This is a genomic window from Nocardioides panzhihuensis, from assembly GCF_013408335.1.
Taxonomy (GTDB): Bacteria; Actinomycetota; Actinomycetes; order Propionibacteriales; family Nocardioidaceae; genus Nocardioides; species Nocardioides panzhihuensis.
The window spans coordinates 5,103,125-5,159,590 of sequence record NZ_JACBZR010000001.1 but is presented as its reverse complement, the minus strand read 5'-3'; the positions used below and the strand labels follow the sequence as shown (position 1 = coordinate 5,159,590).

Below are 56,466 nucleotides of genomic sequence, written 5' to 3'. Positions count from 1 at the left end.
AACGTCATGCTGACGCCGGCCGGCGACGTCAAGGTGATGGACTTCGGCATCGCTCGGGCGCTCAACGACGCCCAGTCGACGATGACCCAGACCGCGGCCGTCGTCGGCACCGCGCAATACCTCAGCCCCGAGCAGGCGCGTGGTGAGCAGGTCGACGCCCGCTCCGACGTCTACTCGGCCGGCTGTCTCCTCTACGAGCTGCTCACCGGCCGTCCCCCGTTCGTCGGGGACTCGCCGGTCTCGGTGGCCTACCAGCACGTGCGCGAGCACGCTCAGCCTCCTTCGGCCCACGACCCGTCGCTGCCGCGTGAGCTCGACGCGATCGTGATGAAGTCGCTGGCCAAGCGGGTCGAGGATCGCTACCAGTCCGCGCAGGCGATGCGCACCGACATCGAGCGCTTCCTCGCCGGGCGTCCGGTCCAAGCGACCGTGCCGCCGAGCTTCGACCAGACCCAGGTCGCTCAGAACCGCGCGGTTGCGGGCGACCCCTACGGCGGGGACACCAACGGCTTCTACCCGCCTCAGGACGACCGGTCCGACGGCCCCCGCCCGTGGGTGCTCATCCTGCTCGGGCTGGTGATCGTCGGCCTGATCGCAGTGGGTGCCTATTTCCTGCCCACAGCGTTGAAACCACCGACGACGCCCGTACCCGACGTCACCGGCCTGACCCAGGAGAAGGCCCTGGCCGACCTCAGCGCGGCCAAGCTGAAGGGCAAGGTCAAGCAGGAGACCAGCGACACCGTGGCGGTGGGAGTGGTGATCTCCCAGACGCCCGATTCGGGCCAGGAGATCGAGGAGGGCAAGACCGTCACCCTGGCGGTCTCCACCGGCCCGCCCAACCGGCAGATGCCCAACGTGGTCGGGTCGCCGCAGAAGACGGCCAAACAGCTGCTCGAGAACGACCCCTACAACTTCACGGTCAAGGTCGAGACGACCGACTCCGACCAGGACAAGGGCACCGTGATCAAGACCGACCCGGTGGCCGAGCAGAGCGTGACCACCGGCAAGTCCACCGTGGTCACCCTCACCGTCTCCAAGGGACCGAACAAGGTCCCCGACGTCGTCGGAAAGACGGCTGAGGAGGCGAAGGAGATCCTCCGAAGCGCGGGCTTCACGCCCGTGGTCAAGGACGAGCCGAACACCGACAAGCCCAAGGACACGGTCGTCGAGCAGTCGCCGGGCAAGGGCACCCCGCTCGCGCAGAACGGCGAGGTGATCATCTTCGTCTCGACGAAGGAAGAGGCCCTGCCGAGCTGTCAGACGCTGGTGCCGGGGACGGACCCGGCCAACCCCTCGGCTTCGGCGACCCAGACCGCCGAGCCTGGCGACCCGCCGACCTGTGACCCGGCGCTGCCGCCGAGCAGCCCAGCGGCGCCCTGACCCCCGCTGGTCGAGCCCGCGAGCGCCAGCGAGCGGTGTCGAGACCAACACAGTCCCATCGAGCACCGACGGAACCGTGTTGGTCTCGACGCGACCAGCGGGCCGTCCTCTCAGTTCTGCTGAGGCAGGGGCTTCGCGTACTTCACATCGAGCAGGCCGTCGTAGGCAGGTGCGGTGAGGTACGTCAGAGGCTTGAGGAACCAACCGATCTGGACGCCGGGGTCGCGGGCGTCGGCACGGTAGTTCTGCACGTGGTCGTCGCGGTCGATCGCGGCCTGCAGCCTGTCGGGGTCGCCGACCGCCTCGATGACGTACGGCTGGGGGTAGGGGACGCCGTCGAGCTGCACCGTGCTGCCGGAGCACTTGATGCCTGTGGTCGTGATGATCCGCTTCCCGGCGATGGTGACCGCCTCGGCGCCGCCGGCCCACAGCGCGTTGACGACGGCCTGGATGTCCTGCTGGTGCACGACGAGGGAGTTGGGATCGTCGCCGGTGTAGCTCTCCTGGACCTCCGAGGGCGCATCGCCCAGCACGATCTGCATGCCGGCACCGCTGTGGTCGGAGGTGCCGGCCGGATCGGCGAGCTTCGCCGACTGGTTCTGGAGCTTCTTGACGTCCTTGTCGGTGACGCCGCTGGTGAGCTGGTCCACCTCGCCCTGCAGGTCGGTCAGCTGGGCCTCGAGACGGTTGTAGCGACTCCGCTCACCATCGACGAGCGTGGCCAGGTCGTCGTAGCGTCCCGGGCGCAGATCGGTGCCGTCCGCGTTGACGAAGCTCACCGCCAGCAGGCCGCCACAGAGCAGCACCACGACGGGCGTGCCGACCCGCCACGAAGTCGCACGGGACCACCGCTTTCGCTTTGGGGTGGGGTTAGCCTGGGTTCCGGAGCTCACGAGCACTAGGGTATGCGCAGCAATCACATTTTGTCTGAGGAGCATCACCCGTGGCCAAGCTCAAGCTCTCGAAGAAGAGTGATCTCGACCTGCCCAAGGATCCGATCTTCACTCCCCGCTTCGGGGTCGCCCTGTTGCTGATCGCCCTCGGCATCGGCTGGATCGCCTACTACTACATCGGCGTGCGCCCGAACGAGGTCGGCGGCGACTTCACCGGGCCGAAGCCCCTGCAGAAGCTCGAGGGGTGGAACTACCTCATCGGCTTCCTCCTCCTCTTCGCGGGCCTGGCGTTCGCCGCCCACCCGAAGACCCCGCTCGGCCGTGGCCGTGGCGTCGTGGTCGGCATGCTCGGGTGCTTCCTGATCGGCCTGATCTGGATCTGCGTCTTCTACGTGTTCGCCAACGACCACCTGGACAAGATCCCGGTCTTCAACGATCTGGCCCAGAAGAACCTTCTGGTCGGCATCGGCTTCATGGCGGTGGGTTTCACCTTCGCCACGAAGTGGGAGTGATCTCGACCCCGGTCGTCGAGCTTGTCGAGACCCGCAAAAGCGGCGCAATCCTTTGGGTTGCGCCGCTTTGCGTTACACCGGTGTAGTTCTCCACAGGCTCCTCCACAGCTGTGGATTTGTCCACGCTGTGAAAACGCTCCGAAAACACCCGCCCTCAACGCGTCAGAACGACACCATCCGTGCGCCGACCAGGGCAAGCAGCACCAACGTGAAGCCAGCCAGAGCAGCCCACTGCAACGGCGCCTTTCGATCGGCGCGGAGCGAGGTGAAGACGCCCGCGACGACGAGACCGCCGATGAAGCCGCCGACGTGCCCCTGCCAGGAGATGCCGTTGCCGAAGAAGGTGATGCCCGCGTTGATCAGGAGCACCGGCAGCAGCGGGGCGAGCGACTGCCCAGCCCTCACGAAGAGCACCACGAGGACACCCAGCAGACCGAAGATCGCGCCGGAGGCGCCGACGGTCGAACCGGCCGGTGTCGATGCCCACACGATCAAGGCGGAGCCCGCCAGACCGGAGATCACGTAGAAGACCAGGAATCGCAGCCGGCCCACGATCGGCTCGAGGAACGAGCCGAGCAGGTAGAGAGAGAACATGTTCACGGCCAGGTGGATCAGCGAGACGTGGGTGAACATCGAGGTCAGCAGCTGCCAGACCGCGCCGTCATCGACTCCTGGCATCCATTGGTAGCCACTCGACCGGCAGACCTCACGGGGGACCGCGAACCCGCCTTCCGGCGTGAGGCAGTAACCCTGCAGCCGGATCGCGAGGAAGTCGGCGATCCTCGAAGCGGAACCACCGGTGAGGAAGATGCTCAGCCACACCAGGACGTTGACACCGATGAGCGAGAAGGTCACCGGGAGCGCCCGGAACCCGACCCGCGCGCCGGTGAGGCGCTTGGGCTGGCGTACGGACTTCTGACCCTCACGCACGCACTCGGGGCAATGGAAGCCCACCGAGGCGGGCGTCATGCAGTCAGGGCAGATGGGCCGGCTACAGCGCTGACAGCGGATATGCGTCTCACGGTCGGGGTGGCGGTAGCAGACCGGCACCCCGACCGGGGTCGAGTCGGACAACTAGACGATCTCGACCGTCTCGATGACGACCGGCTCGACCGGGCGGTCCATCGCGCCGGTCTTGGTGCCGGAGATCGAGTCGACGGCCTTCTTCGACGCCTCGTCGGCGACCTCACCGAAGATGGTGTGCTTGAAGTTCAGCCACGGCGCCTGGCCGGTGGTGATGAAGAACTGCGAGCCGTTGGTGCCGGGGCCGGCGTTCGCCATCGCGAGCAGGTAGGGCTTGTCGAAGGTGAGCTCGGGGTGCGGCTCGTCCTTGAACGTGTAGCCCGGGCCGCCCGTCCCGGTGCCAAGAGGGCAACCGCCCTGGATCATGAACCCGGGGATGACACGGTGGAAGCCGAGACCGTCGTAGTAGGGGACGCCCGAGCGGTCCGCGTCGTCCTTGTACTCCTTGGTCCCCGTGGCGAGGCCGACGAAGTTGGCGACCGTCTCCGGAGCGTGGTTGGGGAACAAGGTGATCGTGATGTCACCGTGGTTGGTGTGGAGGATGGCCTTCTGGTCAGCCATGACCTGCCCTTCCGACATTGGGATTGGTACGGGATGTAACGTCCCGATCCTCCCACACGGCGGGTGGAGATCAGGCGGCTGAGGCCTCGATGGCAACCCTCGTCAGTTTCGTGGCGCGGTGCTCAGCCCAGAAGCTCAGCAGCGGAATGGTTCCGCACACAGCCGTGACGATGGTGAACGGCATCGGCCAGGCTGCCTTGCGTGACAGCAGAAAAGCGGTCAGCAGGAAGATCATGTAGAGCCAGCCGTGAGCGACACCCAGGTACTCCGAGATGTCTGCGCCCAGCTGCCAGCCGGCGCCGCTGCCCTTGGCCAGCCAGGCTGCGTCGCTGACCCAGTACCCGTAGTGGAGCGGCAGGCCGATGAGGCACAGCACGACGAGCAGCACACCCACGATGGTGGCCATGATCCGATAGGCGGTCAGATTGCCGGAAAGACTCACGCCTTGGAGGGTACGTGGCTTTCCTGAGGCGCGTTCTCAGGGGTCGGCATCGCTTCCGCGTCGTCGTAGTCGGCGTCGTCGTCGTCGGGCCGGCGGCGCAGGGTGTCACGCACATAGCGCCACCACACGTAGATCGCGAAGACTCCGAAGAGCCACCACTCGATCGCGTAGAGGAGGTTGCGCAGACCGGTGGTGGCGTCCGGCTCGGGCAGCTGCGGTGCCGGCACGTCGGCGACGTCCGTGGCGCCCTCGTTGACCGGCATCGAGCTGGCCGGCCAGTTGCCCTCGACCGGCGAGCGCACCACATAGGCGCTGTAGAGGTCGTAGCTGGTGCGCGAGATCAGGTCGGAGATGTCGAGCTGCGGGAAGACGTTGTCGGACTTGCGGTCGTCGGCCACGTCGGTCCAGTCGCTGGGCTGCAGCCAGCCGGTGACGGTGACGTGTCCGCGTGGCGCGGGCGGGGCGGTGCCGACCTCCGGCGTCCAGCCGCGCACGACGTAGACGACCGACTCGGTCTCTTCGACCAGCACCGGCGTGACGGCCCAGAAGCCAACCTGAGAGCCTCGCTCCATCCCGTCGACGAAGATGGTCTCATCCGGCATCCAGATGCCGGAGACGGTCACCGGGCGGCCGATCTGCTCCCAAGGGAAGGCGTCGTTGGGCCCGATCACGTCGCCGAACACCTTCGGTTTCGCGTGCACCAGCTCCGCGACCTCGTCCTGCTTGTCCTGCTGGCTGGACTCGTACTGCCACACCCCGAGCAGCACCGCGCCGGTCACGAAGATCACCATCAGCGCGTGCGCACCCCAAAGCCTGGGGGAGAATACGCTTCGCGGGGGACTGGACTGGGCGGCCATAGCAGCTCCCAGAGTACGGGGCCTCAGTCGCAGACCGCGAATGGGACGGGTTTGCTCGTGACCAGGGTGGCGGCCGTCACCGGGTTCGTCACCCGGAACCCGATCCGCCCCGAAGACGGGTCGGCGACGCCGTTGGTGAAGACCTTGTTGTACGCCGCGCCCTGATCGCCGAGCTCGAGCCGGACGAACAGGTCGTCACGGTCCTCGCCGAGGCGCAAGGTGGCCAGTCCGCCGCCGAACTCGACCGAGTACGCCTCGACCGGCGCGAGCCGGGTCTTCTCCTTCGGCCCGCCTTCGGCGCAGCCCTTGACCACGTACGTCGACGTGGCCGGTCCTCCGGCGACGGCGACCATCGCCTCCTGAGCAGCCCAGTTCGCAGCATCCGGCGTCGCGGTGTTCTTGGTGATCAGGTGGGTCTTCGGGTCGAACTCGGCGCCCTTCAAGGGGCCGACACCGGCCTTGATCGCCTGCCCGGGCTCCACCCGGTCGGCGACCTTGATGACGAAGCCCTCCTTGCCGCCGCCGGCGAATGTCGCCTCCCAGGTCACATCGGCCGCGCCCCACTTGAACTTCTCACGCAGCCGCTGGTCGACCTCGCGCAGCAGACCGCCGCTGACCTGCGCGGCCTCTTTGTCGGCCCGCCTCCACAGCTCGTTCTGATCCGCGGGACTCGACCTGCTGGTGACGGCGTCGAACCCGAAGAGGGACTTCACCTCGTCGTAGTCGGTCACCGCCAGCGTCTTCGCGCCGTCCGGCACGAGTGTCATGGCGGCCTCGACGGGATCCATGGTCGCGGCGTACACGGGGTAGTCGGCCTCCGCCGGAGCCGCTTCCGGCTTCTTCGGCTCATCGTCCTCCCCGCAGCCGACCAGCGCCAGCGCCAGGCCAACAGCCAGCACGGAGATGCCCCATCGCCTCAAGTTCACCTCAGCGAGTATTCCCGATCCCTGTCACGCGCGACGGCACATCCGCCCGACGGATGGGTGTCCACGTCCGCCGAGGCGTCAGCCACGTCGTCCGAGGCGTCACGAAATAGATGGAGGCCGCAGGCAGAATGCCTGCGGCCTCCTTGTCCCGAGCGTCAGCGACCAGCGCCTGTGAGCTCAAGGGATTCAGGGAGAGGCTCGAGCACCGGGTCGATGATCCGCGACGAGGCCTCCGACCGAGCGACCCGGCTGCGGCGCAGGTCCTTGACGGTCGTGAGGCGGCGGAGCCAACGGTCGGTGCCGTCGTAGCGAGCCGTGAACGGTTTGCGGCCGTGCAGCGCACGGTGGTTGTCGACGATGAGGATCTCGCCCGGAGCCAGCGCGACGTCCTCGACGTTCGCGGAGAGCTCCATGATGAGCAACTGGAGCGCCCGGTCAGCCTCGACATCGCCCGGAATGGCCGACATGTAGGGCGGGTCGAGCCGGACGTCGGGCGCCTGCGGGGAGCCGGAGAGAACCGCGGTCGGTGCGGCGAGCAGCTCACCCGCGCTGACGCCGGCCTCGCGGAGGTTGCGCAGGTGTTCGTCGTCGGGACGGATCAGGTAGCGCGGCTCGAACAGCGGAGCGTACTCAGGGCCGGTCACGTCGATCGAGCTGATGCCGACCGCGGTGGTCGGGACCATGTCCTCGTTGCGGAGCGAGATCAGTCCGAGGTGGTCGCACCGAAGGCTGCTGAACGCGTCCTCGATGTGAAGGTCGAGCACCACATCGCTGCTGTGCCCGGTCTGCAGGCTCTCCTGCTTTTGGATCGGCAGGATGTTGTTGACCAGCTGGCCGCCCTGCAGCGAGGACCAGGAGACAGCGTCGCCGAGCTGCGCCATGATCAGCGCGAGCCAGAAGTCGGCCATGTGCGGCGCTTGGGCCTCGGGATGGTTCCAGTGCGGCGGGGTCGGGCCGGCGGTCACCGGGAGACCGCTGATCACGAGAGCGTCGGTCGCGTCGCCGTAGCGGAATGCGCGGAGCGCCTGGGCGACGCTGTCGGGAAGCTCACCGCCGAGGAACGGCGCGGTCTCGAGGAACTCCGAAGCGACCGGGTTCTGGAACCGGTCGAGCAAGGACTCCGACAGCTTCGCTGCGGTCTGGGACTCTAGGGGGGTCATCTCGACCCGGGTGACTACGGACTTTGCGCCCACGACATTGACCTTTCGGACTTTGCGGTGGAGGGTTTCGTCAGAGCGTTTTCTGGCGCCCGCCAAAGGACTTCGGTGCTTTCAAGGACCACTTTGTTCCGCCGTACGGAATTCAAACGAGTGATAGGTCCAAATATCGAGACGATAGGTATTAGGCCCCTTGCGCAAACGGCCTGAACCTGTTTAGGAAATGTATCCACATTGCCGTCTGCCGGTTACCGGCAAATTGCCCGAAGGACGCGGGTTTTCGGCGCCCGTACGCCTCCCGATCTCGCCCTGTTCTGAGCACAATGACAGCCACGAATCCTCCGGGAAGACCAACGATGTCGACGGCCGGATTCGGCGGCTCCACCGCCGACCAGGTGCTGACGAGCGCAAGCTCGCCACCCTCGTCGTGGTCGTCGGCGGCATCATCGCGATCGCCCTTTACGCTCTGGGGCTCTTTCTGCTGCTGGTCACCATCGACTTGAGGTCACCGGTACGGGTCGACGAGCTCGCGCAACGAGGTGAGCGCTTCCCGCAGGCTTGACGCCAAGCGGGGGCCGAGATGCTCGTTCCACTCCTGCTCGACGCCCATCACCAGCTCGCGGGCATGGTCGGCCGCGGCCTGCCCCTCGTCGGTGAACCTGATCAACCGCGCCCGGCCGTCGGTGGGATCCGGGACCCGCTCGACGAGGCCTTTCTGCTCCAGTGCGGCGACCAGCATGCTCGCGGTCTGCTTGGTGACCTGCGCCTGCTCAGCCAGATCAACCAGACGAGAGCCGCCTTCAGCGATCCGCTGGGCGAGCCTGGCCTGGGCGACGGTCACGTCATAGCCGGCCTCCCGCATCGCGGCGATGACCCGCTCGTCCATAGCCCGGTAGGCGATGAGCATGAGCGTTGCGACGTCCATCGAGCTCCTTGACAGCGGGCGGCACCCACATCAATATAGTCAGTAAGACTGACTATCATACCGCTCTCCGGTGTCCAGACAGCCGTCTGCTCACGGGGCCCTGCCGGACGCGTGTTGCATCCACGATCTCAACAGCCTCGCTCGCCGAGGCCCGTCCCGAGCAGGTCATCATGAACGCAGTCGCGCAACTCAGTGCCGGCATCTCCGCCCTGATCTTCATCGCCGTCTTCCCTTTTGAAGCCTTCTTCATCCACCGTCCCGAGGTCCAGCGGTTCCTCGGGATCGAACCGCACGGCATCCGCAACGTTCACCTGTGGTCGTTCTGCATCGGCGCCCGCAACGTTCTCGTCGGCGTCGGCACGCTCGTCGGCCTCTGGATGGTGAGCTTCGGCGACGAGTCCATCGGAGTCACCGTCGTTGCCACCACCTGCATCTACATGTTGCTCGCCTCGTTGATCATGGGGTTGGCCGACGCGCTCGGCTACTGGCTGCCACGCGGCGGCAGCGTCAAGGGCACCGTGGGCTCCGCAGTTCTGCCCGCGGTCGCGCTGATCGCGATCTCAGTCTGAGAGCGAATCCAGGAACTCATGCCTTGACAGGCATATTCCGCTTGGGGCATGTTTGAAGGGTGCCTACCCGCGACATCTTCAGCGCGATCGCCGACCCGACCCGCCGGCAGATCCTCGACCTTCTCTGTCAGCGCGAGATGGCGGTGGGTGAGCTCGTGGAGACCCTCGGGCTCGCCCAGCCGAACGTGTCCAAGCATCTACGGACACTGGGTGAGGCGGATCTGGTGCACGTACGCATCGACGGCCCGCGCCGCCACTACCGGCTGCGCGCCGAGCGGCTCCGGGAGCTGGAGGAGTGGCTGGCGCCGTACCGCCGCAGGTGGGCCGACCGCCTGGATGCGCTCGAGCGTCACCTGGACCAGCTCGACGACCCTGACCACGAGGAGAACTGAGAGATGACCGAGACGACCACCGGCCCCCTGGGCGACGTGCTCCGCGACGGAGAGCGGACCGGGCTTCGCTACGTACGGCTGCTTCGCCATTCCCCGGAGAAGGTGTGGCGGGCCCTGACCGAGTCGGACGGACTGCGCCACTGGTTCCCGACCGACATCGTCGGCGAGCGCGCTGCCGGAGCGCGGCTGAGCCTGCCGTTCTGGCCCGAGGGCCTGGAGCTGGCGGGCACCGCCGAGGCGATCGAGGAGTTGGGCGTCGACCCCGGCAGCTATGTCTCGGGAGGCGAGCTGCGGGTGTGGGACCCACCCCGGACCTTCGAGTTCACCTGGGGGATGGACGGTCGCGCCGAGCTGACCGACCTGCTCCGGTTCGAGCTCGAGCCCGCGGAGGACGGCACGCGCCTCACCTTCACGACCTGGCTCGGCGGTCCTATCCACAACACCGACACCGCGGTCGGCTGGCATGTCTGCCTGGACGAGCTCGCCGACCTCCTCGACGACGGCCCGACGCCCATGTCCGAGGAGGCGTCGGCCCTCCTTGTCCAGCGGGTCAAGGACCGGACCGACGAGCTGCGACCGAAGTACGCCACCCTGATCACGACCTGAGCGACGGCGCGCGACCGGTGGGCGAACGAATTTTCGTTCGCCCACCGTCAGGGGATGTCTGTGTCGACGAAACGACACAGCACGGCGGTCGCGTCATCGAGCCGCTTCCCCCTGAGCTCGACCGTGGCGCCCTCATCAGCAACCCGCGTACGCCGCACGAGCTCATCCGGCCCGAGGTCGAGGATGTCGAAGAGGTGCTCCCAGGTTCGGCCGTGCCTCTCGACGAGCGTCGCGGCGCCGTCGGTCAGCACCGCGACGGATCGGACAGGGTGTGAGCCGAGGTCGACGCTGCCGGAGACAGCGTGCATCTACAGCCGGTCCTTCAGCGCTTCGACGGCCGCGAGCAGGGCGGCACGCGTGTCGTCGTCGCTCACATCGTCGGCGGCCGCGGCGAACCGATCCATTGCCTGCCTGGCCTGAGCCGGCTGGCCGCGTCGATCGAACCGCTCGGCGGCGGACAGCTGTGCGTGCAACCTCTCGGCCTGAGAGGCCTCGAGCTGCCCGCCCGCGACGTAGTCATCCACCGCGGCGGCCAGGCTGGCGAACGTCACGACGAACTCCACTCGTACGTCCGCCTCGGAGAGGCTGGTGAAGGAGTAGCTGTCGCCGGTTTGGTCGATCGGAACGCCGTTGAGTTTCCACCCGTCCAGCAGGAAGCCGGGGTCGGGCGTTGCCGCGAGCTCCACCCGCTGCCCGGCGTCCACGTCAGTGCCGCTGTCGAACAGGACGCCGTCCGCGGTCGCCGCCAAGTCTCCGCCGCCGGTCGCCTCGTACGTCGTACGAGAGCCGTACGCCGGCATGATCGTGTCCAGCCTGGCCCGATCCGGGAGGCTCAGCACCCGGAGGAACTGATGCGGCTTGGAGACGAAGCCCGGTTTGTCGACACTGACGGTGATGTTGCCGCGGACGATCTCATCGTCGGTCAGGCCCGTCATCGTGATGACATTGCCGTCGGTCTCGACACCGAAGGCGTTCTGATCCTTGACGCCGATCGTCACGTCGCCGACGGGCTCGCCGGTCTTCGCATCCGTGACCGCCGCGACGACCCGGGCGCTCTCCCCCGCCATGACCACGGGGACATGGCTGTACGGCGTCAGCGCGGGCGCATATTCGAATCGCACATCCATTCCGCGCAGGGAACCGTCGACATCGAGGTCGAACGTCTCGACGTCGTGCACCACCAGGTCCGCACCCTTCCGGTTGTCGATCTCGTCGTCCACGACGTAGTGCGGGATGGTGTTGTTCTTGGCGACGACCGCGAGATCGTGCGGCCCGGCGCCGACATCGGTAAGCGTGGCCGTGAAGCGCACCTCGTCGCCGACCCTGGTGAGCTCGGCCGGCGCGAAGTTCTCGTCCACGTCGAAGGACGCCCGCACCGACCCCACGTTCTCGAAGTCGGGGATGTCGGTGACGACGCGTCCGGTCACCTCGAGGGTGCCGTTGTCGCCGTCGGAGGTGACCGACGTTGTCGAACCATCCTTCGCCGCGACCCCGTTCACAGCGACGTCCTCGATGCGGACCGACCGGTCGGTGTCGTACCTGCTGTCGTTGATGCGGACGTCGTCCATCTCCAGGTTCGTGACGTTGTTGATCGCCAGGTTCTGGGCGCCGTCGATGCGCGACGATGTGATGTCGATGTCCTTGAAATACAGCCCGTCGATCGGACGGAGGTCGGAGATCTCGGCCTCGATGAATCCCGAAAAGGTGCTGTCGACTTCGCCGGTCGCTCGGTTGGCGACCGAGAAGATGTTGGACATCGCCAGGTTTCGAATGTGCGGAACGTTCTTCTTGGTTCCGTAGCGTCCGATCTGACCGGTCTGACTCCACATGGCTTGGTCTGCGACACGTTCGATGTGGAAGAAGTTCTCGCGCATGCCGCCGACAGCGATGTTGCGGAAGTAGATGTTCTCGAAGGTGCCGTCGAGGCTGTTGGCTGTCTTGATTCGGAAGATGTTGCGGCCGAGTCGCGCCATCGGGTCGGACTCGTCGGTTTCGTGCAGGCTGTTGTAGAAGTTGTTCTCGACGTAGATGTCGTGGACGCCGCCTGCGGACTCGCTGCCCACGCTGATCCCCGAGCCCTGCCAGAAGATGTTGCCCCGGATGATCATGTTCTCAGCAGGACGTTGTCGCAGCGGCCCGTTGTTGGTCCTACCGGACTTCAGCGAGATGTTGTCGTCCTGATTGGCGAACAGGTTGTTCTCGACGATGACGTTGCGGCACGACTCCGGATTGAATCCGTCGCTGTTGCTGCTGATGCTGGTGGTCGTGATGTCGCGCACCAGCAGGTTCTCGCACTGATTCGGATTCAGCGACCAGAACGGCGAGTTCCCGAACGTCACGCCCTCGATGAGGATGTTCTTGGAGTGATTGAACTGGAGCAGACTGGCCGGGATCTTCTGGTTCAGGCTGAAAGCGTCCCGGCGCTCGATCGGGGTGTTCGCGTAGTTCCAGTTCCGGATCGTGTTGTTGACGTCACCCGACCACTGGCTGGTTTTGCTGAACTCGATCTTCCCGGCACCGGTGATGCTGATGTTCTTCTTGTCGTAGGCGTAGAGCGGGGAGGAGAAGCCGTAGTAGTCGATGCCCTCGAAGCTGACCAGCGAGCGTGGGTAGTACTCACCGGTGACGATGTCGAGGAAGTCGATGGTGGCGCCGTCCTCGACGTGGAGATCGACGTTGTTCTCGAACTGGATGGCACCGGTTCGGTACTTCTCGGCCCGTGCTGGAACTAATACCGTGCCTCCTCCTGCGGCCGTACTGTCGGCGATCGCCTGGCGGAAGACCCGGGTGTAGTCGTCGACGGCCTCGCCGCCCACCTCCACCTGACGCACCAGACCGGCATACGCCGGTGAAGTGATGTCGAAGGTCGCGTACGACGACGGATCGGGGACATTTGCCGCGACCGACTCCTGGATCCGGGCGTAGGTCTCGTCATTCCAGTACGGGGCGTCGCCGGGAACGGCGACCTCGTAGTCCGCAGTCGCGCCGGAGCCGTCGGTGACCACGAGCCGGTCGCTGGTCGTCATCATGTCCAGACGCTTGGTCGTCAGATCGTCCTGGACCGGCCGATCCCGCCACGCGATCTTCTCCTCGCCCCTCCAGTCGACGACCTCGAACGTGTATGAAGCCTCCTCGTCAGCAGACTCGACCTGATCGACGAGCTGCCCGACCGTGGTTCCGGACACGACCGTGATCGACCGACCGGCGTGGTCCAACTCCTCGACGTTCGGCGACGGCTGCGCCGCACGGATGCTGATCTCCGCAGTGCCCGGCTCGGCTGGCTCTGCTGCGACCGCTTGGTTGGCGCCGACGCCGACGAGGAGGAAGGAGAGCAGCCCGATCAAGAGCCTCGGGGGACGATTTGTGACGACAGACACAGTCGGACTCATGCGGTGATTGTTCGGCGCCGCAGCTCATCTGGTCCAATGCCGATCGGGACTGGTGCGATACCCACCGCCGTCCACCTCACGTCGGCGAGGTGCCGATCCTGGTCGCCGCCGACATCCTCAACGAGGGCGTCGACGTCCTAAATGTGAGCATTCTGTGCTTCGCGCGGGTCACACAGTCGATGGATCTTCGTTCAGCAGCCGGGGCGTGGCCTGCGACTACGGACCTCAAGAACACCGGCGAAGACTTTCGCGTTTTGCCTGGTCAGAGTGGGTGGAGCGTAGGGGACTCGAACCCCTAACCCCCTGCTTGCAAAGCAGGTGCGCTACCAATTGCGCCAACGCCCCGAACGGGTGTCCGCCGGTCAGTTCACCTTGTCGGTCGCGTCGGCCCAGTGACTCTTCTCGATGTTCGACTGGTCGAGCTTCTTCTTGGCGAGAACGATGCCAGCCGCGGCCAGCAGTACGAGGACGATCTTCTTCATGTCTTCTCCTGCAAGTCGTGGTGAGCATCGCTGCCCGTTAGACCAGGAAAGCGTACCGGCCAGCCATGAGGCGTACGAAATCAGCCGCCGTTGGAGTCGGGAGCCAGGCCGAGGGCGGCGATGGGAGTGCAGGTCATGTGGGTGCTCGCCCACATCCGGCCGACGAAGATCCCGAACCCGTACGCCGCGGGCCGGCTGTAGGGGGAGGCGCCGGACTCATAGGTCGTGACGAGCTCGCCGGAGACCTCGACGATCGCCTCGGCCATGTTGGGGAACTTGTAGGTGCGCTGCACCGCGCCGACCGTGCCGTCCGGCTTCCGCTCGCAGATGAAGATGGTGCTCGGCCGGTGACGGCCGAACGAGGAGGAGAAGACGTACTCGTCGCTGCGTACGACGACGCCCTGGACCTGCGGCGGGGTGGTCGTCGAGAGCACCGGCTCGGAGAAGTTCCACTCGCCGTCCTCGGCTCTGGCGTAGGCGAAGAGCGTCTGCTTGCCGAAGCCTCCGACATAGAGAAGGTCTTCGCGGATGCGGCAGTAGGAGCCGGCCGCGACCTTCGCCGGCAGCTCGATCGGCTCCACCTCGGCGCCCTTCGCCGATCCGCGGATCGCGGAGAGCGAGTAGCGGTAGAGCCGACCGGCACCGCCGGCGCCCTTGGAGACCCACACGTCGTCACCGTCGATCGCGACACCGCCGGCGTGCCCGGGCCCGGCCTTCCCGTCGTAGCCGACAAGCAGGACCTCGGCGGCGGTCTGGCCGCTCTTCAGGTCGACCAGCACCAGCGCCGAACCGTTGTCGTGGGAGTAGTAGCTCTGGGCCAGCAGATCGGTCTCGGGGTCGTGGCCCAGTCCTTGCGGGGTCCAGTCACCGACCCCCCCGGTGGCCAGCGTGTTGGGGATGAGTGGGCCGACGCGGCCACCCAGCCGCTGGACCCACCTGTCAGTGCGCTTCATCCCGCCCCGGACCCATCGGCGGGTACGTCCAGAGATGGAGTCGAGGTCGAACGGAAGGTCGATCTTCGTCATGTCGGTGATGTTCGCATGCGACTCCTACCGTGGGCGGATGGCGTACCGTCCGATGGTCGGTACGTTCCTGGTGTGACGAGCGATCCCACTGCTTCTCCGGCCACGCCGACGTCCCGAGAGCTGATCGGTGCTGTGAGCGGGTTCGGGCGCGGCATGCTGCGTCCTCGGCGACCGGACGAACGCCTTCTCGCCTCGATCACCGACGCCGGCCTGCCCCGAGGCGACTGCACGGTGACGGTGCGCACGATGCCTCAGGTGCCGCGCAGCCTCCCGGCCGGCGGCCTCATCGAAGGCGCGGGCCTGCTCCGGAGCGTACGCAACGCGATGACCTGCTTCATCGTCATCCACCCCGAGGCGACGTTCGTCGTCGACCCGTCCTACTGCCGCGACGCGCCCGGCCGGGTCCTGACCGAGCTCCCGGGCCTGCTTCGCCGGCTCGTGGCGCCTCCGATCGACACCGTTCCCACCGTCGACTCGCTCCGGTCGGCACAGATCCAGCCCGACTTCGCCCTCCCGACCCATGCACACTGGGACCACGTCTGCGGCCTCCTGGACCTGCCCGGCCTGCCGGTACGCCTGCGCACCATCGAGCGCGACTGGATCCTCGGCCCCGGCCGGCCTCCTGTCGGGGGAGTGCGCCCGGCGCTGACCGACGGCCGGGCGGTGGAGACGTACGACCTCGACGGCCCGCCCGTCGCGACCTTCACCGCATCCCACGACCTGTTCGGCGACAGCTCCGTCCTGCTCGTCGAGCTCGCCGGCCATACGCCGGGCAGCATCGGTGTCCTCGCCCGCACCCCGTCGGGCTGGGTCCTGATCGCCGGCGACGCCGCCTGGCACTACGACCAGGTCGACCTGATCAGACAGAAGCCCGCCTTCCCCGGAGACCTCGTCGACGAGGACCGAGACGCCGCCTTCGCCACCCTGCACCGCCTGCACCTGGCTCGTCACCTGATGCGGGTCGTCCCCACCCACGACCACGACGCGTCCGGCCAGATCTAGACCAGCGGCCGGTCATCGCTTGTCGTCATCGACGCCGCTCGTTCCACACGTTGATGTTGCTCTTCGCCGGCCGGATCTCGTTGAGGGGGAGCCAGGCGTGCCGGATCTCCGGCGCTGCGTACGTGGTGTCGACCCAGATCACCCAGGCGCGCCACCTGCCCTTGTGCAGCTCCCACTTGAGCACGAGGCCGGGCATGGGTGGCGGATGGTTCCGCCGCTGGCGATGCACCCAGACGTGCAGCCAGTGCCTGGGCTCCGGCCAGGCGTCGTTCTTGGGAGGGTTGGCCGACGCACCTCATCGTATCGAACAGGTGTTCTACTAAAACTATGAGGCCCCGCGAGCATAGAACCAGGCCCGAAAAGCAGAAACGCCCCGAACCGAAGTCCAGGGCGTGCTGTGCGCTTAGGAGGACTTGAACCTCCGACCCCCACATTATCAGTGTGGTGCTCTAACCGTCTGAGCTATAAGCGCAGGCGCCAACTGGAGGGTGGAAGCCCCTACCAGCGGGCGAGATGAAACATTACCTGGCAGCGCGGGCGACCACCAAAACGAAGCGCCCTGTGAAACGCCGGAGGGCAGGAACCTCATCGAGGCTCCTGCCCTCCGGTGTTCGTAGCGGTCGGGCTCAGTTCTCGGTGAGTTCGACCTCGACGCCGCCGAGCAGCGCGGCTGCCATGTTGTAGAGGAACGCGGACAGCGTGGCCACCGCCGTCATCAAGACGATGTTGACCACCGAGACGACCATGGTGAAGCCCATGATGCGGGAGAGGCCGAGATAGTCCTGCACGTTCCAGCCGGCGCTGGAGTCACCGACGACGTCCTTGACCGCCTGGTTGATCGCGTCCCACACGCCGGCGGCACCGAGCACCGACCAGATGACGAAGACTGCGACGATCACCACGACGCTGAGCGCGATCGAGAGCAGGAAGGCCATCTTCATGACCGACCAGGGGTCGATCCGGCTCAAGCTCAGCCGGGCCCGGCGCGACGACCCGCCGGCCGCGGCCCGCTCCGCACCGGCAGGGCCGGATGTGCGGGCGGTCGAGGCCACCGCGGAGGCGGCTGCCGAGGTCGTGCGCTTGAACTCACTGGCCGCGTTGGCGACCGTGCCCGTGAGCCGCTGGGTCACCGGCTGTGCGGTCTCGTTCCGCTCGGTCATCGCGACTCCCCCGGTCGTGTTGTCGGCGGTGCGGTCCGTCATCAGGATTCATCTTCCGTGGTCGATTCGGACGACGCTCCGTGCTCGCCGTCTCCACCGATTGTGACATCATCTGCAACCTCTGTCCCGGCGACAGCTTCATCGTCGACCTCAGTGGCCTCGATGGAGCGGGCTACGACAGCGACCGAGTCGCCCTTCTTGGGCGAGACGAACTTGACGCCCTGCGTGGAGCGACCGGTGGCCCGGAAGTCGGCGTTGATCGGGCTGCGTACGACCTGACCGGTCGCGGTGATCGAGAGGATCTCGTCGCCGTCGACCACGATGAACGCTCCGACCAGGCCGCCGCGGTCGGCGTTGGCCAGGGCCATCGTCTTGATGCCCAGACCGCCGCGGGACTGCAGCCGGTAGTCGGAGATCTTCGTACGCTTGGCGAAGCCGCCGTCGGTCATGGTGAAGACGAACTGCTCCTTGACCTCGTCCGGCGACTCGGCGCCCGAGACGGGAGCGGCGACGTCGGCGGTGTCCTCGTTGGCCTCGGAGAGCCCGGCCGCGATCTCGGCGGCGACGTGCTCGGCCCGGATGACCGACATCGACAGCAGCGAGTCGCCCTCACGGAACTTCATGCCGGTGACACCCGAGGTCGCCCGACCCATCGGCCGCAGCTGACCGTCGTCGGCGCGGAACCGGATCGCCTGGCCCTTGCGGGAGACCAGCAGGATGTCGTCCTCGGAATTGACCAGCTCGGCGCCGATCAGCTCGTCGTCGTCCTCGCGGAAGTTGATCGCGATGACACCCGCCTGACGAGGCGAGTTGTAGTCCGCGAGCCGGGTCTTCTTGATCAGACCGGAGCGGGTCGCCAGCACGAGATAGGGCGCCTGGTCGTAGTCGCGGATCGCGAGCACCTGAGCGATCGACTCGTCCGGCTGGAACGAGAGCAGTCCGGCGACGTGACCACCCTTGGCGTCACGCGCCGCCTCGGGCAGGTTGTAGGCCTTGATCCGGTAGACCCGGCCGGCAGTGGTGAAGAAGAGCAGCCAGTGGTGGTTGGTGGTCGCGATGAAGTGCTCGACCACGTCGTCGCCGCGCAGGGTGGCGCCGCGTACGCCCTTTCCACCGCGCTTCTGGGTGCGGTACTCACCCGCGAGGGTGCGCTTGGCGTAGCCGCCGCGGGTGATCGAGACCACCAGCTCCTCGTCGGGGATGAGGTCCTCCATGGAGAGGTCCCCGTCGGCCGCGATGATCTGCGTGCGGCGGTCGTCGCCGTACTTCGCGACGATCTCGTCGAGCTCCTCTCCGACGATCCGACGCTGGCGGGCGACGTTGGCGAGGATGTCCTCGAGGTCGGCGATGATGACCTCGAGGTCGGCGAGACGGTCGACGATCTTCTGCCGCTCCAGCGCCGCCAGGCGTCGCAGCTGCATGTCGAGGATCGCGTTGGCCTGGATCTCGTCGATCTCGAGCAGCCGGATCAGGCCCTGGCGGGCGTCGTCGACCTCGGGGGAGGAACGGATCAGCGCGATGACAGCGTCGAGCTGGTCGAGCGCCTTGACCAGACCGCGCCAGATGTGGGCGTCTTCCTCGGCCTTGCGCAGCCGGAATGCCGTACGCCTCCGGATGACGTCGATCTGGTGCTCGACCCAGTGGGAGATGAACTGGTCGAGGGTCAGGGTGCGCGGCACCCCGTCGACCAGCGCCAGCATGTTGGCGGAGAAGTTGGTCTGCAGCTCGGTGTGCTTGAACAGGTTGTTGAGTACGACGCGAGCGACCGCATCACGCTTGAGCACGACCACGAGCTGCTGCCCGGTGCGGGAGGAGGTGTTGTCCTTGACGTCCGCGATGCCCTGCACCTTGCCGGTGTCGGCGAGGTCGGCGATCTTCTGGGCGAGGTTGTCCGGGTTCACCATGTAGGGGAGCTCGGTGATCACCAGGTTGGTGCGGCCCTTGGCGTCCTCGTCGACCTCGATCACCGCGCGCTGGGTGATCGAGCCGCGGCCGGTGCGGTAGGCCTGCTCGATGCCCTCGCGGCCGGCGATCAGCGCGCCGTTGGGGAAGTCCGGGCCCTTGATGCGCTCGAGGAGCGCGTCCTGGAGCTCCTCACGCGTGGCGTCGGGGTGCTCGAGCGACCACTTGGCGCCGGAGGCGACCTCACGCAGGTTGTGCGGCGGGATGTTGGTCGCCATCCCGACCGCGATGCCGGCCGAGCCGTTGACCAGCAGGTTGGGGAACCGCGCCGGCAGGATGGCCGGCTCCTGGGAGCGGCCGTCGTAGTTGGGACCGAAGTCGACGGTGTCCTCGGTGATGTCGCGGACCATCTCCAGCGCCAGCGGCGCCATCCGGCACTCGGTGTAACGCATGGCCGCGGCCGGGTCGTTGCCGGGCGAGCCGAAGTTGCCCTGGCCGTGGATCAGCGGGTTGCGCAGCACCCACGGCTGCGCGAGCCGGACCAGGGTGTCGTAGATCGCCGAGTCGCCGTGGGGGTGGTAGTTACCCATCACCTCACCGACGACACGGGCGCACTTGGAGTGCCCGCGGTCGGGGCGGTAGCCCCCGTCGTACATCGCGTAGAGCACCCGGCGGTGGACGGGCTTCAGGCCGTCGCGTACGTCGGGCAGCGCCCGGCCGACGATGACGGCCATGGCGTAGTCGATGTAGCTGGCCTGCATCGAGGACTGCAGCTCAACGGTCTCGATCCGGCCGCCGGCACTGGTCTGCCCGGGGCCTTCCGGAGGAGTCTGGGTCACGATTTCTCTTTCTGCGTGGGTCTATCGGTATCTAAAGCCTCGGTAAGACTCAGATATCGAGGAATCGGACGTCCTTGGCGTTGCGCTGAATGAAGGAGCGTCGCTCGGCGACGTCCTCACCCATGAGGATGGAGAAGATCTCGTCGGCATGAGCGGCGTCCTCGAGGGTGACCTGGAGCAGCAGTCGCTGCGACGGGTCCATCGTGGTCTCCCACAGCTCGTCGGCGTTCATCTCACCCAGACCCTTGTAGCGCTGGACCGCGTTCTCCTTGGGCAGCTTCTTGCCCTGCTCGAGACCGTCGCGCATGAGCGCGTCGCGCTCGGAGTCGGAGTAGACGAACTCGTGCTCGGCCGGCTTGTTCCAGCGCAGCCGGTAGAGCGGCGGCTGGGCGAGGTAGACGTAGCCCTGCTCGATCAGCGGCTTCATGAACCGGAACAGCAGCGTCAGCAGCAGGGTGTTGATGTGGTGACCGTCGACGTCGGCGTCGGCCATCATCACGATCTTGTGGTAGCGCAGCCGGTTGATGTCGAAGTCGTCGTGGACGCCGGTGCCCAGCGCGGAGATGATCGACTGGACCTCCTGGTTGGCGAGCACCTTGTCGATCCGCGCCTTCTCGACGTTGAGGATCTTGCCTCGGATCGGGAGGATCGCCTGGATGCGCGGGTCGCGGCCGGACTTGGCCGAGCCGCCCGCGGAGTCACCCTCGACGACGAAGATCTCGCACTCTTCGGGGTTGGTCGACTGGCAGTCGGCGAGCTTGCCGGGCAGACCACCGCCGCCGCCGATGCCCTTGCGGTTGCGGGCGAGGTCGCGGGCCTTGCGGGCGGCGATCCGGGCCGAGGCGGCAGCCATCGACTTGCGGATGATCTCCTTGCCCTCGGCCGGGTTCTCCTCCAGCCAGGCACCGAGCTGGTCGTTGACCGCTCCCTGCACGAAGCCCTTGACCTCGGTGTTGCCGAGCTTGTCCTTGGTCTGGCCCTCGAACTGCGGCTCGCTGATCTTCACCGAGATGATCGCGGTGAGACCCTCACGGATGTCGTCACCGGTGAGCCGGTCTTCCTTCTTCTTGATCTGGCCCCACTCCTCGCCCCAGCGGTTGATCAGGGTGGTGAGCGCGGCGCGGAAGCCCTCTTCGTGGGTGCCGCCGCCGGGGGTGTTGACCGTGTTGGCGAAGGTGTGGACCGACTCGTTGTACGAGGACGCCTGCCACTGCATGGCGATCTCGACGCTCATCGGGTTGGACGCCTTCTCGTCGGTATCCGTCTCGAAGGCGATGATGCTGGAGACCGGGGTCTTGCGCTTGTTCAGGTGGTCGACGTAGTCGGCCAAGCCGCGCTCGTAGTAGAAGGACTGCTCCAGGACCCGCTCGCCGTTGCCGGAGCTGTGCAGCTCGTCGGCGCCGTCGGTGTCCTGCTCGACGGTGCCGTCCTCGACCGCCTCGGCGATCGCGGACGCCTGCGGCCGCTCGTCGCGCAGCTCGATCCGCAGCCCCTTGTTCAGGAACGCGGTCTCGCGGAAGTGGCTCGAGATCGTCTCGAGGTTGTACTCGGTCGACTCGAAGATGTCGCTCGAGGCGTTCCACGAGATCGTGGTGCCGGTGCGCTCACCCTCTTCGAGCTCACGCACCTCACGAAGGTCGTAGTCGGGTACGCCGCTGGTGAACTGCTGCTCCCACAGCCGGCCCCGGTTCTTGATCTCCATGTGGAGGCTGGTCGAGAGCGCGTTCACCACGGAGGAGCCCACGCCGTGCAGACCACCGGAGACCTTGTAGCCGCCTCCGCCGAACTTGCCACCGGCGTGCAGCACGGTCAGCGCCAGGGTCGCGGCGGGGATGTCCTGGCCGGCCGCGGTGTCGGTCGGGATGCCTCGGCCGTTGTCGGAGACGCTCACCCAGCCGTCCTCGCGCAGCGTCACCTTGATGGTGTCGCAGTAGCCGGCGAGGGCCTCGTCGACCGCGTTGTCCACGATCTCCCAGATCAGGTGGTGCAGTCCGCGGGCCCCGGTCGAGCCGATGTACATACCCGGTCGTTTGCGGACCGCTTCCAGCCCTTCGAGAACCTGGATGGCAGACGCGTCGTATGCGACTCCGCCTGCGGTCTTGTCGTCCGGCATGGGAGTCGTCTGGTCGGCAGCGGTCACCGGTGCGATCCACCTGTCATTTCGGTCCGGAATCGGACGTGGTGTCGGTCGGGCATGCAGCGGGCCGACCTGCGCCGGGTGGTGAACCTAGGACGATCGACCCAATCCCCATGATACCCCGTAGAACCCCGGATTCCACGCACGCGGCCGCTCCTGAGGGGGAACTGTGATCGAAATGAGCGTCTGTGCGTCTCCTGACGGTGTCTCTGCGCCCCCAGCAGGGGGCTCGGTGAGTCCCTATACGTTCTCGGGGCGCCTAGAGCGGCAGATCGCAGTCCACGCGCCGAGCTTCGAACACCTGTTCATGATCCGCCGCGCCTCGGTCTCAGCCGTAGGTGTCGCGGGGCCCGCGACCGTCGCGCAGCCCCCGAGGACCCTTCTTCCACGACGGCAGATGAGGACCGAGCACCTCGATGAGGATGACCGTTCCGTGACCCAGCTCCTGGTTGAGCCGCTTCACCAGGGTGGGCGCGAGCAGCTTGAGCTGGGTGGCCCACGCGGTCGAGTCGGTGCGCACGGACAGCTTGCCGTCGGCGTACGACTCGGGGGTGGTGTGATCGGCGATCTCCTCCCCGACGATGTCCGACCAGCGGGCCATCACGCCGTGGACGCGCAGCGAGGTGTCCCAGCCGTGGTCGTTGACCATCCGGCTGACCACCGAGTCGATGAGCTGGGGATCGCGGTCGTCGGGTCGGGCGCCGGAGACCGCGCCGCGACGGGTGGTCGAGCGGGGCGAGAGTCCCGGGGACGTACGTCTTCTCTTCTGACCTGCCTTCGGAGCGGGCATCCTGGCCGTGGCCCGGGTCAGGGAGCGGGCGAGGTCCAGGCCGTCGGCGCGCTTCTCGGACTCTTCCTCTTCCTCTGGCGTGGTCTCGACAGGCTCGACAGGCTCGACCGGCGGCTCGTCACTCATCGCGGGTCACCTCGCCGGCTGTGACGTGGTAGCGGGCACCGGCGAGCGCGGCGGGTACGTCCTCGGGGACCGCGGCGGTGACGAGGACCTGCTCGGCGTCGGCCACCAGCTCGGCCAGCTGGACACGTCTTTGGCTGTCGAGCTCCGCGAAGACGTCGTCGAGGATCAGGATCGGGTCGTCGCCGTCGGCCCGCAGCAGGTCGTACGCAGCCAACCGGAGCGCCAGCGCGAAGGACCAGGACTCGCCGTGGCTGGCGTAGCCCTTGACCGGGAGCGGCTCCGCGCCGGCACCGTGTCCGAGGAACAGCAGCAGATCGTCGCGGTGGGGACCGACGAGGCTGATGCCGCGGTCGAGCTCGTCCTTCTGGCGTCTTGCCAGCTCGGACAGGATGAGCTCACGAAGGGACTCCACGCTCGGGGTGGTCTCGACAAGCTCGACCACCGACTTGTAGGTGATCTCGGCATCGTCCCGGCTCGCACCCCGGGCGACCGTCTCGTAGGCCTTGCCGACGTACGGCTTCAAGGCCTCGACGAGGGAGAGTCGCTGGGCGAGGATCTCGGCACCGATGCCGGCCAGGTGCTCGTCCCAGACGGCCAAGGTGGCGAGCGCACCCTCTCGTGCGGAACCGCGCGCGAGGCCGGCGGTCTTCAGCAGGGAGTTTCGTTGCTTGAGGACGCGGTCGTAGTCGCTGCGCACCCCGGCCAGGCGGGGGGCGCGCAGGATCATCAGGTCGTCGAGGAATCGCCGCCGGTCGGAGGGGTCCCCCTTGACGAGGGTCAGATCCTCGGGGGAGAAGACCACGGTGCGGACCACTCCGACCAGGTCACGGGTGCGGGGGAGCGGGCTCCTGTTGATCCGGGCCTTGTTGGCACGGCCCGCGTTGATCTCGACCTCGAGCGTCGCGGTGCGACCGTCACGCACCACCGCGGCGCGCACGACGGCCTGATCGGCACCGGCCCGGACCAGGGGTGCGTCGGTGGCGACCCGGTGGGACTGCAGCCGGGAGAGATAGTCGATCGCCTCGACCAGGTTCGTCTTGCCCTGGCCGTTTCGCCCGACGAAGGCCGTCACGCCTGCCTCGAGCGGGACCTCGACGCTCTGATAGGAGCGGAAGTCGTGGAGAGAGAGGTGTGAGACGTACATCGGGTTTCCTCTCTCGTTAAGGTGCCTGCATGACCCAGTCTCCCAACCCTTACGGCCCACCTCCAGGGCAACCCGCCTACGGAGCGCCGGCAGGGCCTTTCTATCTGTCGGTGATGGGCCAGGTCCACGGGCCGTACCCGGTCGAGCAGCTCGCCCACATGGCGGCCGCGGGCCAGATCAAGTCCGACACCCCGGCCAGCCTCGGCACCGACCAGCAGTGGTTTCCCGTGAAACAGGTGCCTGGTGTCTTCTCGAGCCGGGAGTGGCTCGTCGCGCTGCTGCTCTCGATCTTCCTCGGTGGGTTTGGCGTCGACCGTTTCTACGTCGGCCAGATCGGGCTCGGCATCCTCAAGCTGGTCACCTGTGGTGGCTTCGGGATCTGGGCGATCATCGACATCATCCTCATCATCGTGAGAAAGTTCCCGGATGTCGACGGCAAACCCCTCGCCTGACCTGCGTCAGCGCGTCGCGGCGGTGAGCTCCACGGAGCTCACCGCCGCCATCGGCGTCGGCGGGATCGTGATCGCGACGCTCCTGCCCGCCGGCGGCATCGAGGACGGCCCGGTGATCTGCCCGTTCCGTGCGCTCACCGGCCTGCCCTGCCCAGGCTGTGGCCTGACCCGGTCATGGGTCTACCTCATGCACGGCGACATCGGCCCGGCGCTGGCCAGCAACTGGTTCGGCCCGGTCCTCATCCTGGCGGTCATCGCCTTGGTCGTCACTGTCGTGCGCGCCCGGTCGGCCGGAAAACGCCCTGCTGACCTGGACAAGCTCGTCCGCAACCCGATCGTGCTCGGGACCTTCGCGCTCTTCCTCACCTACGGTGCCGCGCGTCTGATCCTCACCCTCGCTGGAGTCGTAGACCCCATCTAGGTGGTCGAGCCGATGGTCGAGCTTGTCGAGACCACCCGCGCAAGCGGGTGTGCAGGACTCAGGCCTCGGACTCCGAGATCACCGCGTGCCCACCGAACCCGTTACGCATCGCGGCGACCGCCTTCATGGCCTGGTCGTCCTTCTGCCGCGAGACGAACCGTGCGAAGAGCGACGCCGAGATGGCGGGCAGCGGGACAGCGTTCTCGATCGCGGCCTCGACGGTCCACCGGCCCTCGCCCGAGTCTTCGGCGTAGCCCCTGATCTTGTCGAGGTGCTCGTCGGCGCGCAGCTGCTCGACGAGAAGATCGAGAAGCCAGGAACGTACGACGGTCCCGGTGCGCCACGAGGCGAAGATCTCCGGGACGTTGTCGACGATGTCGACCTTGTCGAGGAGCTCCCAGCCCTCGGCGTAGGCCTGCATCATCGCGTACTCGATGCCGTTGTGGACCATCTTGGAGAAGTGGCCGGCCCCGGGGGTCGAGCCGCAGTGGACCAGCCCGTCCTCGGTGCCGGAGGGCTTGAGGGCCTCGAAGGCGGGCATCACCTTGGCGGCGTTCTCCTCGGAGCCGCCGTACATCAGGGCGTAGCCGTTCTGAAGACCCCAGACACCTCCGGAGACACCGCAGTCGACGAAACCGATGCCCTTCTCAGCGAGGCTCTCGGCGTTCTTGGCGTCGTCGGTGTACTTCGAGTTGCCGCCGTCGACGACCAGGTCGCCCTCACCGAGGAGCTCCTTGAGCTCGGCGATCGTGGATCGGGTCGGTTCGCCCGCCGGCACCATCACCCAGACCACCTTGGGGCTGGGCAGCGCCTCGACCATCTCCGTCAGGCTCGCCACGTCGGCGAGGTCCGGGTTGCGGTCGTATCCGACGACGGTGTGGCCAGCCTCCCGCAGGCGGGTGCGCATGTTGCCACCCATCTTGCCGAGGCCGACGAGTCCGATGTGCATGCGAGATTTCCTTCAGATCCGGTGGTCGAGCTTGTCGAGACCACCCTACGAGCGAGGTGTGGGCGAGAGAAGGTCAGGAGAGCAGGCGCCGCGGCATCAGCAGATAGCGGAACCCCGGCTCCTCGCCGCCCTCGGCCGGCTTGCCGCTGATCACCACCGGCTTCGGAGCCTGCGTGAAGGCGAGCTCGACGACCTGCTGGTCGATGGCCTGCAGCCCGTCGAGGAGGAACTGCGGGTTGAACCCGGTGGTCAGCCCCTCGCCCTCCATGGTCGCCTCGATGGACTCGGACGCCTGGGCCTCGTCGCCGGAGCCCGCGTCAAGGGTGAGAACGCCGTCCTCGAAGACCATCTGGACCGCGGTGTTGCGCTCGGCGACCAGCGCGACGCGCTTGACCGACTCGATCAAGGAGGCCTTGTCGACGAGCGCGGTGGTGAGGTGCTCGGCCGGGAAGAGGCTGCGTACCTTCGGGAACTCGCCGTCGAGCAGGCGCGTCGTGGTGCGTCGTACGCCACCCGCGGCTGCGCCCTCGAAGCCGATGATCCCCTCACCGGTGCCGGTGGTGGACAGCGCGAGGGTGACCTCGCTGCCGTTGGTCAGCGACTTGGCGGTGTCACCGAGCACCTTGGCCGGCACCAGCGCGGCCATGCTCTCGTCGGGGGTCGCCGGATTCCACTCGAGCTCACGGTGGGAGAGCCGGAAGCGGTCGGTGGCGAGCAGCGAGATCGTGGAGCCCTCGATCTCGAGCCGCACGCCGGTCAGGACCGGGAGCATGTCGTCGCGGCCGGCGGCGGTCACGGCCTGGGCGACGGCGTGGGCGAACAGCTCCGACTTCACCGTGCCGGCGGCGGTCGGCATCTCCGGAAGGGTCGGGTAGTCCTCGACCGGCATCGTCTGCAGGCTGAACCGCGCGCTCCCACAGGTGAGCGAGACGCGGGATCCATCGGTGACCATCTCGACAGGCTTTGCCGGGAGGCTGCGGCAGATGTCGGCGAGCAGCTTGCCTGAGACCAGTGCCTTGCCTTCGTCGGCGACCTCGGCCGAGAGCGTCGCTCGCGCCGAGGTCTCGTAGTCGAAGGTCGAGAGCATCAGGCCCTCGTGACCCGCCTCGATCAGGAGGCCGGAGAGCACCGGGGTGCTGGGGCGAACCGGAAGGCTGCGGGCAGCCCAGGCGACGGCATCCGCGAACACGTCGCGGTCGACGCGGAACTTCACGATGACCTGTCCTTCTTCTAACTCGACATCGGGGCTGTTGAGGACATGCGGTGCTTGAACCTTGGGGGGAAGACGCCACCGGTTCCGGAACGCCCCCGCGTTGACATGACCTGGAGTACGCATCCTGCCACGGACCGCCGACAACCGGTAAGCGCTCAGCCGTCTCGGCTCTGCACAGGCCTGCCTGTGGACTCCGGATCGCTGAGCGAGTTGTCCCCAGGGAAGGGCGCTCGTGGAATTTCACCGAGGATCCGTGGATTAAATAGTTTCGTACGTCGTAAGAGCATCTGTGGGAAATGTGGATGAAGCGCGTCTTCCCAGGTGGCGCCCGCAAATGTGATTCCACAGGGGGTGTGGACGTCCTGCTGAAATGACGCACGTCACTGTGGGCTGTGGAGAGCTGTGAGCACTTTCGAGTGTTTTGTGCACAGGCCATCCCCTTTTCCATCCCATTTGAATGGCCGGTTCTCCACAGGTTTCGCCCAGCCTGTGGGCTGTGGAGAACCTTGGGAGAACCTCAGGAAATCTCGGCCAGTGGGTTTTGGAAATCCCAAAACGCGGACGAGGCGCCTGTGGACGAGCCACTGGAGACGCCGGGAAGCACCGCTGATCGAGCCTGTCGAGACCACGCAAGGCACCGCTGATCGAGCCCTCGGGTGGACGCAAGAAACCGGTGGTCGAGCCTGTCGAGACCACCCGACCGTGATTCACGGGATGGTCTCGACAGGCTCGACCACCGGTGGGTCGCTGCCTGCGTACGTCCGGCTCTAGGCCTGGCGCGCCTGCATCTTGACGCGGTTGGTGAGCTCGGAGACCTGGTTGAAGACGGCGCGGCGCTCGGCGAGGAGCTGATTGATCTTCCGCTCGGCGTACATGACCGTGGTGTGGTCACGGCCGCCGAAGTGCTTGCCGATCTTGGGCAGGGAGTCCTCGGTGAGCTCACGGCACAGATACATGGCGATCTGGCGGGCCATGACGAGGTGACGCCCACGCGATGGTCCGGTGAGCTCGTCGATCGACAGCCCGAAGTAGGCCGCGGTCTGGGCGATGATCAGGCCGGCGGTGATCTCCGGCTCACCGCCGTCGGGGATGAGGTCCTTGAGCACGATCTCGGCCAGCGTCAGATCGACATCCTGCCGGTTGAGGTTGGCGAACGCGGTCACCCGGATCAGCGCACCCTCGAGCTCACGGATGTTGGTCTGGATCTTGCTCGCGATGAACTCGAGCACGTCCGGCGGCGCGGTGAGCCGCTCCATCGCCGCCTTCTTGCGAAGGATCGCGATGCGGGTCTCGATGTCGGGCGGCTGGACGTCGGTGATCAGACCCCACTCGAACCGGTTGCGCAGCCGGTCCTCCAGCGCCTCGAGCCGCTTGGGCGGACGGTCGGAGGTCAGCACGATCTGCTTGTTGGCGTTGTGGAGCGTGTTGAAGGTGTGGAAGAACTCCTCCTGCGTCTGGGTCTTCCCCTCCAAGAATTGGATGTCGTCGATCAGCAGGACGTCGACATCGCGGTAGCGCCGCTTGAACCGGTCCTGCCGGTCATCGCGGATCGCGTTGATGAACTCGTTGGTGAACTCCTCCGAGCTGACGTAGCGCACCTTCGCGCCGGAGTAGAGGCTCCGGACGTAGTGGCCGATCGCGTGCAGCAGGTGGGTCTTGCCGAGACCTGACTCCCCGTAGACGAGGAGCGGGTTGTAGGCCTTGCCCGGTGCTTCGCTGACCGCGACCGCGGCCGCGTGCGGGAACCGGTTGGAGGACCCGATGACGAACGTCTCGAAGGTGTACTTCGGGTTCAGTCGGGTCTCGAGGACGTTGTGGTTGGGCTCGCTGGGCCGGGTCGGCGGACCAGGGACCAGCGGCCGCGGTGGGGCCGGCTCCTCGACAGGGGCCACGGGAGGCCGCGGGGGATTTGTCGACATGTCGCCATAGCCGGGGCGTACGTCGTCGTTCCCCGCAGGCGGAGCCGGCTGCTGAGTGGGCGGCGGCGCGATGGGAGCCTGCGGACCCGAGTACGCCGCGGGCGCCTCCGGCTCGTCGCGTTGCCCCGGCGCCGGGGGCGGGGGCGGGCCGGGGATGAGGCCTGGGGAGTTGGGCGGGTAGACCGACTGATGCGGGAAGGCCGACTGGCTGGGATACGCCGACTGGCCCGGGAAGGCCGTCTGATGCTGCAGGGCAGCGGCGGCGGCAGCGTCCGCCGCGGCGATCTCCCGCTCGGAGATCATGATCGCCTGGGTGTCGGGATCGGGGGTTACGTCGAGGTCGGGGTTCACGGTGACCGCGATGCGGATCTCACGATGGAAGATCTCGCCCAGCGACTTCTCCAGAGAGCCACGCAGGCGGCCCTCGATCTGGTTGCGTGTGAAGTCGTTGGGGACCTCGACGATCGCGGTCGACCCGTGCAGAGTGAGCGGTTCGCTGTCTCGGAGCCAGGCGCGCTGGTTCGGCGGAAGCTCGGCGACCACCCGCGTCCATGCGGACTGGAGATCTGGCTGTGGTTCTGGCGCGAGGCCGGAGGGCTCCACAGGTTCCTGCCTTCCCTGATGGCTCGGGTGGTGGTCTTGTACTGATGCAGCCTGGATTGATGCAGCGGTCTGGTCTACATCCTCCACAGACTTTTCCACAAGCTGTGGAGCATCACCGAATGTAGGCGTCGGCGACCAACCGAGACACGTTGCCGTCCGCGAGAATTCGACCGTATCGGCAGGTCAGGTGGGAAAATGAGATCCCAGCGTGGCATCCCCCCGAATGCGGCCGAAGCTCCTGGCGCTGTGCAGGGAAACCTCGGTAGAGGACGAAACTACCGGCTGGCGGCGGTCCCGGGCAAGCCGTCCTCCACAGGCGGAGGGTGAATCACAACGGTGTGATAGGGCGCGGGTTTGACCGTGGTTTCGCCGTCCACGTACCGTTGCTAGGTCCGCCCGTCCCACGGGTGCGCAGTTCTTCATCCTAGTAATAGGACTGCCGGAGAGCGACCGGCCACCACACCACACCAACTAAGGAAGCACCCGTGAGCAAGCGTACTTACCAGCCGAACAACCGCCGCCGTCACAAGACGCACGGTTTCCGCCTGCGCATGCGCACCCGTGCCGGCCGCGCGATCCTCGCTGCGCGCCGCGGCAAGGGTCGCAAGAGCCTGACCGTCTGAGGCCGCGGCCTCAGCCACCACGCGCGTGCTGCCACGTCGCCACCGACTGGTCGATTCGTCGGGTTTCAAAGAAGCGGTACGACGAGGCAAGCGCGCGGGCTCGAAGAGCCTGGTGGTCCACCTGCTCGTCCCCGACACCGGCAGCGATGCCGATCGGGAGCGCGAGCCGCAGGTGGGCTTCGTGGTGAGCAAGGCCGTCGGTCCGGCCGTCGTCCGGAATCGCGTGAAGCGCAGACTGCGTCATCAGGCCCGGGAGTCCCTGAGCGGACTCCCGGGCTCTGCTGTGCTTGTGGTCCGTGCGCTTCCTCCTGCTGCCGGTGCCTCGTACGACGACCTCGGCACCGACCTGAAGCGATGTCTCGCGCGGGTGCTGTCATGAGCTTCGTGCGGGGTGGTCTCGACAAGCTCGACCTCCTGTTGACGTACGTCCTGGTCGGACTGCTGCATGTGTGGCGGACGCTCATCAGTCCGCTGTACGGCGATGTGTGCCGTTACTACCCGTCGTGCTCGGCGTACGGGCTCGAGGCCGTCAAGACGCACGGCCCCTGGCGCGGGAGCTGGCTGACGGTGCGCCGTCTGTCCCGTTGCGTCCCCTGGGCCAAGAATCGGGGCTTCGATCCCGTGCCACCCCCGAAGAATCCAAGAGACCCTGAAGACCTTGTCCGTGTAAGTGCGGACTCCCGACAACGAGGAGCCTGATCCGTGGGAGCCATAGGCGATCTGTTCGGATGGATCGCAACACCGCTGTATTACGCCATCTCGGGCATCCTGCTCGTGTGGCAGAAGGCGTTCTCGTACGTCATTCCGTCCGAAGGCTGGCAGTGGGCGCTGGCCATCGTCGGTCTGACCGTGACCATCCGCGCCCTGCTGATCCCGCTGTTCGTGAAGCAGATCAACTCCAGCCGGAACATGCAGCTGCTGCAGCCGAAGGTCAAGGAGCTGCAGAAGAAGTACGGTCACGACCGCGAGAAGCTCGCCGCCGAGACCATGAAGCTCTACAAGGACTCGGGCACCAACCCGTTCGCGTCCTGCCTGCCGCTGCTGCTCCAGATGCCGATCTTCTTCGTGCTGTTCCGGATGCTGGAGCACGCCTCGAACGGTGACGGCAAGGGCTTCCTGAGCGACGCCGACGCCCACGAGTTCGCCAACTCGACCTGGCTCGGCTCGCTGCTCTCGGACCAGTTCACGACGGCCGACCACATCAGCACGTACTTCCTCACCGGGTTCCTGGTCGTCGCGATGATCGCCACGACCTTCCTCACCCAGCGCCAGCTGATGTCGAAGAACATGCCTGCCGACGCGATGACCGGTCAGTACGCCCAGCAGCAGAAGCTGCTGCTGTACGTGCTGCCTGTCGTGTTCGCTGTCGGTGGTATCGCCTTCCCGGTCGGAACGATCCTCTACTGGACCTCCTCCAACCTGTGGACGATGGCTCAGCAGTTCTACGTGATCCGCAACAACCCTGCACCGGGGACGCCGGCCTTCGACGCCAAGCAGGAACGCGACCGGGCCAAGCGTAAGAAGAAGGGCATGACCGACGCGGAGATCGACATCGTCGAAGCCGAGGAGGCTGTCACCGAGAAGCGTCCGGTGCAGCGCAACCAGCCCAAGAACCAGACCAGGAGCCAGCGGAAGAAGGCCGGCACGACCGCCGGTCGCTCCACGACCCAGAAGGACGGGGGAACCAAGTGACGACTCAGGATGTGAGCGAGACCGAGGTCGAGACTGTGGAGGCGGTCAGCGAAGAGACGCGCCTCAAGCAGCTCGAGCAGGAAGGTGACATCGCGGCGGACTACCTCGAGGAGCTCCTCGACATCGCCGACCTCGACGGTGACCTCGACATGGACGTCGAGGGCGACCGTGCCGCCGTCTCGATCGTCGGAGGCGACCTGCAGCAGCTGGTCGGTCGTCACGGGGAGGTTCTGGACGCACTTCAGGAGCTGACCCGGCTCGCGGTCTACCGTGAGACCGGCGAGCGGTCCCGCCTGATGCTCGATGTCGGTGGCTACCGCGCTGACCGTCGCTCGACGCTGATGGCGCTCGCCGAGGAGACCGTGGCGGAGGTCAGGGAGTCCGGTGCCCCGGTCTCGCTGAAGCCGATGTCGCCCTTCGAGCGGAAGGTCGTGCACGACGCCGTTGCCGCCGCCGGCCTCACCTCTGAGTCCTCGGGTGTCGAGCCGCGGCGCTACGTGGTCGTTCTGCCTGTCTGACGCTGACAAAGAGATCGCCCCTCGTGCCGTGTGGCACGAGGGGCGATCTCTTTGTGGAGATGTTTCACGTGGAACGGGACCGGTGGTCGAGCCTGTCGAGACCACGCCCCGCAGTCGTGCGGTGGTACCTACGAGCGGTAGACGACGACCCGGTCACCGATACGGATCTGGTCGAAGACCCACGCGATGGCCGCCTTCTTGCGGACGTTCACGCAGCCGTGGGAGCAACCGTTGTAGCCGCGGGCGGCGAAGTCCGACGAGTAGTGCACGGCCTGGCCGCCGGAGTAGAACATCGCGTACGGCATCGGCGTGTGGTAGATCGAGGAGACGTGGTTGCGGCTCTTCTTGAAGACCTTGAAGGCGCCCATCCGGCTCGGGTTGGCCTTGCAGCCGAAGCGAGCATCCATCGCCTTGAGGATCTTGCCGCTGCGTACGTAGCGCATCCGACGGTCGGTCTTGTCGACGCACAGGACGCGGCCGGTGAGGCAGCGGCGGTCGAGGTTGTACAGCGTCGCGTCGGTCGGCGTGCTCGTCTTCGAGCGGAGACGGTCGAGCGTGCGCTGGTTGACCTTGCCGGTGATGGCCAGGCGCTGGTTGCGCTGGAAGGTCTTGACGGCGCCGGTCGTCTTCGTCCCGTAGGTGCCGGTGACCCGCCCGGTGTAGATGCCCTTCTCCTTGAGGCGAGCCTGGATCTTGCGCACCCCGAGACCGGTGGAGCCCTGCTGGTAGAGAACCTTGTATGCCGTCTGCAGTCCGAGCTGCCCGAGCGAGGTCGTCGGCACGGTGGCCTGTGCGCTGCTCGTGGCAGCGATCGAGCCGAGGGAGAATCCCAAGGCGAGGATGGCGGTGAGGAAGATCGCCACCGGGGTTCTACGGACGTTCACATCAGCTCCGTGGGTCATGAATTGATGGCCCGGTCGCGCGGGCCGCTGGGGGTCGCATCGAGTGCGACTTCTACGACTAAGACGTTCGAGCAGCGCGCGCGGTTGCATCAGATTCGCAAGGCTGCTCGCGGACTTTAGCGCACTGAGCGCCCTCGGTGTGCCCTCCCGCCCCGTTCCGCGGATTCGTTGGGTCGCCACCCCTCGCCGGCCGTTCAAGCCGAGCGCGTTTCACGTGAAACGCGGTCTGCCGGCGACCGCGCCACCGTGGATCTGTGGTGGTCTCGACAAGCTCGACCGCCGTGGATCTGTGGTGGTCTCGACAAGCTCGACCACCGGAGGTCGAGCTTGTCGAGACCTCTCTCCGTGGGGCCTCTGGCAGCGGAGGATCGTTAGTCGTGCGGCGTCGTCGACGTGTTCGCGAGCCGAGGCAGATCGCCCAGTCGCCCTTCGATGAGCGCGATGCGTTTGGCCCGGCTCCAGTTCTGGATCTGTTTCTCCCGTGTGAACGCATGGGCGACGTTGTCGTACTGCTCGTACCAGACCAGCTGCACCGGAAGTCGATGGCGGGTGTACTCCGGGCCGAGGCCGACGCGATGCTCGGTCATGCGGCGCTCGAGGTCGGTCGTGCTGCCGACGTAGAGGGTTCGGTCTGAGCAGAGAAGCATGTATGTGAAAGCCATGCCCCTCATCTTGAGCGGGACCACCGACAATTTGTGGCGGAGCCTCTAAGGATCGCGCCCGTCCGGAGGTCGAGCTTGTCAAGGCCTCTCACCGGACGGCAGTGGTCTCGACAGGCTCGACCACCGGGGGAGGCCTCTCGTCGGAGGGTGGTGGTCTCGACAGGCTCGACCACCGGAGGTCGAGCTTGTCGAGACCTCTTGCTCGCCGGGAGTTCATCCATGCGGGTTTCACGTGAAACAGTTTGTGCGTGAGCGAGGAACGTGAGGACTTGGGTGGTCTCGGCGAGCTCGACCCCCGGGCGGAGAGAGTCTTTCCTGCCGACCGCCTAGAGCTTGCCGAGAAGTACGCCGCCTGGCTGGCGGACGCGGGCGTGGTCCGCGGGCTGATCGGTCCGCGAGAGGTTCCGCGGCTGTGGGATCGGCACATCCTGAACTGCGCCGTTCTGGGGGATGTGATCCCCGAAGGAGTCGCGGTCGCGGACATCGGCTCCGGTGCGGGACTCCCGGGCCTGGTCCTCGCGATCGCCCGCCCAGACCTGCAGATCACATTGATCGAGCCGCTGCTGCGGCGTACGACCTTTCTCGAGGAAGTCGCGGGGGACCTCGGGCTCGAGAACGTCACGGTGCTGCGGGGGAGGGCCGATGCCTTTCACGGTGAGCTCGGCTTCGACGTCGTGACGTCGCGAGCGGTCGCTGGCCTGGGAAAGCTGCTCGACTGGTCGATGCCGCTGGTGGCCCCCACCGGAGCGCTCGTCGCGATGAAGGGGTCGAGCATCGAGGCGGAGATCGAGGAGGCCGGCCCGACGTTGAAGAAGTGGGGATGCGCGCCGCCGACGGTCTCCGAGCTCGGTGTAGACGTTTTGGAGACGACAACTGTCGCGGTTCGGGTGGTTTGGTCGGATCCCGCACGGGTAGATTGGCCGCCGGTCCCGAAGGGCGGCCAGAAGGGGTCCAAGGGTGGGCCCCGGAAGAAGAAGCGACGTTGACGGTGGTCGAGCTTGTCGAGACCACGACATCTCGTGGGACCGGGTGGTCTCGACAAGCTCGACCACCGGACGAAGAGGATGAGGAACATGCCGTACGACGACAAGAGTCCAGAGAACGCCGTTTCACGTGAAACCGACGAGCCGGTGTCGATCAGGCTCCGTACGGCCGGCGACATCGCATCCCTCGAGAACGACTTCACCACGGAGGCGACGCCGCTGGCGGCTGCCGCCGAGCACACGCTCCTGGCGCGCGGGGCAGCGGGCAGCCGGCCGCCGATGCCGCGCCCGGCGAGCACGCGGGTGATCGTCTCCGCCAACCAGAAGGGTGGCGTCGGCAAGACCACCTCGACGGTGAACATCGCCGCGGCGCTGGCCCAGCTGGGTCAGAAGGTGCTGGTCATCGATCTCGACCCTCAGGGCAACGCTTGCACCGCGTTCGACGTCGATCACTACCAAGGCACCCCGGGAACGTACGAGGTGCTGGTCGAGGGAGCGTCGCTCGAAGACGTCGTGGTGCCGGTCCCGAAGCTCGAAGGCCTCGAGCTCGTGCCGGCGACCATCGACCTGGCCGGCGCCGAGGTCGAGCTCGTCGAGGAGGACGGACGCGAACAGCGCCTGAAGGAGGCCCTGGCCAAGTCGCCCCGCGTGGGCGACGCGGAAGATCGATGGGACTACGTCCTCATCGACTGCCCGCCGTCGCTGGGCCTGCTCACCGTCAATGCGCTCGTCGCGAGCACCGAGGTGATGATCCCGATCCAGGCGGAGTACTACGCGCTGGAGGGTCTCGGTCAGCTCCTCAAGACCGTCGAGATGGTGCGTGCGGCACTGAACCCGACGCTGCGGGTCTCCTCGATGCTGATCACCATGTACGACGCTCGCACCCGGCTCGCTTCGCAGGTCGCCGAGGAGGTGCGTGAGCACTTCGGCGACACGGTCATGCGCACGTTCATCCCCCGCGCCGTGCGCGTGTCCGAGGCGCCCTCGTTCGGGCAGACGGTGATGACGTACGACCCGGGCTCGCCGGGCGCGCTGAGCTATCTCGAGGCCGCCAAGGAGCTCGCCAAACAGGGCCAGCAGTGACGACGAAGGACCCGGTGGTCGAGCCTGTCGAGACCACCACATCTGCGACATCGGAAGTGGTCTCGACAAGCTCGACCACCGACATTGGGGGACACAGAAATGAGTAAGCAGCCGCCGAAACGTGGTCTCGGACGAGGTCTGGGATCGCTGATTCCGACCGCTCCGGCCAGTGGTGGAAATGAGTCGTCCGACGGCGCTCCTGTCCAGTCGGACGTCCGTCATTCGGACCTTTCCGCTGGAGCGACTTCTGGCGCATCCGTGGACCCCAGGTCCGCCGAGTCGACGGAAGGCCGCCAGATCGAGAAATCGGATCTGGCGCCGGTCGACGGCGCATATTTCGCCGAACTGCCGGTCACCCAGATCCATCCGAACCATGTGCAGCCTCGTCAGGTCTTCGACGAGGATGCGATGGCCGAACTGGTCCATTCGATCAACGAGATCGGCCTGCTGCAGCCGATCGTCGTCCGGAAAGTGGCGACCGACTCCTACGAGCTGGTCATGGGGGAGCGCCGGTGGCGCGCGACCCAGCAGGCAGGCCTCGAGGTCATCCCGGCGATCGTCCGCGAGACCGACGACACCGACATGCTTCGGGACGCGCTCCTGGAGAACCTGCACCGCTCGCAGCTCAACCCGCTGGAAGAGGCGGCGGCCTACCAGCAGCTGCTCAACGACTTCGAGTGCACCCACGACGAGCTGGCCCAGAGGATCGGACGCTCGCGACCGCAGATCTCCAATACGATCCGGCTCCTGAAGCTGTCCCCGTCGGTGCAGCGCCGTGTCGCCGCCGGCGTGCTCTCGGCCGGCCACGCGCGTGCGTTGCTTGCGGTCGATGGGGAGCCGCAGCAGGACAAGCTGGCTCAGAAGGTGGTGGCTGAGGGCATCTCCGTACGCGGTCTCGAGGAGATCGTTGCCCTCGGCGACCCAGACGGCGACGCCTTCGCCACTCCGCGCGTGAAACGCGCCAAGCCGAGTGCTCCTGGGCTCAAGGAGATCTCCGACAGGCTCTCCGACCGCTTCGACACCCGCGTGAAAGTCGATCTGGGGCGCTCCAAGGGAAAGATCACCGTCGAGTTCGCGACGCTCGATGATCTGCGTCGGATCGTCGAGCTGATGTCACCTGCCTCAGACGAATCCATTTAGCCATTAAGCGATAAAGCGCTTTGTCGACAAATAGATGTCGTGACCTTCAGATGAGGTCTCGACAAGCTCGACCTCCGGGGGTGGTCCGGTCATCGAGCTTGTCGAGATGACTTTCTGGGGAGGTCTCGAGAGGCTCGACCTCCGGGGGTGGTCCGGTCATCGAGCTTGTCGAGATGACTTTCTGGGGAGGTCTCGAGAGGCTCGACCTCCGGGGGTGGTCCGGTCATCGAGCTTGTCGAGATGACATTCCGACAAGGTCTCGACAGGCTCGACCTTCAGGCAGTACTACTGCGTGTTCGTCGAGGGGTGCTCGGCGCCGCGGATGGGAAGGCCAGGGATGGGGCCGGTCGCACCGAACGTCTCCAGAAGCTCCATCTCGGCCTCGATGACACCCGCCAGGCGGCGTACGCCTTCTCGGATCCGCTCCGGAGTCGGGTAGCAGTAGGAGATCCGCATCGAGGAGGCGCCGAAGCCGTCGGCGAAGAAGCCGGTGCCGGGGACGTACGCGACTCGCGCAGTCACCGCGCGCGGCAGCATCGCCTTGCAGTCGATGCCGGCGGGGAGGGTCAGCCAGACGAAGAAGCCACCGTCGGGCTTGGTCCAGGTGCAGGAAGCGGGCATGTAGGCCTCGAGCGCATCGAGCATGGCGTCGCGACGCTCGCGGTACATCTCCCGCATCTGCTTGATCTGGCCTTGCCAGTCGTGGTTGGAGAGATAGGCCGAGACGGCCATCTGGTTGAACGGTGGCGGGCAGAGCGTCGCGGACTCCTGAGCCAGGACCAGCTTCTCGCGGATCGCGGAGGGGGCCAGCGCCCAGCCGACCCGCAGGCCGGGGGAGAACGTCTTGGAGAACGAGCCGAGGTAGATGACCCCGGGGTCCTGGGCACGCATCGCCGGGCGGGGCTCGTCGTCGAAGCCGAGCAAGCCGTAGGGGTTGTCCTCGAGCACCAGGATGTCGTGGCGCCGGCAGATCTCGAGGATCTCGGTGCGACGCTGGGGAGTCATGGTGACGCCGGTCGGGTTCTGGAAGTTCGGGATCGTGTAGAGGAACTTCACCTTGCGGCCCGAGGCCTTGGTGGAGACGATCGCCTGCTCGAGCGCGCTGGGGATCAGGCCGCTGGCATCGACCTCGGCGTGCACGATGTCGCACTGGTAGCCCTTGAAGACACCGAGGGCTCCGACGTACGACGGGGCCTCACAGATCACGACGTCGCCGGGGTCGCAGAAGACCCGGGTGACCAGGTCGACGGCCTGCTGGGAGCCGACGGTCACGACGACGTCGTCGGGGTGGGCCTCGATGCCCTCCAGGCGCATGACCTCGCAGATCTGCTCGCGCAGCTTGGGATCGCCCTGGCCTCCGCCGTACTGCAGCGCGGTCGGGCCCTGGGTCATGACGAGGTCTCTGATCGAGTCGCCGACCACGTCCAGCGGGAGGCTGGAGATGTTGGGCATGCCGCCAGCGAGCGAGACCACCTCGGGCCGGGCTGCCACGGCGAAGAGGGCCCGGACCTCCGAGACCGTCATGCCTGCCGTGCGCGCCGCATAGCGGTCCGCGTACGGGTCGAGGCGGGATGATGTTGCGCGCTGGGGAAGATCAGTCATGGTGTCACCATCATGAAGGATCGCATACGCTGGTAACAGACCCTTAACCCAGGATCAAGGGTGAGACATGGCACGTCGCGTACTTCCGTTGACGCTGGATCTCTTCGCCGAGGTCCCGGCGCCCTGCCGCGCCTGCCTGTTCTGGGAGCGCGATCCTGTGGGCCATCGCCGCGTCAACTCGGCGCAGACGGTCGAGGTCAAGGAGGCCTGGATCTCCGAGGTGCTCCGCGAATGGGGCTCGTGCGGACGGGTGGCCGTGATCGACGGTACGCCCGCCGGATTCGTGCTCTACGCGCCGCCGGTCTTCGTTCCGCGGGTCGCCTCGTTCCCCTCCGGACCGGTCTCCGCCGACGCGGTCCTGATGACCACGGTGTGGATCGACCCGCGTCGCGCCGGCGGCGGGATCGGCCGGATGCTCGTGCAGGGAATGGCTCGTGACCTGGTCCAACGCGGTCAGTTCCGCGCGATCGAGGCCTTCGGCGACGTCGGTCCGATGAGCGGCATCCATGGTCGGCGCTGTGCCGCGCCCGCAGACTTCCTGGGCCGGGTGGGGTTCAAGACCTATCGGGAGCATCCGACCGTCCCTCGGATGCGGATGGACCTGAAGCAGACCGTCACCTGGATCGACGACTTCGAGACCGCGTGGGAGCGGCTGCGGGAGGTCGTACGTCCGCGAAGTCATCCGTCACCGGCCTCCACCGAGCTGCACCGCGACGGCGAGTGAATGTTTCCCGTGAAACGGTCCACGAACCCTCGCCCGGTGGTCGAGCCTGTCGAGACCACTCGCCCGACGCAAGTGACGTCTCGCCCGACGTAACTGACGCCTCGGCGAAATGAACGATGGCGCGCCACCGTGACAGGTGACGCGCCATCGTGGGACAGCTGGTGTCAGCCGATGAACTCCTGCAGCTCCTTGAGGAGCGCGGCCTTCGGCTTGGCGCCGACGATCGACTTCACGACCTCGCCACCCTGGTAGACGTTGATGGTCGGGATGCCGGTCACGCGGTAGGTGGAGGGGGTGACCGGGTTCTCGTCGACGTTCATCTTGGTGAAGGTGACCTTGTCACCGTGCTCACCGGCCAGCTCCTCGAGGATCGGGGAGACCTGGCGGCACGGGCCGCACCACTCGGCCCAGAAGTCGACCAGGACCGGCTTGTCGGACTTCAGGACCGTTGCGTCGAACTCGGCGTCGGTCACGGCGGTCATGTTGTCAGCCACGATGGGTTCCTTCTTTGTAGGGACGATTTGAGAAGATCTGTGGTCAGAACGCCGGGATCGTTTCGCACATTCCCGGCGCCCGGTGGTCGAGCTTGTCGAGACCACCACCGTAGAGGCTTCGGTCAGGCCGAGACGGCAGCCGCCTCGGCGTGGGCCTGGTGAGCGAGGAACTTCTCCGCGTCGAGCGCGGCCTGGCAGCCGGTGCCGGCGGCGGTGATCGCCTGGCGGTAGACGTGGTCGACCAGGTCGCCGGCGGCGAAGACACCCTCGATGTTGGTGGCCGTGGTGCCGCCCTTGGTGAGGACGTAGCCGTCGTCGTCGAGGTCGACCTGGCCGGTGAGCAGCTCCGAGCGCGGGATGTGGCCGATGGCGATGAAGAGGCCGTTGCACTCGAGATCGCGCAGCTCGCCGGTCTTGGTGTCCTTGACGGTGATGCTCTCCACGGAGAGCTCGCCGTTGATGGACTCGACCACCGAGTTCCAGGCGATCTCGAGCTTCGGGTCGGCGAAGGCGCGCTCCTGCATGATCTTGGAGGCGCGCAGCTCTTCGCGGCGTACGAGCAGGGTGACCGAGGAGCCGAAGCGGGTCAGGAAGAGGGCCTCCTCCAGGGCGGAGTCGCCGCCGCCGACCACCACGATGGGCTTCTGCCGGAAGAAGAAGCCGTCGCAGGTGGCACACCAGGAGACGCCCTTTCCGGAGAGCTCGTCCTCGCGCGGCAGGCCGAGCTTCTTGTAGCCCGAGCCGGTGGCGAGGATGACGGACTTCGCGTAGTGGATGTCAGTCGCGGTCTTGACGACCTTGACCGGACCGGTGAGGTCCATCTCGATCACGTCGTCGGGCTCGAGCTCGGCGCCGAAGCGCTCCGCCTGGGCACGCATGTTGTCCATCAGCTCGGGGCCCATGATGCCGTCACGGAAACCGGGGAAGTTCTCCACATCGGTCGTGTTCATCAGGGCACCGCCGGCCGTCACCGACCCCTCGAAGACGAGCGGCTGCAGTCCGGCACGGGCGCTGTAGACCGCGGCGGTGTAGCCCGACGGGCCGGAACCCACGACGATCACGTTGCGGGGGTCTGTCGGGGACGACGGGGTCGGCATCTTGTGGCTCCTCAGGTGTGGCTGGCGAACTGCACAACAGATCGTAGGCCACATACATTCCAGGGCTCTGACCGCCGAGACGTCACCAGCGTCGGCCGAGACGTCACGTACGTCGTGCGAGACGGCATCCCGGTGTCACGTCGAGCGACCGGAGTGACTTCTCGGCCGACGTACGTGACGCGTCGGCCGACGGGAGTGACGTCTCATCAGGAGACGGGGGTGCCGATGACCTGGACTTCCTTGACCTCGGCCCGGTAGCCGCCGTCGACCTGGGGCAGGCCGGTCATCCACACGAGCACATAGCTGCCCTCGGGGGCGTCCTCGACCTTGATCTCGCCTTCGGTGCCGACGCTGCCCTTGGCGGCGGGGGCGCCGCTGGGGTCGTCGGTCCACGGGGAGCCACCAACGAAGATCTCGATCTCAGTCGGCTCCCCGATCATGTTGAACTTCAGGGAGTCGATGGCGTGCTCGTCCTTGAGGTTGAGCACCAGCCCCACACCAGGCTTGAGCGAACGTGGACGGTCGCCGATCTGGTCGTTGTAGCGGGCCGTACGCCACGCCAACCCGTTCGCGTCGCCGTCGACCACCAGGTCGACGAGGTCGGGCGTCTCGGTGGGCGGGTCGCCGTGGGGGTCTAGATCCTTGGCGGTGATGCCCTTGATGGGGGTCGGCTTGGCCTCGACATTGGTGTCGCCGCCGTTGTCGCCCGTGCCGGGGTTCTCCGCGGTCGTGCTGGGGTCGTCGCTGACGATGTTCCATGCGATCGAGCCGGCGATGAGGACCAGGACCACCAGGCCGACGCCCATCGCGATCCGGAGCCAGTTGGTGCCTGGCTTGCTGTTGTAGTCGGGCTCCTCGGCGATCGGCACGTTGGCACCGGTCCACGCACCCTGCCAGCCGTTGTAGGAGGCGTCCGGGGCCACCGGCCGCCGGGCGGGGGGAGGCTGCTGCGGGCGCTGCGGCGCGACGTAGCCCGGGGTCTCGTCCGCGAAGAGCGGCTTCGACGGCGTCGGGTCGTGCATCGGCGGCGGGGACGACGGACGCTGGCGCTGGGGGCGTACGGCGTCGGGGGCCACGCCGATGGCGTTCGAGGCCGCCTGCGCCTCGGCCGGCTCGGCCTGGGCCGGCGGAGCCATCGCCTGGGTCTCCTCGTCGACGGCGGAGGGCCGGTTGAGCGGAGCGGTCGGCTCACCGGAGAAGCCGGCGAGCGCGGAGTGCAGCTCGGCGGCGGTCAGCGGCGGCATCTCGGCGCCGCTGCCCAGCACCCGGTCGCACAGGTCGTCGAGCGGACGCGGCACCCCGGCGCGTACCTGCCGGGGACGGAGGACGCGGCCATGGTCCCGCGGCGCGGGCGGCATCGAGGACAGGGTCTCGCCGGCCCACTTGCCGGTCAGGGCGGCGTAGAGGACGCCGACGGCGTCGACGCGGTCGCGCCGCTGGGAGTCACGGGTGTCGGGGTCGATCCCGTGCAGTGCGGCGTCGACACCGAAGCCGATGACGCGCACGGCACCGAGGTCGTCGAGGAGCACCGCCTCGGGGTTGAGCCGGCCGTGGGCGTGGCCCTGATCGTGGGCCAGGACCAGCAGGTCCGCGACCTCGGAGGCGATCCAGGCGGCCTCCTGCGGGGACAGCGGTCCGCCGGCGGCCAGCGCGTTCTCCAGCGACGAGCCCTCGCCCCACTCGTTGACGACGTACGCAACCTGGTCGGTCTGAGCGGCGTCGAGGACGCGCAGCATCCGGGGGTCACCGACAGCGGCGGAGTTGCGGGCGGCGGCCATCAGCCGAGGCGCGCGCTCGTCGCGGGAATCGAGGACGTGCACGGCAACCGGGCGGCCGAGCACGGCGTCCTGGGCGCGCCAGAAGCGTCCCTCACGGGACTCGCTGAGCAGATCCGTCAGCTGGTACCTGCCGGCGAGGACGTCGCCTGATTGCGTGAACTCCATATCGGACCCATTCTTTCAGACCGTGCCAGACAGAGCGGAGCCTGTCCGATGGTGGTCATCGACGTAGTCGTCGGGAAACCTGTTGCACCATCGAGGTGAGCTCCTTGACCTGGGCAGCCTGCGCCCCGAGGAGCAGCATGCCGAGATGCAGCGCCCCGACGATAGCCGCCCCGATCAGCGCCAGCACCATCGTCGGCTCGTCGTTGATCATGCCCAGTGCCGTGCGGAGCAGCCAGGCTGCGGCAGCGGCGACCGCTGTCACCATGACCAGGCGGGCGAGGAACCCGAGCAGCCCGCGACCGTCCAGGTCGCCGAGGGTGCGCTTGAGCACGACGTACGAGACGACGGAGCCGACCAGGTAGGCCAGCGTGTAGGCGCCGGCCAGCGCCGGGGCGGTGTACTCCGCGGAGACGGCCCTGGTCAGCACCAGCGCGGCGACGATGTTGGTGGTGGCGACCGCGCACTGGATGAAGAACACGGTGCGGTTCTGCTCCAGCGAGTAGAAGCCGCGCAGCAGCAGATAGTGGATCGTGAAGAAGACCAGGCCGGCCGCGAAGATCGACAGCGTCGGGGCGTAGTCCTTGAACGCGTCGGCACCTGCGCCGTAGCCGAACAGGAGGTGCGCGATGTCCTCGGAGAGCACCGGGATCAGCGCGGCGATGGGGACCACGATGGCGAGCGCGTTGCGCATCTGGTGGGACAACGTACGTCCCAGCTCGGGCAGCTCTCCGGCCGCGCCGTGGCGGGAGAGGAGCGGCAGGATCGCCGTCGCCAGGGAGACTGTGATGATCGAGTGGGGCACCTGGGTGACCAGGAAGCTGTTGGAGTAGACCGTGTAGCCGGTGCCGCCCGCGGCCGAGCCGGTCGACGCGAGCCGGGTGACGATCGTGTACGCCACCTGGTTGACGATCACGAAGAGCACCGTCCACACGGCCAGCCGGCCGGTGTGGGACAGGCCGGCGCCGCGGAAGTCGAAGCGCGGCCGATAGCGGACGCCGGCCTTGCGCAGCACCGGCAGGAGCAGCAGGAACTGGAGGACGATGCCGAGGGTGGAGCCCAGGCCGAGCACGATCTCCTGGGAGGTCGTGTAGCCGCCGGAGTTCGAGGGGCCGAAGACGACCAGGTAGAGCACCAGGGTCGAGATGGCGATGATGTTGTTGGCGATCGGTGCCCACATCATCGGGCCGAAGACGCCGCGGGCATTGAGCACCTGCCCGACCAGCACGAACATCCCGTAGAAGAAGACCTGCGGCAGGCACCAGCGGGCGAAGTCGATGGCCGACTCCAGCTCGGCCGCGTGGCTCGGGGTGTACCAGTCGGCGCCGAGGTAGAGGCGCATCAGCAACGGCGCACCGAGCACGAGCGCGACCGTGACCACGCCGAGGAAGAGGCCGGCCAGCGTGATGATCCGGTCGGTGTAGGCCGTCCCGCCGTCCGCGTCGTTCTTCTGTGCCTTCACCAGCTGCGGGACGAGCACCGCGTTGAAGACGCCGCCCGCCAACAGGATGTAGAGCATGTTGGGGACGGTGTTGGCGATGTTGAAGACGTCGGCGTGCAGGCCGGAGCCCAGGGCTGCGACCAAGAGCGCCGAGCGGATGAACCCGCTGGCACGGGAGAAGAGTGTCCCCGCGGCCATCACCGCGCTGTTGGCGAGGACCGAGCTTCCGCCGGACTTCTGCTCGGTGGCTGTCACGCTTCTCCTGACGTACGGGCTTTCTTGGCTTTCATGATGCGCCGGGTGAGCCGGACCGCGATCGCCGCGAAGAGTAGCGCGCAGCCCGTCCCCACGAACCACCAGATCACACCGCTCACCTGGGAGGGGCGGATCGGTACGGAGGCGTGCGCGCCCAGCGGGTTGCCCTTGGTGTCGGTGACGACGATCAGCGCGGTGTGGGTGCCGGTGTCGCGCATGCTTGCCGCGAGGTTGAAGCTGGCCTTCGAGTTGGCGTCGAGCTGGACGGGCTCGGAGGTCGCGACCCGCAGCGACTCGTCGGTCATCGCATCCAGCCGCACCGTGACCGGTTCGTCGAGCTCGTTGCTCAGGGAGACCTGGAACTCTCCGCCCTTCATGCTGGAGAGGATCACCTTCGGCGGCACGTCGACGGTGATCGAGCTCAGCTGGGCGCCGACGTAGCTCAGCGCGTCGGCGCCCGCGTCCGTGTAGCCCCGGCGGGCGGAGTAGGAGGTCGTGGTCAGCGCCTCGTTGAGGATGTCGGCGGCGACCTCGTCGTTGTGCGTCAGGACGCGCTGCAGCATCTTGCCGGCGCCGACGAGCTCGTTGGCGGTCCTGATCCTCTCGGCCGAGATCTCGGCCCGCATCTCGCGGCGCGGGTAGCGAAGCTTCTCGGCGGCGACCGACGTCGCCTTGTGGCCGGCGACCGCCTCGGTCAGCGTCGAGGACGAGATCCAGGCGGCCTCGTTCCACGGGGCGACGAACGAGGCGGCGTCCTGCGGAGGGTGCCAGCCGTCGGGGAGGACCGCCACGAGCGGCTTGCCGGAACCGCGGAGCAGGGCCGCCTCGGCGACGAGACGCTGGCGCACCGAGATCGCGTCGAGGAAGTCGTTGGGTCCGGGCCCGCCGGCCGCGGCACCGGATGAGGTCACGATCATCTCGTGACCGTCGAGGTCGGCGACGACGGGCGCGGTGCCGCGGAACATCCGGTCGCTGACCAAGTTGACCGCACCCGGCTCGAGCAGGTTGACCGCCGCGCGGTCGAGGTAGCCGGTCGGCGGCGCAGCGGCCGGGGTCGCCTTGATGCCGAGCTCGGCGAGCACCTGGCTCGTCTGCTCGCGCGCGCTGGCCAGCAGGTCGGGGTCACTGGTTGCCAGCGCGGACAGGTCGGGGTCGGCGTAGGGGAGGGCCAGCAGGTCGTGGCCGGCGAACGCATCCTCGAGGCGGTTCAACCACGTGGTGGCGGCCTTCTGCGCGGCTTTGGTCTCCTCGTCGATCGGCTCCTCGGCATCGGCATCGGCGTCAGTGCTCGGCGAAGGGCTCGGCAGCAGCGCGGAGGCGGAGGCCGACGCGCTCTGCCCCCCGCTCTCCTCCGGACTCTCCTCCGGCCCGTCCGTCGGCGCCAGGTTGCGGGCGGGGTTGCCTTCGGCGAGGTTGCGTACGGCATCGATCAGCGCCGGGTCGATGGCCCAGGTCAGGCTGGGCATCTCCGCGCCGGTCTCGAGCATCCGGTAGAGCCGGCCGCCAGCCCTCAGGTCACGGGTCCAGCCGGGGAGGTAGCTCACGCTGCCGTCGGCGTCGTAGACCACGCTGCGCCGCAGCGGCATGACCAGCGAGACCTTCTCGGCCTTGGCCTTCTTGTTGGGCTCCTTCACCAGCGGAAGGAAGGTGCGCGCCCGGCCGTCGGCGGTAGTCGGCGTGGTGGCGCCGAGGGCGTGGACCCCGAACCAGTAGACCCCGGGCTCGGTGATCTGCAGGAGCTTGCGAGGCACGGTGAGCGACCACGAGTAGGTCTCGCCCGGCTCGAGGTCGGGGACCTTGGCGTACGCCCCCTCGGCGACGATCCGCTCGCCGACCAGCGCGTCTGCGGGCAGCTTGGCCGCCTCGGCCAGCTCCGCGGAGGTGGTGATCGGCGTGTTGCCGACGAACGGGTAGATGTTGACCCCGGCCCACTCCTCCTCGGTGGTGTTGGAGACCTTGCCGCGCACCGTGATCCTGCCCTTGGTGCGGCCGTCGAGGCTGACCGTGTCGAGCTCGTCGATGCTCACCGCCAGCGGGTCGGTCTCCTCGACGTCGTCCACAGCCCCGGCCGGCGCGGCCAGCGTGGTCGCGGACAGCATCAGCAAAAGGGGTGCCAGCAGCGTCAGGACGAGTGTGATGACGACTCGCCCGGGTGGCCGTGGCGGCCTCGCCTGGTGCTGGCGGACTGGCATGACTTCGAGAATATCTTTCCGGGGGTGCGGTCCTCGTAGACTGCGGCGTTGTGTCCGACAGCCAGCTTCCCCCGATCAGCGTCGCCGATGTTCAGCGATCGGTGACAGCTGAACTGGACCGTATCGCACCGGTCATCGACTCCATAGGCGAGGCCTTCGCTCGTTCGGGCTTCGAGCTGGCTCTGGTCGGCGGCCCCGTCCGCGACGCGATGCTCGGACGCCCGCACAACGACCTCGACTTCACCACCTCGGCGCGCCCCGAGGAGACCGAGAAGATCCTGCGTACGTGGGGCGAGGGGCTGTGGGACATGGGCCGCGACTTCGGCACCATCGGCACCCGCAAGGGCCCGTGGCAGGTCGAGGTCACCACCTATCGCTCCGAGGCCTACTCGGCCGACTCCCGCAAGCCCTCGGTGGCTTACGGCACGTCTTTGGCCGACGATCTCGTACGCCGCGACTTCACCGTCAACGCGATGGCCGTCAGACTTGCCGGGCCCCAGGGCAAAGAGCGCAGCGTCGTCGACCTCTACGGCGGGGTGGTGGACCTGGCGACCCGCGTGCTTCGCACGCCGGGGACGCCGGAGGCGTCGTTCTCCGACGACCCGCTGCGGATGATGCGCGCCGCGCGATTCGCCGCGCAGCTCGGGTTCACGGTCGCTCCCGAGGTCGTCGCTGCGATGAAGGACATGGCGTCGCGGATCACGATCATCTCGGCCGAGCGGGTCCGCGACGAGCTGGTCAAGCTGATCTGTGCGCCTTACCCCCGCCGCGGGCTCTCGCTGCTCGTCGAGACCGGGCTGGCCGAGCTGGTGCTGCCCGAGCTGACCGCGCTGCGGATGGAGCGCGACGAGCACAACCGGCACAAGGACGTCTACGAGCACACCCTCACCGTGCTCGAGCAGTCCATCGACCTGGAGGCGCGTCTCGGCGGCGGACCCGACTTCGTGTCGCGCTTCGCGGCGCTGATGCACGACGTCGGCAAGCCGCGCACGCGCAAGTTCCACGACGACGGCACCGTCTCGTTCCACCACCACGATGTCGTCGGCGCCAAGATGACCCGCAAGCGGATGAAGGCACTGCGCTTCTCCAACGACGAGATCGAGGCGGTCTCCTCGCTCGTCGAGCTGCACCTGCGCTTCCACGGCTACGGCGACGGGGAGTGGACCGACTCGGCGGTGCGGCGCTACGTCCGCGACGCCGGCGACCAGCTCGAGCGGCTCCACATCCTGACCCGCGCCGACTGCACCACCCGAAACCGTCGCAAGGCCGACCGTCTGGCCCGCACCTACGACGCCCTCGAGGCCCGCATCGAGCGGATCTCCGAGGAGGAGGAGCTCGCCGCGCTCCGGCCCGCGCTCGACGGCAACCAGATCATGTCGCTGCTCGACATCTCTCCGGGACGCGAGGTCGGGGCGGCGTACAAGTTCCTGATGGACCTGCGCCTCGACGAGGGCCTCCTCTCCGAGGACGAGGCCGCCAAGCGGCTGCTGGACTGGTGGTCCGAGCGGGGCTGACCGTCGAGCCCTGCTGAGCGCGCCCTGTTGAGAGAGCCATACTGACGGTATGGTTCCGGCATGACGACGATCACAGATCTTCAGGCGACGACCACCATCAACGCGACGCCGGCCCAGGTGTGGGCCGCGATCACGGACCTGCCGCGGATGGCCTCGTGGAGCCCGCAGGTGGTGAAGACTGTCGTGTTCGGCCAGGTCAAGGAGGGGACGCGCTTCTTCAACATCAACCGCCAGGGCTGGAAGCACTGGCCGACCAACGCCAAGGTCGTACGTTTCACCCCTCACTCCGACTTCGCGTTCCGCGTCGCCGAGAACACGACGATCTGGTCCTTCCAGATCGAGGAGACCGCTGAAGGGTCCCTGGTCACCCACCGCCGCGAGACCCCGAACGGCATCTCCGCGCTCTCCCGCTCGCTGACGAATGCGGTGCTCGGCGGTCAGGAGAAGTTCACCGAGGAGCTGCGTACGGGCATGGCCACGACCTTGGCCAAACTCAAGGCTGACCTCGAAGGCTGACCCCGCGCCACAACTACGGCGGGGCGGTCAGGCGGGCGCCTTGACCCAGCGGCGGACGGTGCTGGGCGAAACTTGCAGTCTGTCGGCCACCGTCGATACCGGCGCGCCGGCGCGCACCAGGATCCGCGCGGCCTCTCGGGGTTCGGAGGGCAGGTTGCTGAGCAGGTCCTCCTCCTCGTCGGGGAAGGTGTCCGGGTAGTCCATCTCCGGCTCGGGGTCGGGGATGTTCTCCGGGTACGGGATCCGGTCGAGCAGGGGGCCGTCGGTCTCGTCGGGCTTGGTGGCGGTCCGGCCGTTGCTGAACTGCGGAGCCATCCCGGCGCCAGGGGCGGCGTCGGCAGCGGTGCGCGCGGCATCGCTCACGCGGCTGGAGACCCGACGGCGGGTGTCGGTGGTCGCGAGTGCGGAGGACATCTCGCGGGTCCGGTTCTCCCGCGGCAGGACCTCGCGAGGCATGTCGGCGAGGTCGTTCGGCACCTGCTCGGTGTTCTGCTCGGTGATGCGCTCGGTGATGCGCTCGGTGATGCGTTCAGGGACGTGCTCAGGGATGTGCTCGGCGGCGAGCCGCTCCACCACCGGCACGCGGAGCGCCTCGTGCACGTCGGGCAGGGTGATCGGCAGCCGGTCGGCCTGACGGGTGCCCTCGGCGACCGCGGCGAACGCGTCGACCCACTGGGTGATCTGGTCACGCATCGCGCCCGGGGCGACCGACCGCAGCGCGACCGCCTCGGCGCGCCAGTAGCGCTTCTGCGCGCGCTCCAGCTTCCGGCGTGACGAGGCCGTACGCCTCCGCAGCGCCGTGTCGCGAGCCCGCCGCCACTCGACCCGGGACGCCAGCAGCGCGTGCATCCGTGCGCCCGTCCGCAGCTCGGACCAGGACCGCTCCATGGCCAGGTGGCGGTCACCGACGAGCGCCAGGTGCCACATGAGCGCGGCCAGCAGCGGCACGATGAACCGGAACGCCGCCGCGGTGGCAGCGTGACCGAGGTGGACCTCGTGCCAGCCGGCGAAGAACCCGGACGCCGCCGACAGCAGCCAGGTGAGGGTCAGCAGGGTCTGCGCGGGCCGATCCTGCTGGGCGGCCTCCCTGGCCATCAGTGCCACCGTGACCAGCGAGAGCTCGAAGACACCGGCGAAGGCGTAGGCGTTGATCGTGCCCATGGCGAGCACGTCTCGCCCGAAGCCGACCATGGCGACGTACGCAGCCGCCGTCGAGATCAGCGCGACCGTGACGGCACCGAAGAGGATGAGGCCGCGGCCGTTACCCCCGACTTTCGGAGTCGTCCGGTCAGCGGTCGAGTCGTTGTCGGGACGCATTGTTGGGGGTCTCCCGTGCCTGAGGCGGTCGGTCGTTCGGGCCCCGGAGTCTAGGGGATGGAACATGTGTTCGATGCCGACGTGGATGGAGTGTTGCCGAACCGGGGAGAAATTCGGCGGCCGCGACCCGAGACGTAGGACTACAGTCCGCTCATGTCGAAGACGGTGGTGCGCCGCGTACTTTTCAAGTCCTTCTGGGCCGTGATCGGGCTCATGGTCGCCGCCAGCCTCTTCAAGCTGGCCTTCACCGGCTCGACGCAGAATGCCGACGGGGCACCCTTGACGCCGACCGGGCAGATTCCTCCCGAGGAGGTCGTCGTCGAGAAGGGCACGATCTCCAACTCGCTCACCGTCGACGGCACCATCGTGATCGACAAGCCGGTCTCGGCCACCAGCTCGGTGACCGGCGTGCTGGCGCACAGGTTCGCCGAGAGCGGCACCAAGGTCGAGAAGGGCGACAAGCTCTTCCAGGTGCGCGCCGAGGAGGAGCCCGCCGAGGAGGCCGACCCCGTCGAGGAGTCCGCCGACGAGCCCGGGAGCGTGGATGACGCCCGAGGCGACGGTGATCGGGACGACGCCCCGGCCGAGCCGTCGACACCCAAGCCGGTCTATCACTGGTACACGGTCGTGGCCCCGGCCACGGGCATCGTCGGCAACTACGCAGTCGACATGCTCGGCGAGGTGGCCGAGGACGGGGTCGTCGTCTCGATCCGTCCCACGACCTTCCACGCCGTCGGCGCGATCTCGCCGCTGGACCGATACCGGCTGGCCGGCAACCCGGAGAAGGCGACCGTGACCATCGAGGGCGGCCCGAAGCCGTTCGCCTGCACCGATCTGCGCATCGGGGACGCGGCGACCGAGACGATCACCAGCGACGTGCCCGAGGGCGAGGCGATGGAGGGCGAGGCGGGCGGCGGCGAGGGCGAGTCCGGCGCCGGCGCCCGGATCAGCTGTCTGGTGCCGCGGAAGGTGACCGTCTTCGACGGTCTCACGATGTCCATGGTCATCGACGCGGGCAAGAGCGACGGGGACGTCGTCACCATCCCGGTCACCGCTGTCACCGGCTTGGTCCGGGACGGCAGCGTCTGGGTCGTCGGCGAGGACGGGACCCCGACCGAGCAGCCGGTCAAGCTCGGCGTCACCGACGGCAAGGTCGTCGAGGTCACCAGCGGGCTCAAGCCCGGTGACTCGGTGCTGCGATACGTCCCGGGCGCGAAGGACTCGCCCGAGGAGATGGCCGGCGACATGCCTGAGGGGGAGATGTGAGCTCCGAGGAGCTCCTGAGGCTCACCGGCGTGGCCCGCACGGTAGAGCTCCCCGACGGAGAGGGCCTGCCCATCCTGACCAGCGTCGATCTGCAGGTACGCCGCGGCGACCATGTCGGCATCGTCGGCCGCTCAGGCACCGGCAAGTCGACGCTGCTCAATCTGCTCGGTCTGCTGGACCGGCCGACCGGCGGAACCCTGGAGTGGGCGGGACGCAACGTCACCGACATCAGCGGTCGGCAGGCCGCCCGGATCCGCGGGCGTGACGTCGGGTTCGTCTTCCAGCAGTTCAACCTGCTGCCGGGGCGTACGGCGCTGGAGAACGTGATGGCCCCCCTCCTGTACGCCTCGGGCAGGGAGTTCTGGCAGCGGCGCCGGATCGCGGCGACGATGCTCGACAAGGTCGGTCTCGGCGATCGGCTCGACGCGATGCCGCAGTTCCTCTCGGGCGGCGAGCAGCAGCGCATCGCCATCGCCCGTGCCCTGGTCCGGACGCCGTCGGTGGTGCTGGCCGACGAGCCGACCGGGGCGCTCGACGTCGAGACGGGCGCGATGGTGATGAAGCTGCTCGACCAGGCGACCTACGACTCCGGCGCGGCGCTGATCACGATCACCCACGACCAGAACGTCGCCGCCCTTGCCCGGAGGCGGTTCCGGCTCGCCGAGGGACGGCTGCACCCCCTGACCGAGGGGGCGATGGCGTGAGGACGGCCCTGGCGCGCCTCGTCACTGGTCTGGCCGCCTCGACCGTCGAGGCGTGGCAGGAGTTGCGCATCCACCGGCTCCGGGTGCTGTTGTCGCTGGTCGGAGTGGCGGTGGCCGTCGCCTCCATCACCGCGACCGTCGCGGCCGGCCAGATCGCCAAGCAGATGTTCACCGAGTCCTACGAGGTCGACGGACGGCCGGCGCACATCTCGGTCATGGCCTACGACGACCGCACCGGCATGCCCCTCTCCGTCGAGCGGGTCAGGCCCGCGTTCCAGACAATCGTGGAGCGGTTCGACGTGAAGTACGCGTCGGCGAGGATCTCCGCCTACGACATCAAGGCGACCGCCGCGAGCAGCAGCAAGCGGGTCGAGCTGATGGGCGTCGACCCGGCGTACGCTGCCATCCACCGGGTCGTGGTGCCGCAGGGCCGCTGGCTGCAGGCGTCGGATGAGGAGCGCCTCTCGCCGGCGCTCGTGGTCGACGAGACCTTCCTGAAGAAGCTCGGTCTGCGGGGCACACAGCTGCCGACCTCTGTGGACCTGAAGGGCCAGGGGATGTCGGTGACCGCCACGATCATCGGCGTGACCAGCCTGCGGGGCTACGGCACGCCGCGTGCGTTCATGCTGGCCGACTCGCTCGAGCACTGGCAGACCGGAGCACCCACGGACGCCAGCTACGAGATGTGGGTGCCGGTCGAGGGCGCCGACGAGCTCGCCAGCGAGATCAACACGGCGATGCGCGCCGAGCTCCCGGGACTCCAGGTCGACGCTCAACGCGACGACTACCTGGCGTGGGGCGGTGAGGACCCGATCGGCCCGATCAAATGGGTGATCATCGGGATCGCCGGGATCATCCTGCTGCTCGGTGCCTTGAGCCTGCTCAACATCGCGCTGGTCACGATCCAGCAGCGGATCCGGGAGATCGGGATCCGGCGCAGCTTCGGGGCGACCACCGGGCGGGTGTTCTTCTCGGTGCTGATGGAGAGCGTCGTGGCCACCGTCGTCGCGGGCGTGGTCGGCGTGCTCCTGGCCGTGGCCGCCGTCAAGAACCCGTTGGTGGAGAAGTACGTCCTCCAGGGCATCGACGACATCCCGCCCTTCCCGCTCTCGGCGGCCTTCCTAGGTCTCGCCGTCGCGCTCGCCGTCGGCGCACTCGCCGGGATCCTCCCGGCGATGATCGCGGCGAGAGTCAAGATCATCGACGCGATCCGGTTCTAGACGATTCGATGGTCGAGCCTGTCGAGACCTCCCGCGACTGGGCGGGGGTCTCGACAAGCTCGACCACCGGTCGAGCGAGCATCACTCGCCGCGGATGAACGCCTCCAGCTGGACGCGACCCTCGGTGTCCTCGATCTGGACCGGCGGGCTCTTCATGAGGTACGCCGACGCCGGGATGATCGGGCCACCGACGCCGCGGTCCTTGGCGATCTTGGCGGCACGGACCGCGTCGATGATGATCCCCGCGGAGTTGGGCGAGTCCCAGACCTCGAGCTTGTACTCCAGGTTGAGCGGGACGTCACCGAACGCGCGGCCCTCGAGCCGGACGTATGCCCACTTGCGGTCGTCGAGCCACTGCACGTAGTCGGACGGACCGATGTGCACGTTGCGGCTGTCGATCTTGTCGGCCAGCTCGCCGGTCAGGTTCGACGTCACGGCCTGCGTCTTGGAGACCTTCTTGGACTCCAGGCGCTCACGCTCGAGCATGTTCTTGAAGTCCATGTTGCCGCCGACATTGAGCTGGTACGTACGGTCCAGCGCGACGCCGCGGTCTTCGAACAGCTTGGCCATGACGCGGTGGGTGATGGTGGCACCGACCTGCGACTTGATGTCGTCACCGACGATCGGGACGCCGGCGGCTTCGAACTTCGCGGCCCACTCGGGGTCGGAGGCGATGAAGACCGGCAGCGCGTTGACGAAGGCCACGCCCGCGTCGATCGCGCACTGCGCGTAGAACTTGTCTGCCTCTTCCGAACCGACGGGAAGGTAGGAGACGAGGACGTCGACCTCGTTCTCGCGAAGGACCGAGACGACGTCGACGGGGTCGAGCCCGGACTCGGAGATGGTCTGGCGGTAGTACTTGCCCAGACCGTCGAGCGTGGGGCCACGCTGCACCTCGACGCCGGTGAACGGCACGTCGGCGATCTTGATGGTGTTGTTCTCGGAGGCGTTGATCGCCTCGGAGAGATCCTTGCCGACCTTCTTGTCGTCGACGTCGAACGCGGCGACGAACTCGACGTCAGAGACGTGGTAGTCGCCGAACACGACGTGCATGAGGCCCGGGACGTTGCCCGCCGGGTCGGCGTCCTTGTAGTACTCCACACCCTGGACCAGGGAGCTGGCGCAGTTGCCGACTCCCGCGATTGCTACACGAACCGAACCCATCGGGGCTCCTTCCAATATTCCTTGCCGATTCATCGGCAAGGAAGTCATCACTCGTTCTCTTGGCTGCTCTGCGCTGTGCGCGAGACGTGCGCTTCGTCGCGTACGCCGTCGTCATCCCCCAGGTCCCCCCGACCCGCTGCCTGCTCATCGATCACAGGCTTCGGGTTGCGTTCGGCGTCGATCAGCGAGGAGAGCCATCGGACCTCCCGCTCGACCGACTCGACACCGTGACGCTGAAGCTCGCGGGCGTAGGAGTCGACCTCTTTCTGGGTCATGGCAAGCTCGCGTTGTACCCGATCGAGCCGCTCCTGGAGCCGGCTTCGGCGTCCTTCGAGGACGCGGAGCCTGATCTCCATGTCGGTGCGACCGAAGAACGCGAACCTTATGTCGAAGTTGTCGTCCTCCCAGGCCATCGGACCCACCTCGGACATGAGCTGGGTGAACTCCCGCTCACCGGCAGGCGTCAGCTGGTAGACGATCCGCGGACGCCGGGTCACCGGCGTCACGCTCTGCGCTGCCTCCTCGATGAGGTGCTTGCGCAGCATCTTCTTCAAGGCCGGGTAGAGCGAGCCGTACGACAGCACTCGACCCCAGCCAAGCATCAGGTTGAGCCGCTTGCGCAGCTCGTAGCCATGCATAGGCGACTCGTGCAGCAGCCCAAGGACTGCCAACTCGATCGTCTCTGCGCGACGTGCCATGCGACCTATCGTACCGATATATCCACAGTTGCCAACAGCGACCTAAGTCTTGTCTGATGACGCCGGAAGGAACCACTTCGATGCAACCGTCACCGAACTGTTGCCGTCGGGTGACTTGGGGCGCGCTGGGCGTGGATGCGCGAGCGCTAGCGTCGATTGCGTACGCTGATGGCTGCCGTCCACCGACCCGCGGAAACCACCCGGGGAGATGTCCGGCAAGCGTCGCGTCAGGTTCAAGGGATTCCCTCGGGGGGATTCAGCGACGTCGGGGGATTGTCAGTGTCAGCCCGTCCGGTCACGTGCCGGGCAGTCACAGGAGCAGTGCAACACCCGTGAGCGACCATTCCGGCGGCTTCTCTCAAAGGCCCAGCCCCCGCAACGCCAGTCCCCGTAGACCCGATCTCGGTGGGCTGCCAGGACGACCCCAGGGCGCCCCGCGCCCGCCGCAGGGTGCTCTTTCCGGTCGCCCGCCGGCTCCGCGCCGCCCGCAAGGTGCCTCGCAGGGCCCGCCGCCAGGCGGCCGCCCCCGGCGCCCGGGCGCCCAGCGCCCGATGCCTCCCGGCGGTCCCCGTCCCGGTCAACGGCCGCCCTACCCGGGCCCACGCCGTCCCGGCGAGCCCCCGGTCGACCGGCTCGGTCAGCGCCCTGTGCGTCCCGAGCGACACGGAGGCGGCGTCAGCGGTGGCAGCGGTGGCGGCAAGGGGCGCGACCCCAAGTCCGCCTTCGGTGCGGACGACTACGGCGACGGCGAGCGGGACAAGAAGGCCCTGGCGGTCCGGATCGCCAAGATCGCGGGCGTCTGCGCGCTGGTCCTGGCACTGATCGGCAGCGCGGGGGTGATCATCTCGTACCACATGATCTCGATCCCCAGCGCCAACGCGGCGTTCCAGGCCGAGTCCAGCTTCGTCTACTACGCCGGCGGC

At 67.4% G+C, this 56,466-nt stretch carries 55 protein-coding genes and 2 tRNA genes (2 of these 57 only partly in view); 23 read left to right on the top strand and 34 right to left on the bottom strand.

The features are described from left to right. Window positions 1-1,380: the 3' portion of a Stk1 family PASTA domain-containing Ser/Thr kinase gene (gene pknB, locus BJ988_RS24475; RefSeq protein WP_179660456.1), read on the top strand. The gene continues 429 nt to the left of window position 1, outside the view; the window shows 1,380 of its 1,809 coding nt (coding positions 430-1,809); its start codon lies beyond the left edge, outside the window; the stop codon is at window positions 1,378-1,380. Between the two features lie 110 nt (window positions 1,381-1,490). Here the strand turns inward: pknB and BJ988_RS24470 are convergent, their stop codons facing one another. Next, the gene (locus BJ988_RS24470) at window positions 1,491-2,273 is read right to left on the bottom strand and encodes a DUF881 domain-containing protein (RefSeq protein WP_343051777.1); all 783 of its coding nucleotides are present in this window, start codon (window positions 2,271-2,273) and stop codon (window positions 1,491-1,493) included. A 50-nt stretch (window positions 2,274-2,323) separates the two neighbouring features. Here BJ988_RS24470 and BJ988_RS24465 point away from each other — a divergent pair, with 50 nt between their 5' ends. Then, on the top strand, window positions 2,324-2,785 hold the full coding sequence (locus BJ988_RS24465) for a cell division protein CrgA (RefSeq protein ID WP_179660454.1): 462 nt from the start codon (window positions 2,324-2,326) through the stop codon (window positions 2,783-2,785). 162 nt (window positions 2,786-2,947) lie between these two features. Here the strand turns inward: BJ988_RS24465 and BJ988_RS24460 are convergent, their stop codons facing one another. The 7 genes from BJ988_RS24460 to BJ988_RS24430 form a co-directional block, all read right to left on the bottom strand. After that, window positions 2,948-3,754 carry a rhomboid family intramembrane serine protease gene (locus BJ988_RS24460; RefSeq protein ID WP_246321564.1) on the bottom strand — a complete coding sequence of 269 codons (807 nt, stop codon included), beginning with the start codon at window positions 3,752-3,754 and terminating at the stop codon, window positions 2,948-2,950. Window positions 3,755-3,859: 105 nt separating this feature from the next. Next, entirely contained in the window at window positions 3,860-4,369 is a 510-nt protein-coding gene (locus BJ988_RS24455; protein WP_179660452.1) for a peptidylprolyl isomerase, read from the bottom strand. A 70-nt stretch (window positions 4,370-4,439) separates the two neighbouring features. Beyond that, window positions 4,440-4,811: a DUF3817 domain-containing protein gene (locus BJ988_RS24450; protein ID WP_218861095.1), complete on the bottom strand. Its 372-nt coding sequence runs from the start codon at window positions 4,809-4,811 to the stop codon at window positions 4,440-4,442. Beyond that, entirely contained in the window at window positions 4,808-5,602 is a 795-nt protein-coding gene (locus tag BJ988_RS24445) for an SURF1 family protein (RefSeq protein WP_179660451.1), read from the bottom strand. Before BJ988_RS24445 ends, BJ988_RS24450 begins: the two co-directional genes overlap by 4 nt. An 89-nt stretch (window positions 5,603-5,691) precedes the next feature. Then, complete coding sequence (locus BJ988_RS24440) at window positions 5,692-6,594, bottom strand: hypothetical protein (RefSeq protein WP_179660450.1); 903 nt, start codon at window positions 6,592-6,594, stop codon at window positions 5,692-5,694. A gap of 155 nt (window positions 6,595-6,749) precedes the next feature. Further along, the gene (locus BJ988_RS24435; protein WP_179660449.1) at window positions 6,750-7,754 is read right to left on the bottom strand and encodes a TauD/TfdA family dioxygenase; all 1,005 of its coding nucleotides are present in this window, start codon (window positions 7,752-7,754) and stop codon (window positions 6,750-6,752) included. A gap of 502 nt (window positions 7,755-8,256) precedes the next feature. Then, entirely contained in the window at window positions 8,257-8,676 is a 420-nt protein-coding gene (locus tag BJ988_RS24430; RefSeq protein ID WP_179660448.1) for a MarR family winged helix-turn-helix transcriptional regulator, read from the bottom strand. Window positions 8,677-8,846: 170 nt separating this feature from the next. On the opposite strand from BJ988_RS24430, the gene BJ988_RS24425 reads away from it, so the two are divergent. From BJ988_RS24425 to BJ988_RS24415, 3 genes are read left to right on the top strand one after another with little or no spacing between them, the layout of a single operon-like run. Next, window positions 8,847-9,245: a DUF1304 family protein gene (locus BJ988_RS24425; RefSeq protein ID WP_179660447.1), complete on the top strand. Its 399-nt coding sequence runs from the start codon at window positions 8,847-8,849 to the stop codon at window positions 9,243-9,245. A gap of 59 nt (window positions 9,246-9,304) precedes the next feature. Beyond that, complete coding sequence (locus BJ988_RS24420; RefSeq protein WP_179660446.1) at window positions 9,305-9,637, top strand: metalloregulator ArsR/SmtB family transcription factor; 333 nt, start codon at window positions 9,305-9,307, stop codon at window positions 9,635-9,637. A gap of 3 nt (window positions 9,638-9,640) precedes the next feature. Beyond that, a complete protein-coding gene (locus BJ988_RS24415; protein WP_179660445.1) occupies window positions 9,641-10,243 on the top strand; it encodes an SRPBCC domain-containing protein in 603 nt (200 codons plus the stop codon). Between the two features lie 47 nt (window positions 10,244-10,290). Here BJ988_RS24415 and BJ988_RS24410 read toward each other — a convergent pair whose 3' ends face one another. The 5 genes from BJ988_RS24410 to BJ988_RS24395 form a co-directional block, all read right to left on the bottom strand. After that, the gene (locus BJ988_RS24410; protein WP_179660444.1) at window positions 10,291-10,551 is read right to left on the bottom strand and encodes a hypothetical protein; all 261 of its coding nucleotides are present in this window, start codon (window positions 10,549-10,551) and stop codon (window positions 10,291-10,293) included. Next, window positions 10,552-13,632, bottom strand: coding sequence for a glycosyl hydrolase family 28 protein (locus BJ988_RS24405; RefSeq protein WP_179660443.1), 3,081 nt, complete (start codon window positions 13,630-13,632; stop codon window positions 10,552-10,554). It abuts the gene before it with no gap. 272 nt (window positions 13,633-13,904) lie between these two features. Next, a tRNA-Ala gene (locus BJ988_RS24400) sits at window positions 13,905-13,977 on the bottom strand. Between the two features lie 17 nt (window positions 13,978-13,994). After that, window positions 13,995-14,114 carry a DLW-39 family protein gene (locus tag BJ988_RS30210; protein ID WP_218861093.1) on the bottom strand — a complete coding sequence of 40 codons (120 nt, stop codon included), beginning with the start codon at window positions 14,112-14,114 and terminating at the stop codon, window positions 13,995-13,997. An 80-nt stretch (window positions 14,115-14,194) separates the two neighbouring features. Further along, window positions 14,195-15,139, bottom strand: a complete 945-nt coding sequence (locus BJ988_RS24395; protein WP_179660442.1) for a hypothetical protein — start codon at window positions 15,137-15,139, stop codon at window positions 14,195-14,197. 72 nt (window positions 15,140-15,211) lie between these two features. Between BJ988_RS24395 and BJ988_RS24390 the strand changes: the two genes are divergently transcribed. Beyond that, the gene (locus BJ988_RS24390) at window positions 15,212-16,141 is read left to right on the top strand and encodes an MBL fold metallo-hydrolase (protein WP_179660441.1); all 930 of its coding nucleotides are present in this window, start codon (window positions 15,212-15,214) and stop codon (window positions 16,139-16,141) included. 25 nt (window positions 16,142-16,166) lie between these two features. Here the strand turns inward: BJ988_RS24390 and BJ988_RS24385 are convergent, their stop codons facing one another. The 7 genes from BJ988_RS24385 to recF form a co-directional block, all read right to left on the bottom strand. Then, entirely contained in the window at window positions 16,167-16,337 is a 171-nt protein-coding gene (locus BJ988_RS24385) for a hypothetical protein (protein WP_179660440.1), read from the bottom strand. A 202-nt stretch (window positions 16,338-16,539) separates the two neighbouring features. Continuing rightward, window positions 16,540-16,613 (bottom strand) — tRNA-Ile (locus tag BJ988_RS24380). Between the two features lie 154 nt (window positions 16,614-16,767). Then, window positions 16,768-17,343 (bottom strand): DUF3566 domain-containing protein, encoded by a 576-nt coding sequence (locus tag BJ988_RS24375; protein ID WP_179660439.1) that lies wholly within the window; start codon window positions 17,341-17,343, stop codon window positions 16,768-16,770. Continuing rightward, entirely contained in the window at window positions 17,343-20,042 is a 2,700-nt protein-coding gene (gene gyrA, locus BJ988_RS24370) for a DNA gyrase subunit A (RefSeq protein ID WP_179660438.1), read from the bottom strand. The genes BJ988_RS24375 and gyrA overlap by 1 nt, the downstream gene beginning before the upstream one ends. Before the next feature lie 49 nt (window positions 20,043-20,091). Next, the gene (gene gyrB / locus BJ988_RS24365; protein WP_179661680.1) at window positions 20,092-22,155 is read right to left on the bottom strand and encodes a DNA topoisomerase (ATP-hydrolyzing) subunit B; all 2,064 of its coding nucleotides are present in this window, start codon (window positions 22,153-22,155) and stop codon (window positions 20,092-20,094) included. Between the two features lie 352 nt (window positions 22,156-22,507). Continuing rightward, window positions 22,508-23,095, bottom strand: coding sequence for a DciA family protein (locus BJ988_RS24360; protein WP_179660437.1), 588 nt, complete (start codon window positions 23,093-23,095; stop codon window positions 22,508-22,510). After that, complete coding sequence (gene recF, locus BJ988_RS24355) at window positions 23,088-24,239, bottom strand: DNA replication/repair protein RecF (RefSeq protein ID WP_179660436.1); 1,152 nt, start codon at window positions 24,237-24,239, stop codon at window positions 23,088-23,090. The genes BJ988_RS24360 and recF overlap by 8 nt, the downstream gene beginning before the upstream one ends. A 29-nt stretch (window positions 24,240-24,268) precedes the next feature. On the opposite strand from recF, the gene BJ988_RS24350 reads away from it, so the two are divergent. Both BJ988_RS24350 and BJ988_RS24345 read left to right on the top strand, forming a co-directional pair. Continuing rightward, window positions 24,269-24,691: an NINE protein gene (locus BJ988_RS24350; protein WP_179660435.1), complete on the top strand. Its 423-nt coding sequence runs from the start codon at window positions 24,269-24,271 to the stop codon at window positions 24,689-24,691. Further along, window positions 24,666-25,112, top strand: coding sequence for a DUF2752 domain-containing protein (locus tag BJ988_RS24345; protein ID WP_179660434.1), 447 nt, complete (start codon window positions 24,666-24,668; stop codon window positions 25,110-25,112). Before BJ988_RS24350 ends, BJ988_RS24345 begins: the two co-directional genes overlap by 26 nt. Window positions 25,113-25,170: 58 nt before the next feature. Here the strand turns inward: BJ988_RS24345 and gnd are convergent, their stop codons facing one another. The 3 genes from gnd to dnaA form a co-directional block, all read right to left on the bottom strand. Further along, complete coding sequence (gene gnd / locus BJ988_RS24340; protein ID WP_179660433.1) at window positions 25,171-26,061, bottom strand: phosphogluconate dehydrogenase (NAD(+)-dependent, decarboxylating); 891 nt, start codon at window positions 26,059-26,061, stop codon at window positions 25,171-25,173. 73 nt (window positions 26,062-26,134) lie between these two features. Next, window positions 26,135-27,274 (bottom strand): DNA polymerase III subunit beta, encoded by a 1,140-nt coding sequence (gene dnaN, locus BJ988_RS24335; RefSeq protein ID WP_179660432.1) that lies wholly within the window; start codon window positions 27,272-27,274, stop codon window positions 26,135-26,137. Window positions 27,275-28,041: 767 nt separating this feature from the next. Then, window positions 28,042-29,796, bottom strand: a complete 1,755-nt coding sequence (dnaA, locus tag BJ988_RS24330) for a chromosomal replication initiator protein DnaA (protein WP_179660431.1) — start codon at window positions 29,794-29,796, stop codon at window positions 28,042-28,044. Window positions 29,797-30,281: 485 nt separating this feature from the next. Here dnaA and rpmH point away from each other — a divergent pair, with 485 nt between their 5' ends. Genes rpmH through BJ988_RS24305 form a run of 5 tightly spaced genes read left to right on the top strand, consistent with a single transcriptional unit; the run spans window position 30,282 to window position 32,629 of the window. Then, the gene (gene rpmH / locus BJ988_RS24325) at window positions 30,282-30,419 is read left to right on the top strand and encodes a 50S ribosomal protein L34 (RefSeq protein ID WP_091044043.1); all 138 of its coding nucleotides are present in this window, start codon (window positions 30,282-30,284) and stop codon (window positions 30,417-30,419) included. 25 nt (window positions 30,420-30,444) lie between these two features. Beyond that, complete coding sequence (gene rnpA, locus BJ988_RS24320) at window positions 30,445-30,798, top strand: ribonuclease P protein component (protein WP_179660430.1); 354 nt, start codon at window positions 30,445-30,447, stop codon at window positions 30,796-30,798. Then, window positions 30,774-31,118, top strand: coding sequence for a membrane protein insertion efficiency factor YidD (gene yidD / locus BJ988_RS24315; protein WP_343051774.1), 345 nt, complete (start codon window positions 30,774-30,776; stop codon window positions 31,116-31,118). Before rnpA ends, yidD begins: the two co-directional genes overlap by 25 nt. Before the next feature lie 3 nt (window positions 31,119-31,121). Then, a complete protein-coding gene (yidC, locus tag BJ988_RS24310) occupies window positions 31,122-32,111 on the top strand; it encodes a membrane protein insertase YidC (protein WP_179660428.1) in 990 nt (329 codons plus the stop codon). A gap of 11 nt (window positions 32,112-32,122) precedes the next feature. After that, window positions 32,123-32,629: a R3H domain-containing nucleic acid-binding protein gene (locus BJ988_RS24305; protein WP_179661679.1), complete on the top strand. Its 507-nt coding sequence runs from the start codon at window positions 32,123-32,125 to the stop codon at window positions 32,627-32,629. Between the two features lie 128 nt (window positions 32,630-32,757). On the opposite strand, the gene BJ988_RS24300 is transcribed toward BJ988_RS24305, so the two are convergent. Continuing rightward, on the bottom strand, window positions 32,758-33,513 hold the full coding sequence (locus BJ988_RS24300) for a L,D-transpeptidase family protein (RefSeq protein ID WP_343051773.1): 756 nt from the start codon (window positions 33,511-33,513) through the stop codon (window positions 32,758-32,760). 389 nt (window positions 33,514-33,902) lie between these two features. Continuing rightward, window positions 33,903-34,193, bottom strand: coding sequence for a GIY-YIG nuclease family protein (locus tag BJ988_RS24295; protein WP_179660426.1), 291 nt, complete (start codon window positions 34,191-34,193; stop codon window positions 33,903-33,905). A 248-nt stretch (window positions 34,194-34,441) separates the two neighbouring features. Here BJ988_RS24295 and rsmG point away from each other — a divergent pair, with 248 nt between their 5' ends. The 3 genes from rsmG (at window position 34,442) to BJ988_RS24280 (ending at window position 37,399) form a co-directional block, all read left to right on the top strand. Then, complete coding sequence (gene rsmG / locus BJ988_RS24290) at window positions 34,442-35,179, top strand: 16S rRNA (guanine(527)-N(7))-methyltransferase RsmG (RefSeq protein WP_343051772.1); 738 nt, start codon at window positions 34,442-34,444, stop codon at window positions 35,177-35,179. A gap of 276 nt (window positions 35,180-35,455) precedes the next feature. Continuing rightward, on the top strand, window positions 35,456-36,259 hold the full coding sequence (locus BJ988_RS24285) for a ParA family protein (protein WP_179661677.1): 804 nt from the start codon (window positions 35,456-35,458) through the stop codon (window positions 36,257-36,259). Window positions 36,260-36,358: 99 nt separating this feature from the next. Continuing rightward, complete coding sequence (locus BJ988_RS24280; RefSeq protein ID WP_179660425.1) at window positions 36,359-37,399, top strand: ParB/RepB/Spo0J family partition protein; 1,041 nt, start codon at window positions 36,359-36,361, stop codon at window positions 37,397-37,399. 285 nt (window positions 37,400-37,684) lie between these two features. Here the strand turns inward: BJ988_RS24280 and BJ988_RS24275 are convergent, their stop codons facing one another. Next, complete coding sequence (locus tag BJ988_RS24275) at window positions 37,685-39,001, bottom strand: aminotransferase-like domain-containing protein (protein WP_179660424.1); 1,317 nt, start codon at window positions 38,999-39,001, stop codon at window positions 37,685-37,687. A 67-nt stretch (window positions 39,002-39,068) separates the two neighbouring features. Between BJ988_RS24275 and BJ988_RS24270 the strand changes: the two genes are divergently transcribed. Then, window positions 39,069-39,725, top strand: coding sequence for a GNAT family N-acetyltransferase (locus BJ988_RS24270; RefSeq protein ID WP_179660423.1), 657 nt, complete (start codon window positions 39,069-39,071; stop codon window positions 39,723-39,725). A 164-nt stretch (window positions 39,726-39,889) separates the two neighbouring features. On the opposite strand, the gene trxA is transcribed toward BJ988_RS24270, so the two are convergent. The 5 genes from trxA to BJ988_RS24245 all read right to left on the bottom strand — a co-directional run bounded on the left by trxA (window position 39,890) and on the right by BJ988_RS24245 (window position 47,144). Continuing rightward, window positions 39,890-40,219: a thioredoxin gene (gene trxA / locus BJ988_RS24265; RefSeq protein ID WP_292653202.1), complete on the bottom strand. Its 330-nt coding sequence runs from the start codon at window positions 40,217-40,219 to the stop codon at window positions 39,890-39,892. A 122-nt stretch (window positions 40,220-40,341) separates the two neighbouring features. Then, the gene (trxB, locus tag BJ988_RS24260) at window positions 40,342-41,316 is read right to left on the bottom strand and encodes a thioredoxin-disulfide reductase (protein WP_179660422.1); all 975 of its coding nucleotides are present in this window, start codon (window positions 41,314-41,316) and stop codon (window positions 40,342-40,344) included. A 206-nt stretch (window positions 41,317-41,522) separates the two neighbouring features. Next, window positions 41,523-43,259: a protein kinase family protein gene (locus tag BJ988_RS24255; protein ID WP_179660421.1), complete on the bottom strand. Its 1,737-nt coding sequence runs from the start codon at window positions 43,257-43,259 to the stop codon at window positions 41,523-41,525. A gap of 55 nt (window positions 43,260-43,314) precedes the next feature. Beyond that, complete coding sequence (gene murJ, locus BJ988_RS24250; protein ID WP_179660420.1) at window positions 43,315-44,952, bottom strand: murein biosynthesis integral membrane protein MurJ; 1,638 nt, start codon at window positions 44,950-44,952, stop codon at window positions 43,315-43,317. Next, entirely contained in the window at window positions 44,949-47,144 is a 2,196-nt protein-coding gene (locus BJ988_RS24245) for a DUF6049 family protein (protein WP_179660419.1), read from the bottom strand. The genes murJ and BJ988_RS24245 overlap by 4 nt, the downstream gene beginning before the upstream one ends. A gap of 50 nt (window positions 47,145-47,194) precedes the next feature. Here BJ988_RS24245 and BJ988_RS24240 point away from each other — a divergent pair, with 50 nt between their 5' ends. After that, entirely contained in the window at window positions 47,195-48,658 is a 1,464-nt protein-coding gene (locus tag BJ988_RS24240) for a CCA tRNA nucleotidyltransferase (RefSeq protein WP_179660418.1), read from the top strand. 60 nt (window positions 48,659-48,718) lie between these two features. Beyond that, complete coding sequence (locus BJ988_RS24235; RefSeq protein WP_179660417.1) at window positions 48,719-49,174, top strand: SRPBCC family protein; 456 nt, start codon at window positions 48,719-48,721, stop codon at window positions 49,172-49,174. Window positions 49,175-49,201: 27 nt separating this feature from the next. Here the strand turns inward: BJ988_RS24235 and BJ988_RS24230 are convergent, their stop codons facing one another. Then, window positions 49,202-50,491: a helix-turn-helix domain-containing protein gene (locus tag BJ988_RS24230; protein ID WP_179660416.1), complete on the bottom strand. Its 1,290-nt coding sequence runs from the start codon at window positions 50,489-50,491 to the stop codon at window positions 49,202-49,204. Window positions 50,492-50,644: 153 nt separating this feature from the next. Here BJ988_RS24230 and BJ988_RS24225 point away from each other — a divergent pair, with 153 nt between their 5' ends. Genes BJ988_RS24225 through BJ988_RS24215 form a run of 3 tightly spaced genes read left to right on the top strand, consistent with a single transcriptional unit; the run spans window position 50,645 to window position 53,681 of the window. After that, complete coding sequence (locus BJ988_RS24225; RefSeq protein ID WP_179660415.1) at window positions 50,645-51,757, top strand: permuted SH3 domain-containing protein; 1,113 nt, start codon at window positions 50,645-50,647, stop codon at window positions 51,755-51,757. Next, entirely contained in the window at window positions 51,754-52,461 is a 708-nt protein-coding gene (locus tag BJ988_RS24220; RefSeq protein WP_343051770.1) for an ABC transporter ATP-binding protein, read from the top strand. Before BJ988_RS24225 ends, BJ988_RS24220 begins: the two co-directional genes overlap by 4 nt. Continuing rightward, a complete protein-coding gene (locus BJ988_RS24215; RefSeq protein ID WP_179660414.1) occupies window positions 52,458-53,681 on the top strand; it encodes an ABC transporter permease in 1,224 nt (407 codons plus the stop codon). Before BJ988_RS24220 ends, BJ988_RS24215 begins: the two co-directional genes overlap by 4 nt. Window positions 53,682-53,762: 81 nt before the next feature. Here the strand turns inward: BJ988_RS24215 and BJ988_RS24210 are convergent, their stop codons facing one another. Next, window positions 53,763-54,845, bottom strand: coding sequence for an inositol-3-phosphate synthase (locus BJ988_RS24210; protein ID WP_179660413.1), 1,083 nt, complete (start codon window positions 54,843-54,845; stop codon window positions 53,763-53,765). 47 nt (window positions 54,846-54,892) lie between these two features. Further along, window positions 54,893-55,543 carry a PadR family transcriptional regulator gene (locus BJ988_RS24205; RefSeq protein ID WP_179660412.1) on the bottom strand — a complete coding sequence of 217 codons (651 nt, stop codon included), beginning with the start codon at window positions 55,541-55,543 and terminating at the stop codon, window positions 54,893-54,895. Between the two features lie 647 nt (window positions 55,544-56,190). Here BJ988_RS24205 and BJ988_RS24200 point away from each other — a divergent pair. Beyond that, window positions 56,191-56,466 carry the 5' portion of a transglycosylase domain-containing protein gene (locus BJ988_RS24200; RefSeq protein ID WP_343051769.1) on the top strand. 2,196 nt of this gene lie beyond the right edge of the window, so only the first 276 of its 2,472 coding nucleotides appear in the window; the start codon lies at window positions 56,191-56,193; the stop codon falls past the right edge of the window.

Excerpts from the sequence above, each read along its gene's own strand:
- BJ988_RS24460 (WP_246321564.1), bottom strand. The coding sequence starts at position 3,754 with ATGACGCCCGCCTCGGTGGGCTTCCATTGCCCCGAGTGCGTGCGTGAG.
- BJ988_RS24455 (WP_179660452.1), bottom strand. The coding sequence starts at position 4,369 with ATGGCTGACCAGAAGGCCATCCTCCACACCAACCACGGTGACATCACG.
- BJ988_RS24445 (WP_179660451.1), bottom strand. The coding sequence starts at position 5,602 with ATGGTGATCTTCGTGACCGGCGCGGTGCTGCTCGGGGTGTGGCAGTAC.
- BJ988_RS24435 (WP_179660449.1), bottom strand. The coding sequence starts at position 7,754 with ATGACCCCCCTAGAGTCCCAGACCGCAGCGAAGCTGTCGGAGTCCTTG.
- BJ988_RS24430 (WP_179660448.1), bottom strand. The coding sequence starts at position 8,676 with ATGGACGTCGCAACGCTCATGCTCATCGCCTACCGGGCTATGGACGAG.
- BJ988_RS24425 (WP_179660447.1), top strand. The coding sequence starts at position 8,847 with ATGAACGCAGTCGCGCAACTCAGTGCCGGCATCTCCGCCCTGATCTTC.
- BJ988_RS24415 (WP_179660445.1), top strand. The coding sequence starts at position 9,641 with ATGACCGAGACGACCACCGGCCCCCTGGGCGACGTGCTCCGCGACGGA.
- BJ988_RS24410 (WP_179660444.1), bottom strand. The coding sequence starts at position 10,551 with ATGCACGCTGTCTCCGGCAGCGTCGACCTCGGCTCACACCCTGTCCGA.
- BJ988_RS24405 (WP_179660443.1), bottom strand. The coding sequence starts at position 13,632 with ATGAGTCCGACTGTGTCTGTCGTCACAAATCGTCCCCCGAGGCTCTTG.
- BJ988_RS30210 (WP_218861093.1), bottom strand. The coding sequence starts at position 14,114 with ATGAAGAAGATCGTCCTCGTACTGCTGGCCGCGGCTGGCATCGTTCTC.
- BJ988_RS24395 (WP_179660442.1), bottom strand. The coding sequence starts at position 15,139 with ATGACGAAGATCGACCTTCCGTTCGACCTCGACTCCATCTCTGGACGT.
- BJ988_RS24385 (WP_179660440.1), bottom strand. The coding sequence starts at position 16,337 with ATGCCCGGCCTCGTGCTCAAGTGGGAGCTGCACAAGGGCAGGTGGCGC.
- BJ988_RS24375 (WP_179660439.1), bottom strand. The coding sequence starts at position 17,343 with ATGACGGACCGCACCGCCGACAACACGACCGGGGGAGTCGCGATGACC.
- gyrB (WP_179661680.1), bottom strand. The coding sequence starts at position 22,155 with ATGCCGGACGACAAGACCGCAGGCGGAGTCGCATACGACGCGTCTGCC.
- BJ988_RS24360 (WP_179660437.1), bottom strand. The coding sequence starts at position 23,095 with ATGAGTGACGAGCCGCCGGTCGAGCCTGTCGAGCCTGTCGAGACCACG.
- recF (WP_179660436.1), bottom strand. The coding sequence starts at position 24,239 with ATGTACGTCTCACACCTCTCTCTCCACGACTTCCGCTCCTATCAGAGC.
- BJ988_RS24350 (WP_179660435.1), top strand. The coding sequence starts at position 24,269 with ATGACCCAGTCTCCCAACCCTTACGGCCCACCTCCAGGGCAACCCGCC.
- BJ988_RS24345 (WP_179660434.1), top strand. The coding sequence starts at position 24,666 with ATGTCGACGGCAAACCCCTCGCCTGACCTGCGTCAGCGCGTCGCGGCG.
- gnd (WP_179660433.1), bottom strand. The coding sequence starts at position 26,061 with ATGCACATCGGACTCGTCGGCCTCGGCAAGATGGGTGGCAACATGCGC.
- yidD (WP_343051774.1), top strand. The coding sequence starts at position 30,774 with ATGTCTCGCGCGGGTGCTGTCATGAGCTTCGTGCGGGGTGGTCTCGAC.
- BJ988_RS24295 (WP_179660426.1), bottom strand. The coding sequence starts at position 34,193 with ATGGCTTTCACATACATGCTTCTCTGCTCAGACCGAACCCTCTACGTC.
- BJ988_RS24285 (WP_179661677.1), top strand. The coding sequence starts at position 35,456 with ATGCCGCGCCCGGCGAGCACGCGGGTGATCGTCTCCGCCAACCAGAAG.
- BJ988_RS24280 (WP_179660425.1), top strand. The coding sequence starts at position 36,359 with ATGAGTAAGCAGCCGCCGAAACGTGGTCTCGGACGAGGTCTGGGATCG.
- BJ988_RS24275 (WP_179660424.1), bottom strand. The coding sequence starts at position 39,001 with ATGACTGATCTTCCCCAGCGCGCAACATCATCCCGCCTCGACCCGTAC.
- BJ988_RS24270 (WP_179660423.1), top strand. The coding sequence starts at position 39,069 with ATGGCACGTCGCGTACTTCCGTTGACGCTGGATCTCTTCGCCGAGGTC.
- trxB (WP_179660422.1), bottom strand. The coding sequence starts at position 41,316 with ATGCCGACCCCGTCGTCCCCGACAGACCCCCGCAACGTGATCGTCGTG.
- BJ988_RS24255 (WP_179660421.1), bottom strand. The coding sequence starts at position 43,259 with ATGGAGTTCACGCAATCAGGCGACGTCCTCGCCGGCAGGTACCAGCTG.
- BJ988_RS24245 (WP_179660419.1), bottom strand. The coding sequence starts at position 47,144 with ATGCCAGTCCGCCAGCACCAGGCGAGGCCGCCACGGCCACCCGGGCGA.
- BJ988_RS24235 (WP_179660417.1), top strand. The coding sequence starts at position 48,719 with ATGACGACGATCACAGATCTTCAGGCGACGACCACCATCAACGCGACG.
- BJ988_RS24230 (WP_179660416.1), bottom strand. The coding sequence starts at position 50,491 with ATGCGTCCCGACAACGACTCGACCGCTGACCGGACGACTCCGAAAGTC.
- BJ988_RS24225 (WP_179660415.1), top strand. The coding sequence starts at position 50,645 with ATGTCGAAGACGGTGGTGCGCCGCGTACTTTTCAAGTCCTTCTGGGCC.
- BJ988_RS24210 (WP_179660413.1), bottom strand. The coding sequence starts at position 54,845 with ATGGGTTCGGTTCGTGTAGCAATCGCGGGAGTCGGCAACTGCGCCAGC.
- BJ988_RS24205 (WP_179660412.1), bottom strand. The coding sequence starts at position 55,543 with ATGGCACGTCGCGCAGAGACGATCGAGTTGGCAGTCCTTGGGCTGCTG.